This window comes from Blautia sp. CGZ-1-C1 (assembly GCF_056504575.1).
This window is the reverse complement of record NZ_JBWLUT010000073.1, coordinates 1-57,671: the sequence shown is the minus strand read 5'-3', so window position 1 is coordinate 57,671 and position 57,671 is coordinate 1. Positions and strand designations below refer to the sequence as shown.

Below are 57,671 nucleotides of genomic sequence, written 5' to 3'. Positions count from 1 at the left end.
TCAGGATCTGGCATTTGTATTTGGAGAAGGTGTTGCTGATGAAAAATATGTAAGCCTAAAGGTATCCTGGATTGAACAGGCTACGATCGAAATCGTAAAGAAAGACGATACAGCAGATGTCAATCTTGCAGGTGCAGTATTCGGTGTATACAGCGATGAGGCTTGTACAAAGCTGATCACTCAGATGCCGGCAACAGATAAGAATGGAAAATCTTCTGTTACGATCATCAAGACACAGGATACTGTTTATCTGAAAGAGATCACAGCACCACAGGGATATGTAGTAAATGCAACGGCAACAAATGTAAAACTGGTAGCAAGTAAGACCTCAGCTGTAACCGTGGAAAATAAGGAACAGCTGGCAGAGCTTACCATTTACAAAGAAGGACAGGTTCTTACCGGGGCAGATGTCAGTGAAAATGGAACTGTATTTCAGTATGAAAACCGCAGACAGAAAAATGCAGTATATAACGTGTATGCCGGGGCAGATATCGTAACAGCTTATGGCACAAAAATGTACAGCAAAGGTGACCTTGTAAAAGAAAACCTGACAACAGGTGAGAATGGTTCTGTCACACTGAAAAACCTGCATCTTGGAACCTACGTGGTAAAAGAAACAAAAGCACCGGACTCTTTCTATAACGGTAGCGAAGAAAAGTCAGTGACTCTAACTTATGCTGGTCAGAACAAAGAAGTTGTATTTGCAGATGTGACTTTTAACAACGAGAGACAGAAAGCAGATGTTTCCGTAGTAAAACAGGATAAAGACACCAAGAAACCACTGAAAGGCGGTATTTTTGCTCTGTATGCATCCGATGATATCAGAAATGCAGACGGAACCGTTGTTGTGAAAAAAGGAACACTGATTGAGAAAGCAACTACTGGAGCAGATGGAACTGCAAAATTTACAGCAGATCTTCCGATTGGATATTCCTATTCTGTAAAAGAAGATCAGGCGCCGGAAGGCTATGTAAGAAATACAGAAGATGTGTATACGTTCAAGTTTTCTTACACCAATGATAAAGAAGCAACCGTATCATTTGCCCATACCTTCAGCAATGACCGTGTGACAGCAAAGATCAATTTATTCAAAGTTGATAAAGAAACAGGAAAAGCAGTACCACAGGGAGATGCCACACTGAAAGGTGCAGTTTATGGTTTGTATGCCCGTGAAGATATCGTGCATCCGGATGGAGCAACTGGAAATATTTATAAAGCAGGAGAACAGGTGGCTTCTCTTACAACAGATGACAAAGGACAGTCTTCTGTAAATGGCTTATATCTTGGCAAATATTATGTCAAAGAGATTACTCCGCCGATTGGATACCTGGCAGATACAGAAGAGCATGATCTTATGTGCAGTTATGAAGGAGATATGACAGCAGAAGTAAAAAGAGAGTGCACTTCCAGTGAGCAGGTCATCAAGCAGCCATTCCAGATCATCAAAGCAGCCAACAATGGAAAGACCGATGCAGATCTGTTATCCGGAGCTGGATTTACAGTTTATCTGAAATCTTCCCTTACAAAGAAAGCAGATGGAAGCTATGATTTTGATTCTGCCAAACCAGTAGTGAGTGGCGAAAATGGAGCTACTGAGATTTTCACAGATGAAAAAGGGTATGCCTGCAGTATTCCATTACCATTTGGAAGCTATATCGTGCGTGAGACAACAACACCGCACAACTACAAGCCGGTCGATGATTTTGAAGTGAATATCACAGAGCATCATCCAAATGAGCCACAGATCTGGCGAGTGCTTCTGGATGAAGAGTTTAAGGCAAAACTGAAAATCGTGAAAAAAGACGATGAAACAAAGAAATCCGTATTGATTGCAGGAACAGAATTTAAGGTATATGACCTGGACAACAAAAAGTATGTGGAACAGGTAACAACTTACCCAGTGACAACCACTCACAAGTCCTATTTTACGGACAGCCAGGGATATCTGATCATGCCGAAGAATCTGAAGATCGGACATTACCGGATTGAGGAAGTCAACGCACCGGAAGGGTACACAATTAACAAGAACTATGTAGAGATTGCGGTGGATGCAAACACAGCATATCAGATGGATTCTGAGAGCGGAGATGCCATTATTACGGTAGATTACGAGAACCATCCGGTAAAAGGAAAGCTGACGATTTATAAAAAAGGTGAGATGCTGACCGGATTAAAAAAGGATTTTGTTTATGAAGAAAGATACCTGAAAGGTGCATCATTTAATGTCTATGCAGCCGAAAATATCTTTACGCCGGATTATCAGAAAGATGAAAACGGAAACAGACAGCTGATCTATGCAAAAGATGCACTGGTAACAACGGTAACGACCGGAGAAGACGGAAAAGCAGTTGCAGAGAATCTGCCGCTTGGTTCTTACTATGTGGTAGAAAAGACTGCACCGGAAGGATTCGTTCTGAACCATGACAGATCTGATGTCACATTTGTCTATGCCAATCAGGATACACCTGTGATTGAACAGGAAGTGACTGTTGGTGATGACCGACAGAAAGTTGCAATCCAGATAGAAAAACAGGATGCAGAAAATGGTGCAACCGTAGCAGGAGCTGTCTTTGGTATCTATAACAAAGAAGATATCAAGGCAGATGGAAAAGTAATCGTGAAAGCAGACACACTCTTACAGGAAATGACTTCTGATAACGGTGGTCTTGCAGCATGTACGCTGGATCTGCCACTTGGACAGTATTATGTAAAAGAGTTAAAAGCACCGGCGGGATTTGTATCCTCTGATGAAGTTCTGAATCTGGATGCTTCTTATCAGGGACAGGATGTGAAGACAGTAAAACTGAAAACAGTGAAAAAGAACCAGCCGACAACAGTAGAAATCACGAAATCTGATGTAACATCAGGTGTGGAGCTGGATGGGGCAAAACTCACCGTTCTTGATAAAGAAGGAAATGTTGTGGATCAGTGGACTTCTGTAAAAGATCAGCCACATGTGATCAAACGACTGACAGTTGGTGAGGAATACACCCTTCGTGAGGAAATGGCACCTTATGGTTATCTGAAAGCAACGGATGTGAAGTTCACGCTGGAAGATACCGCAGAGATTCAGAAAGTAGAGATGAAAGATGAAGTACCGACAGGACTTCTGATCATCAACAAAAATGGAGAGTTTTTGGATAAAGTGACACTTCTGGACAATGTAAAAGGTACTGTGGAGCATCTCTTTGAATATGTAACTGGAAGTCTTACAGATGTAACTTTCGATGTATTTGCTGCGGAAGATATCAAAGCGGCAGATGGTGTCAGTGAAGATTATTTCAAAGCAGATGAAAAAGTAGGAACCATTACTACGGATTCTAATGGTATTGCACAGATGGAAGATCTACCGGCTGGCAAGTACTATGTGAAGGAAGTAAAAACTGCCCATGGTTATGTGCTGGACAAAGAGCCGAGATATGTTGACCTTTCCTACCGTGATCAGGACACACCAGTCATCACTTATGATGAGAAATGGCAGAATGCCCGTCAGAAAGTAAAGGTTACGGTTCTGAAGAAAGAAAAAGATACAGAACGTGTTCTTGCAGATGGTGTCTTTGGTCTTTATACCAGTGAAGATATCAAAAATGCAAAGGGCGAGGTACTCCTTGAGAAAGACAGTCTGATCGAGCAGCGGGTAACGGATGAAAAAGGACAGATTACTTTTACGGCAGATCTTCCGGTAGACGGAAAATACTATGTGAAAGAAATCTTTGCGCCGGACGGATTTGTTACAACAGAAGAAGTACAGGAATTTACCTTTGAATATGCCGGAGAAGACCAGGCAGAAGTAAGCTACGACTTTACTTTTGAAAATCAGCCAACCACAGTGGAGCTGTCCAAAACAGACCTGACAACAGGTAAAGAACTTCCAGGTGCACACCTGAAAGTAACGGATTCAGATGGCAATACAGTAGATGAATGGACTTCTACGGAAGAATCCCATGTGATCAAAGAACTGGTTGTTGGTAAGAAATACACCATGACAGAGACAAAACCGGCAGATGGATATGTCACTGCAGAAAGTATTACTTTCACAGTAGAGAATACAGCAGAGGTTCAGAAGCATGAGATGAAAGATGATGTGACAAAAGTAGAGATCAGTAAGACGGATATCACAGGAGAAACTGAGATTCCAGGTGCGAAACTGACGATTCTCGATGAGGATGATCAGGTAGTAGAGAGCTGGACTTCCACAGAGGAAGCACACTATATCGAAAAACTTCCAATCGGTAAATATACCCTACGTGAAGAGCAGGCACCGAAAGGATATCTTCTGACATCGGATGTTAGTTTTGAAGTAAAGGATACTGGAGAGATCCAGAAAGTAGCTATGAAAGATGACACTGCCAAGGGAAAAGTGATTCTCAATAAGACAGATAAATCATCAGGAGAACCGCTGAAAGGGGTAGAATTTGAACTCCGTGACAGCAAAGGAAAGGTACTGGAAACCTTAAAGACAGACGCTGCCGGTCATGCAGAAAGTAAGCTGTATGAGATTGCCACATTTAAGAACGGCAAATATGATACAGCAATCAAGTATTATCTGGTGGAAACAAAAACACTGGACGGATACACACTGGATCAGACCAAGCATGAAGTGACATTTGCCTATGCAGATGACAGTACACCGGTTGTAGAAGTTACCTTTAATCTGACAAATGAGAAACCGGAAGTTCCAGAAACACCGAACACACCGGATATACCACAGTCCCATGAAGAGACAAAGGTATCAAACGCACCGAAAACAGGTGACAGCACGAATATCTGGCTGCCAATCTTGCTTCTTGTAATCTCCACAGGAGGTATGGCAGGACTTTATATCAGCAGGAAAAGGAAATAAGGAAACTAAAACCAACGGTTATGATTGGGAGCTTCTATGTGAGGCTCCCTTTTTCATACAAAAAAATCACAGAAAGGAACAGAAAACTATGATGAAAGCAATGGAAAAAAGACAGGAAGCACGAAAAAACCAGGAGAAAACAGTAAAGAGAATGATGGCTTATCAGAAGAAAGCCGAGCAGATGGTCAGCAGAAAAAGAATGAACCATCACATGATCAGAAAGGGGTAAAAGCGTATGATGAACAGAAAAGAATTTTATGAATATGTCAAAGACAATGTAAAGGAGTATCTGCCAGAGTCTTATAAGGACGCAGAAATTAAACTTCAGGAAGTAGAAAAAAACAACGGTTTGAAGTTGACAGGTATTACGATTCCAAACGGAGATCAGAGAATCGTACCGACAGTCTATCTGGATTCCCTCTACCAGGAATATATCCATGGAAAAGATGTAGACTCTTGTGTTGGCGATGTGGCTGATATGCGTATTGAGGCACAGGGAAAAGCAGAATTTTTTGATATGGGAGTTCCAGATATTCTGGATTATGAAAAGATGAAGGACAAATTACAGATGAGAATTTGTGATAAGGAATGGAATACCGATCTTCTTGCAGATAAAGTAGTCACAGAACACGGAGATTTTGCAGCTTATTATGCAGTAAATCTGGAGGAAAATGGAGAAGGGATCAGCAGTATTCCGGTAACTGTTTCTCTGATGAACGAGTGGGGAGTATCTGCCGAACAGATTCAAGCGAATGCGATGGTGGCAGACCGAAAACGTGGTGTCACACTTATGGATATGAATGAGATTATCAAATCTATGATTTTTGGTGAAGAACCAGAAAACCTGCTGAATGAAAAAATGGATATGGAAGCCATGGAAAACCCAATGTTCTGTCTGACAAACAAAGCTAAGATGAATGGAGCTTCCCTGTTACTGCAGGAAGATATTCGTAAACAGATTGGGGAATGCCTGGGAAGTGATTACTTTGTCATCCCATCTTCCATTCATGAAGTGCTGATTCTTCCTGATAACGGCATTTTTCAGGTTCCGGAATTAAATGCGATGGTACAGGAAGTCAATGAGACACAGGTGGAAAGACAGGAACAGCTTTCGGATAAGGTTCAGTTCTGTGATAAAAAGACCGCAGTAATGGAAAATGCTGAGCGTAGGGAAGCACGTTTGGAGAAAGAAAAAGCAGCCGAAAAAGTGGAAGTAAAAGGTGGAATCCATGGAAGACTGGAAAAAGCCAAGGCAGAGATCAAGGCAAAAGAGGCAGACAAAGTGCCAAAGAATAAGTCAAAAGATCTTGCCGCAGCATTATAAAGAGAAACAACGATGATTTTAAGGGGACTGTACTAAGCAGTCCCTGATTTTATGAAAAGGAGTAGCACATGGCAAATAAATTATATGCAATGGAACAGCTGACGGAAGAGGTGGCAAAAGATGTAGCTGCCAGTCCGCAGGAATGGATGCGGTTCCTAAACACTTCATCCAGACTGTACAAATACACTTTTCCAGAACAGCTTTTAATTTATGCACAGCGACCGGAAGCAACTGCCGTAGCATCCATGGAAATCTGGAATCAGAAGATGTACCGCTGGATAAAAAAGGGATCCAAGGGGATTGCCTTGATTGACAATACTTCCGGACCAAAAACAAAACTTCGGTATGTATTTGATGTGCAGGACACTTATAAAGTGCGGAATCTGGGAAAAGATCCACAGTTATGGAATCTTCCAATGGAAGGTGAACAACTGGTTGCAGATTATCTGCAGGAGCAGTTATCACTGGAAGATACAGAAGGAGGGCTTGCTGAAAGTCTGCATCAGGCAGCGAAGGAGAGTATGCAGGAATGGCTTCCAGATGCATTGGAAGAACTGAGACTGGATGTGACAGGGACATTTTTGGAAGAACTGGACGAACAGAATCAGGAAGTAGAATTCCGGGAACTGATGACCAATAGTGTCTGGTATGTATTACTAAACAGGTGTGGACTGGATGTACAGGAATATCTGGATGCAGAGGATTTTCGGCATATTACGGACTTCAATCAGCTGAAAGTATTAGGACATCTGGGAAGTGCAGTCAACGAGATCAGCAGACCAGTTCTGATGCAGATTGGACGATATGTTCTGAATGATCTGGAAAATGACCTGAAAACGGTTGCAAAAGAAAAAGAAGTAGCTTATAATGAATTTAACACGTTAATTCGTGAAAGTAATACAGATAACACAGAAGATAGAGAAGAAAAAAAGGAGGAAACAGACTATGAGAGAGATCAGTTACAGCCAGAACGGAGAGTATCAGATTCCAGATATCAGCCTGGAAGAGACGAGAGGAACCATCGGCAAGTACGGAATGATGCGGAAAGAGTATCTGAGAAATCACAAGGTAGCCAGGTTCAACATTCTGACACTGCAGAACCGTCTGGACAGTCATCTGATGGAGATCGACAGCCAGGCAAGACAGAGAGTAGACGACCTGATGAACGAACTTCTGGAGAAAGATCCGGCACCGGACAAAATGGCAGACGGGATGGCATGGACCAGACACATGAACCAGATCAAGGCACAGGCAGAGGAGCTGGTGATTCAGGAGATTATTTACAGTTAAGTCTGTTCCCAACAGAAGAGGAACAGTTAGGAGAAATAAGGAAAGCGGCAGCTGCATTGGAACAGCCAGCCGCTTTTCTTATTTCCGATGAAGTGGTAAATGATATTCTCCGCACGGGAAGCGGACAGAAAAATACACTGTTTCATATTACAGCAAGACTGATTGAAGGTCTGGATAATGAAGAAATGCGGAGTTTTCTGAAAGATGAATATGGAACTGGTGGCAAAGGATTTACCATAGATGGTCAGAAAATCAGTATCTGGTATGACAATGATGGTATCCGTATCCGGCGAGGGGACTCTGCCAGAAGAAACTTTGACCGCATGGTTACGTGGGAAGAAGCAGCGAACAGAATTCGGGATATGTATGAGGATGGAAATTACGTGGATAATTTGATTTCCAATAATGCCATTGAACAGGAGCAGGAAGAAATGACCAATCTTCTTGCACTTCATTTTCGGGATACTTGCAGAAACTGGGAAAAGAAACAATCATATTCAGACTGGCAGGATGTAGTGAGTGGAGCATGGACAGATCAAGAGGAAGCAGATGCGATTGTCTATCGTTTTGAATGGCTGCAGAAATATATGGATGAGAATCCGGGAGATTATCACCGCTGGGAGATTCAGCATAATCCGGAATATTTCCAACGCTTTCAGGATCTTCAGAGGGAGCGTTCCTGGGTAGACCAGAAATTTACGGTCGAACGTCCGGCACTATCCTTTATCACACAGGATGAAATTGACGCAGTGTTAAGAAGAGGCGGCATTACTGCAGGAGGACGTAACCGAATCTATGAGTATTTCATGGAACATCATGATATGAAAGATGCAGCTGAGTTCCTGAAAAATGAGTATGGAACAGGTGGTTCCTCACCCGGAATACCAGGAGCAGATGCTTCCGACGCATCCCATGATGCAAAAGGATTAAAACTTGCAAAAGGGAAAATTGGCAGTCCAGAGGTAGAAGTTTTATTAAAGTGGAACAAGGTTGCAGAACGTGTTCGCCAGTTAATCCGCACAGATGATTATTTGTCACCGGAAGAAATGGAAAAGTACGAAGAACGACAGGAAGCACAAAGACTGGCAGATTTGGAAGAAGCACAGCAGATGTTAGGAGAACAGCTGGAGCAGGATACTTTGACAGCGGAAGATATAACTGATTTGCGATTAGTTGATTCAGAATATATGTCTGGTACCAGAACAAAAATCCACGATTTTGATTGCAAAGTTAAGGGAGAAGCGAATCGACTTCAATACACATTAGAATATCATGATGATGGAGAAGGTTTCACGATTCATACGGAAAAAGATGATATTTGGAATCGAATGTCAACACAAGAATTGGAACGTCTGGATGTAAAACTCGGACAAGAAGTACTTTATTATCATTATCACAACAAAACTGTAAATGCGGATACTTTAGATGAATTACGGGAAATCAGGGAAGAAATTATGGAGGAAGAGTCCTTGTATTTTACTGCTATTTCTCAACGTGTGTGGACAGATTATGATAAAAAAGAAAAAGAATTATCTGGAGAAGTTGAGGTATCGGAAGAAAAAGAATCTTTGGAAGAGATTAACGGAATATCAGAAACGATTCCAGCAACGAACTTCCGCATCACAGATGATGAGCTTGGACAGGGTACAGCAAAAGAAAAGTTCCGTGCCAATATCATGGCTATCCAGTTGTTAAAGAAATGTGAGGATGAGAATCGCAATGCAACACCGGAAGAACAGGAAATCTTATCCAGGTACGTTGGCTGGGGAGGTCTTGCAGATGCATTTGATGAGACAAAATCTGCATGGGAGACAGAATATCTGGAATTAAAGACCGTCCTTACACCGGAAGAATATGCTGCAGCCAGAGCTTCCACATTAAATGCTCATTATACACAGCCGATTGTGATTGAAAGTATGTATCAGGTGTTGGAGAATCTGGGATTTACAAAGGGAAATATCCTGGAGCCATCTATGGGAGTCGGGAACTTCTTTGGAAAGCTTCCAGAGAATCTAAACCAGTCCAAACTCTATGGAGTGGAACTGGACAGCATCAGTGGCAGAATTGCTAAACTTCTCTATCCAGATGCCAATATCCAGATCAAAGGCTTTGAGAAGACGGATTATCCCAATGATTTCTTTGACGTGGCAATCGGAAATGTGCCATTCGGTGCATATAAGGTCAATGACCGTCAGTATGACCGCTACAATTTTATGATTCATGATTACTTTCTTGCCAAGACTATAGATCAGTTACGTCCAGGTGGTGTAGCTGCGTTGATCACAACAAAGGGAACTATGGACAAGGCATCACCGGAAGTCCGGAAATATTTGGCAGAGCGTGCAGACTTGCTGGGGGCAATCCGACTGCCGAACACAGCTTTTAAGGCAAATGCAGGAACAGAAGTCAGTGCTGATATTTTGTTTTTCCAGAAGCGTGAGAGTTTCACAAAAGAGATGCCAGACTGGGTGAATTTGGAGAGTGATGCGAATGGGATTACCATTAACAAGTATTTTGTTCAGCATCCGGGATTGATTCTTGGTGAGATGAAAGAAGTGTCCGGTCCGTATGGTATGGAAACAACCTGTGCTCCAATGGAAGGAGCTGATCTGGAATTACAGTTACAAGAAGCTGTAAAACACATCAAGGGAAGCATGGTAGCGGCAGTAGATATAGAGGCAGAACTGGATGAGATGCCAGAGAGTATTCCGGCAGATCCGAATGTTCGAAATTACAGCTATACGGTGGTAGATGATCAGGTATATTACCGTGTCAATTCTTTGATGAATCAGGTGAAAATGCCTGCAGCCACTGCAGAACGTGTAAAAGGCATGGTTGCAATCCGTGATACCGTTCGTGAACTGATCGCCATGCAGATGGAAGAATTTGTCACAGACGAAGAAATCCAGAAACAGCAGAAAAAACTGAATCAGGTGTATGATACCTACACAGCAAAGTATGGAGTTATTGGAAGTAATGCTAACAAACGTGCATTTTCTGATGACTCTTCTTATTGTCTGCTGTGTTCCCTGGAAGACTTGAATGAAGATGGAACATTGAAGCGGAAAGCGGACATGTTCACCAAACGAACCATTAAAAAGGCGGTCGCTGTGACAAGTGTGGAGACAGCCACAGAAGCACTTGCTCTGTCCCTAAATGAAAAGGCTAAAGTAGATCTTTCATATATGGCACAGTTGACCGGAAAGACCGAAGAGAAAATCACAGAAGAGCTGGTTGGAGTTATCTTCAAAAATCCACTGACAGACCAGTGGGAAAGCGGAGATGAATATCTGTCTGGAAACGTCAGAGATAAATTAAATACAGCGAGAACTTTTGCAGAGAATCATCCGGAATTCACACCGAATGTGCGTGCATTGGAGGCAGTTCAGCCAAGAGATCTGGAAGCGTCGGAGATTGAAGTGCGTATTGGAGCCACCTGGATTGAACCTTCGGATTATCAGGATTTTATGGTGGAACTGCTTCATACGCCGAGGTATCTTGCACAGAAGGAAATACAGGTAAAATTCTCTGAGGTAAATGGTGAGTGGAGGATTACAGGAAAGAACGCCGACAGTCCAAGAAATGCGTTTGCCTATGCAACGTATGGAACGGAGAGAGCAAATGCCTACCGGATTCTGGAAGATACCTTGAATCTAAAAGATGTTAGAATCTATGATAAAGTCCTAAATGACAATGGGGATGAAGTGCGAGTTTTGAATAAAAAAGAAACTATGTTGGCATCACAAAAGCAGGATGCCTTGAAGGCTGCATTCCAAGATTGGATTTTTAAGGATCAGCAGAGGAGAGAAAGGCTGGTAAGCGTGTACAATGAGCGTTTCAATAGTATCCGTCCCCGTGAATATGATGGTAGTCACTTGAGTTTTCCAGGAATGAATCCGGAAATAGAGCTTCGTCCACATCAGAAAAATGCAGTCGCACATCAGTTATACGGTGATAATGTGCTTCTGGCACATGTAGTAGGAGCTGGGAAGACTTACGAAATGGTAGCGGCGGCAATGGAGAGCAAACGTCTGGGATTATCACAAAAGAATCTCTTTGTTGTGCCAAACCATTTGACTGAGCAGTGGGGAGCGGAGTTCCTGCAGTTATATCCAGGAGCAAATATTTTGGTAGCAACCAAGAAAGACTTTGAACCGGCAAACCGAAAGAAGTTCTGTGCCAGAATCGCTATGGGAAATTACGATGCTGTTATTATTGGTCATTCCCAGTTTGAGCGTATTCCAATCTCTGATGAGAAACAGGAAGCCATGCTTCAGAGGCAGATTGATGATCTGGAAATGGCAATCCAGAGTGCAAGGTATGAACAGGATGGTGGACGTTATACCGTCAAACAGATTGAAAAGACAAGAAAAACATTGCAGACAAGGCTGGAGAAACTGAATCAGAAAGAGAAAAAAGATCAGGTAGTTACGTTTGAAGAACTGGGAGTGGATCATTTATATGTAGATGAAGCACACAGTTATAAAAACGCATTTCTTTATACAAAAATGAGAAATGTAGCCGGGATTGCACAGAATGAAGCACAGAAGTCGGCGGATATGTTTAATAAATGTCAGTATCTGGATGAGATTACCGGAGGAAAAGGCATTACCTTTGCTACGGGCACACCGATTAGCAACAGCATGACGGAATTATATGTTATGCAGAGGTATCTGCAGAACAGCAAATTACAAAATATGGGACTTGGACTGTTTGATTCCTGGGCCTCCACCTTTGGCGAGGTAGTCACGAGCATTGAGCTTGCACCAGAAGGAACAGGCTACCGTGCAAAGTCAAGATTTGCAAGATTTTATAATATTCCGGAACTGATGAATATGTTTAAGGAGATTGCAGATATCAAGACTTCCGATCAGTTAAAGCTTCCTGTGCCAGAGGCGGAATATGAAACAGTGGTGCTGAAACCAACGGAACAGCAGAAAGAAATCGTAGAAAGTCTGGGGGAACGTGCAGAAGTTGTCAGAAACGGAGGGGTAGATGCTTCGGTTGATAATATGCTGAAAATTACCAATGATGGAAGAAAATTAGCATTGGATCAGCGTTTGGTGAACGAATTATTGCCAGATAATCCAGAAAGCAAAATATCAGTCTGTGCAGAGAAAAGCTATGAGATCTGGAAAGACACAGCATCACAGAAATCGGCACAGCTGATTTTTTGTGACTTGAGCACACCGAAAGGTGATGGCAGTTTCAATGTTTATGACGACTTGAAGCAGAAACTGATGGAAAAAGGTGTACCGGAAAAAGAGATTGCATTCATTCATGATGCAAATACAGAAGCAAAGAAGACGGAGTTGTTTGGAAAAGTGAAATCCGGGCAGGTTCGTTTTTTGATTGGTTCGACAGCAAAGATGGGTGCTGGGACCAACGTGCAGGATCGTCTGATTGCACTGCATCATCTGGATATTGGTTGGAAACCATCTGACTTGGAACAGAGAGAAGGGCGTATTATCCGCCAGGGAAATCATAATAAAAAGGTTCATATCTTCCGATATGTAACAGAATCCACATTTGACAGCTACATGTGGCAGTTGATTGAGAACAAGCAGAAATTCATTTCTCAGATTATGACCAGTAAAGCACCTGTGCGAAGCTGTGAAGATGTGGACGAAGCGGCACTTTCCTATGCAGAGGTCAAAGCTCTTGCAACCGGAAATCCAGCAGTAAAAGAGAAGATGGCATTGGATGTTGATGTGGCAAAATTAAAGCTTTTAAAAGCCAACCACATGAATAACCAGTACCGCCTGGAAGATGATATTGTAAGGATTTTTCCACAACAGATTGCAAAACTGATGGAAATCATTGACAGCTACAAGGCAGACATCGCTCATTATTCTGAGCATAAAAGCACAGATCCAGAGCAGTTTACTATGGAGATTGGTGGCAAAGTGTTCACAGAAAAGAAAGAGGCAGGAGCAGCACTTCTGGCGGTATGTAAAGATATTAAAACTGTAGATGCTGCGATGGATATCGGAAACTATCAGGGACTCAATATGAGGATTCAGTTTGATGGATGGAGTAAAGAATTTATACTATCTGTCAAACATGAGGCTGTCTCGAAAGTTCATCTTGGAGCAGATGCACTTGGAAATATTACCCGTATCAACAATCTGTTGGACAGTTATCCGGAGAAGCTTTCAGAAGCACAACAAAGACTGGAAACAGTATATGAACAGCTTGCAAATGCAAAAGAAGAGGTTGGAAAGCCATTTCCAAAAGAAGAGGAGTTGAACCAGAAACTGGAGCGACTGTCGGAGTTAAATGCATTGCTCAATATGGATGAACGGGAAGATGCAGAAGCAGAGGTATCTGAATCAGATGAGAAAGAAGAAAGACCGGCACGTGGTTCTATCCATGAAAAACTGCAGATTTATAAAGAAAAGAGTCAGCGGGAAAGTGAAACTGGCAAGGATAACAGAAAACGGGACTTTGGTCTGGAATAAGAAAACAAGGAAGATGGCATAATCTGACAGAAAGTATGTTCTGTGGGTTATGCCATTTTTCAGAATACAGGAGGAACTTATATGGCAAGAAACAGGATAATAGGTAGAGAAACGCAGAAAATGCAGGAATATACGCAGGAACAGATCAATCAGGCAGAGAGTAGAGGTATAGAAATATCAACAGATGTAAAAGAACAGCTTTTTGAATATGCGAATCTGATCGGCGAGAAAGAGAAAGTTAGGGCTTTGGTAAGAAATCTGGCAGATGCAGTGAGCCAGGCAGATTCAGAAGGTGTAGAGGATTTGCTGGATGACGCAAGAATGGATATTCAAGAACTGCCAGATCCAACCATAGGTAAGCTGGAATTACGTGACTATGGATATATGGAAGAAGATATGGTGCCACTTAGAAAAGAAGCAGCTTTGGATTATCACAGAATGGGTTCTAAGATTTATTGTCTTGGCAGTGCTGGCAGTAAAGGTGAATATGCGAGTAAAGAAATGATACAGGCACATGACGGTTTGTTTGGAATGGAATCGCAGATGTGGGAACGGATAAAAGATAACAACCTAGATTATGCAGAAGAAAATTTAGGAGCATTTCAGGAGCCTATGAGTGTCATTGAGCAGGAAGAAGCACTGAAATTATACGATGCAGGAGCAGATATCTATCTGATCACTAATTTTTCATCACCTATGTATGTCACAGAACGCATGGAAATTGAACGAGGACCGGAGCATTATCAGATGTCTATGACAGAACTGGAGCGTTTCCGTAACCTGGAATGGGAAATGCAGAAATATCCACAGATTCAATCTTTGAAAGAAGCAAATCTGTTGTTAGGAACAAGAAGGACATTTGGAATTTATCAGATTCGGGATGATTTACCGGGAGAAAACTATGCATTTATGAATATGAGTTTTATTGAAAGTCATGGTATGCAGATAAAAAAAGAAGATTATAAGCTGGTCTATGTTGGTGAATTATCAGGAAATATGTCACTGGATGATATTTTTGAAAAGTTCAACATTGACAGACCGGAAGACTTCCGTGGGCATTCCCTGTCTGTCAGTGATATCATAGTTCTGAATGACGGGAAAAAGGTAACTGCTCATTTTGTAGACAGTATCAGTTTTGAACAGCTGGATTCTTTCCTGAATCTGGAAGAACAGGTTCTTAGTGAACTGGCATATGAGGTAGGAGAACGATATTTTGCTATTCAGAGAACAGAAGAAGGATATGATTATTCCTTTTACGATGAAGATTTCCGCTTGATGGATGGTGGCATTTATGAGAATGATGAAATTTCTATTGAAGAAGCGGCGGAGGAACTTTTGGAAGACGAAGGCTGGACGGGAGAACGTATCCGTGGGGATTATGATCAGTTGATGGAAAAAGTAGAAGAAATGGATGAAGCTGTAATGGCAGAGATTCAGAAAAGCCAGGGCGAATATAAGCCATTGGCAAAGGTGGAGGAACTGGAAGAGGCCAATTATAACATGATTGATAATGTACTCAATAATATGCCGCCTAAGAAAGAAGCTTATCTTGAATATTATGCTGCAGAATGTGATGAAATTCATGATATGGGAGCTTATGAGAAAAGCACAGATGTGAAAGAAATCGCAGCAATCTATGAGAAGTACAGAGAAGATCCGGAAAACGCTTATAAAGGCAGTGGAATGGGGATTATTTATCGTGATCCGGAGGATAGCTTGTTTGATGAAACAGAACTGTTGATTGTAATGGGAACAACGATACACGGCGACTTCTTGGATAATGTGCGGTTTTTAAAAGATCAGCCGGTGGTGCGTGAAGGTTTGGAGAAGATTCATAAAGCATTGCCTGATTATAAATATATCCCGATTCAGGATGTGCGTGAGGCAATGTATCCGAAAAAAATGACAACAGAAGAACTGGCAGCAGCATTGGATGAGATTGCGGAAGACTTCGATCCGTATGACTATCGGGACCATGTAGAGCCAGGGCAGGATACCATACAGGAAGTCATGCTGGATCTGCAAAGTGGAAATGTTGGTTCTTATATTTCCTTTCTGAAGGATGTGATTGAAGAAGACTGTGAGCAGTCCGTGTGGGCAGGTGTTTTGCTGGAACGGCTGAAATCCTACGAACCAGATATATCCAAAGAAACAGAGCCGATGGTGTATGTGAATTACTGTGAAAAGCGAGAGCTGATGGAACCACGCTGTCAGAAGCTCTCAGATCTGGATTCCCGTACTGCACAGAAGGATAAGGAATGGTACGCAGACCGTAATCCGAGGACGGATGAGCCGATGGTAACAGCCCAGATGTTTTTTACTATATATTATGCGGAAAAAGGCGATAAAATGCTGCAACATTTCAAAGGGAAAATAGATATTGGAACAGGAAATGGCGGTATTTTAAGTCAGCTGAAACTCCAAAATGAACTGAAACTTACGGATGAAAGCTGGATTGGTTATCTGAAAAACAAGGGAAATGAAGAGTTTCAGAAGTGTATGGAAGATCTGACCGATATGCAGAACCATGTGCTGCCATATTTGCAGAGCTTTTGCAGTCTGGAAGAAAAAAGTGTGCAGGAAAAGCAGGAACGGCAGGTTGCAGAAAAGCAGGACAGCAGAGTAGAAGCGTCAAGAGCAGCGAATGTGACAAAAGGGGATAATGACAAAGCTGTGAAAAAGGTAGTTTCGAGTATGCAAACAGAAAAGAATAAAGCAACTACGAAGGCAAAGAAGCCATCTATTCATGAACGACTGGAAATCAATAAGAGAAAAATCCAAGAAAAGCAGGGAAAAGATGAGCTGGAGAGAGGAGCTGATCGGGATGTAAGAACGGTATAAATTTATAGAAAGGCACTTGGCTCCGTTTTGGACATAGCAAAAGTGCTGACAGTGACGAACGAAGATGTGCTGCCTGATTATTTGCAGAGAGTATCTGATTTTGAAGACTGCCTGCTTGCAACTTGTACGAAGGCGAATCAGTGTGATGCGAGTGTGACAAGGAATAAAAAGGATTTTCTTTCCTTTTGGATTACACTGCTTTCTCCGGAAGAACTGCTGAATATTTATTCGTAAAAATATGTTTTTACAATCGGCAGCAGAAGGAAAGTTGAATGATAACTCCGATCCAGCATACTGCAAAATATAAAAATTTTATAACAAAGTGGAAAACCCTGCGTAGGATCAGAAATGTTCTCACAGGGTTTCATGTATCTAATAAAATATAGAAATTTAGCGGATTTCTGCTAGAATAAGAAAAACTGTTAAAAAAATATCGTACATAGATCAAAAAGACTATATATGGGCGACCTTTTAAAGCCGATTTATATAAAATAGAAGAAAAAAAGGTGGTCGATACCGTGGATATAAAAACAGCGGTCATATATCGTTTAAACGATCTGATTAATCAGAAAGATATCACAGTGAATGAGGCGGCGGTATGTTCTGGCGTTCCTCCTTCAACATTAAAGAATATTTTGTATGGTCAGAGTAAGAATGCTGGCGTAGTTACAATAAAAAAGATATGCGATGGATTGGATGTCACAATACAGGAATTTTTTGCTGATCCCATCTTTGCAGATTTGGAACCCGAACTATAGGAAGAGTAAATGCTCATAGGATTCAGATTCTGCAGGATGGATTTTTTATGAAAAAGGGTTAGGGTAAACTAACTTAGGAGGACATAGATGTATAAAATAGCAATTTGCGATGATGATAAAAATTACAGGGAGAAAATAGAGAAGGTTATAGAAACGGAAGGGATTCTTCCTAAGAGCGAGATACGGTTTTATGAATACGAGTCAGGAAAGGAACTACTGAAAAATGCTGATATTTTGCATGATTTGGTCTTTATGGATATGCGTATGCCCGGATTGGATGGGAATAAATCGGTACTGAAGCTGAGGGAATACAATAGGGCAGCGATATTGGTGTTCTGCTCCGGATACTTTGAACCGACTTCAGACAGCATCAATATTGGGCAGCCGTTCCGGTATATTATGAAAGACTTGCATGACAGAAGTCTAAAAAGGGAAATCCCTGCAATTTTATCAAAAGTAAAATTGCACTGTGGAGATTCTTCCGTGACGGTTACATCAGCGGGAAGAGTAATTCGTATCTATACGGAAGACATTTTATATATCTGTCTGGCGAAAAGGGGTTGCTCTATATACGTTGCTAGGCAGGGGGAGATAGATGAGATGCATTGTAAGGAATCTTTAGGCGATTTATATGAACGTCTGGCCGGAAGGGGATTTGAGTATGCACATAACAGTTATATTGTAAATCTGGCGAAAGTGGAAGGATTGGAAAAGAATGTGGCGCTGCTACAGATGGGAATCCAATTGAATGTTTCAAGGTCGAGAAAAGGTCAGTTTGCTGACGCTCTGATCATGTTTCTTGGGGAAAGGAACGGCATGGTATGATAGTAAGAGATTTTTTGATCTGCCTTCTTCAAATGTATCTGTTGGAAGATCTGGAAAAGAACATGCTTCCATACAGAAGAGAAAACTTTTGGGGAAAATTTCTCATATATTTTGTCGTAGCGCTGATAATGCTCGGAATCAACCACTTGGAATCCTCAATATTTAATATGGTAATGATTCCGGTAACGTATATGATTGTGTCAATGGTTGTGTTCCGGGGAAATATATGGAAGAAGCTGGTTATAGTATGCTGCTATTATGTGCTGGCAATTATTCCTGAATTTCTCTTTGCAACGCTTACGAATGCGTATGGCGTGACTGGTGCATCTGAGGGTTTTGGGACGGAAATAGAAAAAACATTAGCGCTACTACTGATGAGTACCATGACATTTCTGTTTATTAAATGCATTAATCAGGTAACGAGAAAAAGGAATTATCTGACGATTGAGAATAAAACTTTTACTGTGCTGCTCATGCTGCCAACCGCTACGATCATTATATTAGGATGTGTGTTTTATTCAAATATTTCTTTTGAAGGAATGAACAGGGTTATGGTTCCGGTAGGAGCTTCGCTGCTGCTATTGACGAATATCTTCATTTTCTCAGTGTTTGACCGGTTTGTAGAGAAATCAGAAGAAGTGAAGAAGATGGACCGGCTTTACCAGAAAAGCAGGGCGGAGATTGCTAATTTACAGTATATGAATAAGGTCAATGAGGATAACAGGGCATTCTTACACGATATAAATAAATTTATTTGTACAGTAGCCGGTTTGATGGAAGAAGGAGAAAATCAAGAGGTTAAGGAGATTATGGAACATTTAGGTGTCCGGATTCAGAGCCTTCAAAAAGGTGTGTATTGCGAACACCCGATCTTGAACAGCATCCTGTGCGAAAGGAAATTCCTTGCGGAATCTAAGAATATTTCCTATAAGATTACCCTGGGTAATGATCTCAGGCTGGACTTTCTGGAAGAACTGGATATGATCTCAATCGTAGGTAATCTTTTGGATAACGCACTGGAAGCGGCAGAAAAGACAAAAGATGGCCGATATGTGGAATGCAGGATGTATATGGGAAATGAGGAACATTTCCTTGTTATGGAATTTTGCAACGGGTATGTTGTTCCACTGTTAAAGGACAAGGACCGGTACATAAGCACCAAAAGAGATGCAGACAGTCACGGGATCGGACTGCATACGGTTGGAAAACTGGTTAAAAAGTATGCTGGAATTATGAGAGTGGAGGTCGGAGAACAGGAGTTCTCTGTTAAGCTGATCTTTACAATAAAATAAAGATGTGCAAAAATCGCCCAAAAAGTTACCGTTTTTGCCACGGTAATTGAAAAAAGGGCGATTTTTGTGTAAACTATCGGAAAAAAATGGAGGCATGTAACTATGAAAAAAACAATCAGAAAAAGCTTGGGTATCAAAGTACTTGGAGTTGTAAACTGTCTTGCACTCTGCCTGACGGCATATACGGCAAATCTGGCGTGCAACTGGCTGTACTATCAGGAAGAAGAGCCGGAAGAAGTTAAGAAAATGAGGAAATTCTAGTGTGGAAAAAAACTATCGGCTGGCTTTTTGAAGTGCAAAACAGGAACGGGATTCTTGAAGAGAAAGACCGCAGGCTGTATGAATATGCTTACGGCGTACTGCTGGGCAGGGTGGCGATATACCTTATCATTGTCATACTTGGCATTGTAACGGGGAATTGGCTGGAGATGCTAGTCTTTTTATTGCCCTTTACTGTTCTAAGGCAGTATGCCGGAGGGATTCATTTAGAAAAAGCAGGGAGCTGCATGGTTGTTTCTAGTATCCTTGTCCTTCTGTGCGGTCAGTATCTGGCGTCTGGTTCGGCTGTGATGTGGCAAATACGGATCATATGGCTTGCTGCAGTTGGAGTCATATTTGTTATGGCACCGGTGGATGCCAGCAGTAAGAAACTGGATGAGAAAGAAAAGAAAGTTTATGGTATGCGCGCGAGGGCAATTTTAATTATTGAATGCGCGATAGCAGGTGTTTTTTCTGTAACCGGATATTTCCTGGTCGTAAACGGGATTATGGTAGCACATATTGTTTTGGCGTCCGGTTTAATATTGGGATGGATCAAAAATTTTTTTTGACAAAGAGTTAGAGTTAACTAATCTTGGATAGGAATAAGAAATGCTTGGGAAAAGCATATCACAAAATGATAATAAACAGAATAAAAAAGAACATGATGCAAGAGGAACATAAAAGTGAATTTGAAGTTGATAAAAAATACAGAAAATATTAACAAAGAGAAAATAACTTTGTTTTGTCTGCCGTTTGCGGGGGGCGGCGCTTCTGCTTATAACCAGTGGGCGAAAAAGATGCAGGGAAAAGTAACGGTATGTCTGGTTCAGCTTCCGGGAAGGGAAGAACGGATCATGGAGAAGCCGTATATAGATATGCCGGTTATGTTAGATGATCTGGAAGAGGCAGTAAGAGAGGTTGTGGATGGACCGTATGCCTTATGGGGGCACAGTATGGGCGGTAAGATTGCCTATGAGCTGGAAAAGAGATTGGAAGCGGTCGGATATACAGCGAGCTGTCTGTTTATTTCCGGTAGCCGGATTCCCAGTATTCCGGAGCCGAAGCCGATCTATCATCTTCCGGATGAAGAGTTTAAGAGGGAACTGGGAAGATTTGAGGGGACGCCAAAAGAGATACTGGAGAATCAGGAATTATTGGATTTCTTTCTGCCTATGCTACGGGCAGATTTTACCATGGATGAAACATATTATGACAAGACGGGAATAGTACTGCATGCGCCTATCGCTGCATTTGGCGGAGAAAAGGATGGCGAAGCGGATGAGAGCGCAATCTGCGAATGGGGAAAGTATACGGATAATGATTTTAGCTACCGGATATTTCCGGGAGGACATTTTTATTTGCGGGATTACGAAGACGAAGTAATAAGTGAAGTTATAAGGCGCCTGCCGGGAATAAAAGATGGAGATTAAACGGTATGGAGCGAAGGAATTTCTGGCGGCAGGCAAACTTTGTATCCGTGAAAATGAGATACATATATGGTGCATCTGCTGGCCGGAAATGACAGATTTCTGGGTGAACCATGAGTATATCCTGAGTGGGCAGGAATCGGAGCAGGTCGGAAGATTCCGCTTTTCGGAAGACAGGATGCGTTATATAGCCGGGAAGGTTGTCGTGCGGCTTCTCTTGAAAAGATATTTAGATGTGGAAACGATTGATTTTTCTGTCAGTGAACGGGGCAAGCCTTATCATAAAAAGATTGCAGGAAAGCAGACCGTAGATTTTAATATTTCGCATTCGGGAGAATTCATACTGGCGGGATTCGCTGTTGGAATGGACATCGGAGTGGATGTGCAGGAAATGGCGGGATGTCCGGATTACTGGGAGATAGCCGGGAATTTTTATACGGAAGAAGAAGCGGAAGATGTAATAAAGGAAGGATCGGCTTTGTTTTTCCAGTACTGGGCGGCCAAAGAAGCGTATGTAAAAGCGCTCGGTATTGGATTAGGAAGAGGAATGGATTTCTTCTCTGTCAGAAACGGGGAAATTATAGAAAAAGGCAGGAATGATCAGGGCTGGTTCCTGTATCCGGTCAGGATCAAAGGATATGCTGCGTATGTGGCGGTGCATAAGAAAGGAGATAAATCAAATGGGTTATAAGAAAGATATGAGCAAATATGAGTATCTGGAAGGTTGGGAGAGATGTAGTTTTGGAGAACAGCTTGATAAGTGGGCGGAAAAATATGGAGAAAGAACTGCGGTCACGGACAGCGAAGAGGAGATCAGTTATATGGAATTAAAGCAAAAAGCAGATTGTCTTGCGACAGCTTTTCTGCGTAAAGGGATTTTAAAGGGAGACAAAGTGCTTGTACAGCTTCCGAACAGGATTTCTTTTGTGGTCGTGTTTTTTGCGCTTTCCAAGATAGGGGCGGTGCCGATCATGATGCTGCCGGCCCACAGGGAGGCGGAACTGGAAGGAATTATTGAACTGGCAAAGCCGGCCGCTTATATTGTGGTGGAGAAATATCTGGGATTTTCATATGTGCCGATGGCAAATGCGATGAAAGAGAAATATTCATGTATCCGGCATATATTTGTAGATAGCGAATCCGGGGATATCAGTGGAATGATTGCGGAAACGTGTGGAGAAAATGGAGCATTTCCGGCTGTGGATGGGTATGAAACGGCGGTGCTTTTGCTGTCCGGCGGGACGACAGGGGTTCCGAAACTGATTCCGCGCACCCATACGGATTATATGTATAATGCCCGCATGTCCGCGAAGAGATGCCGCCTGGATAGCAGTGACGTTTATCTGGCGTCTCTTCCGGTAGCTCATAATTTCCCATTATGCTGCCCGGGGCTTTTAGGCACGCTGGACGTGGGAGGAAAAGTTGTGCTTGCGTCTGCGACCAGCCCGGATGATATCCTTGACGAAATTACAGAGGAAGGTGTCACGATAACGGCATTGGTTCCTGCTATGGTTACTGTGTGCATGGAAATGCTGGAATGGGATGAAGATTTTGATATATCCAGCCTGCGGATTTTGCAGGTAGGCGGCGCAATGCTGGAAGATTCCCTTGCGGATAAGATCATTGAAGAATGGCCGTGTAAACTGATGCAGGTATTTGGTACGGCGGAGGGGCTACTGTCCTTTACTAGCCCGGAGGATGAAGGTTCCCTGATTGCAAGATGCCAGGGAACTCCGGTGTCTCCTGCGGATGAAGTGAAGATTGTGGATGAAGAAGATAAGGCCGTACCGGAAGGAGTTTTTGGGGAATTATTATCCAGAGGCCCGTATACGATTGATGGTTATTATATGGCGGAGGAAGCGAATAAAAAGAGCTTTACGCCGGACGGATTTTACCGGACGGGCGATAAAGCTATGTGGACGAAAGACGGAAGGTTACGTTTGGGCGGGAGGATCAAAGAGCAGATTAACCGCGCCGGAGAAAAGATCATGCCTTCAGAGATTGAAGCTTACCTTTGCAGGCATTCGAAAATCAAAGAGGCAGCCGTTGTCGGCGTTCCGGATGAAACCCTTGGAAACCGGATATCTGCATTCCTTGTGACCGATGATGAAGCCGGGATCGATTTACAGGAAATCCACAGGTTCCTGCGGGAAATAGGCGTTGCGGCGTATAAAATGCCGGATCAGATAGAACGGGTAGAGACATGGCCACTGACCAGCGTAGGAAAAATAGATAAGAAAGCATTAGAACGGATGGCACAGGAAAAATAGAAGGAGACAGAATCATGGAATATATAGAGATAAAGGAACAGATCAAACAAAAGCTGCCGGTAGCCAGAGATTTGGGGGATTCCGAAAATCTGCTGGAGCTTGGGCTTTCGTCCCTGACGATCATGCGTCTGGTAAACCAGTGGAGAAAACAGGGGGTTAAGGTTTCATTCGGTTCATTGATGGAAAATCCTACCCTTGAAGGCTGGTGGGCGCTGATCCAGCGCAGCATGAAGAAAAAAACGGGCAAAAAACGGGCGCAAGAATCTAAGATAACGCCGGAAAAGGATATGAAACAGCCGTTTCCTTTAACAGACATACAGTATGCATATTGGGTTGGCAGGGATGAAGAACAGGCTCTTGGAGGAATAGACTGTCATGCGTATTTAGAGTTTGATGGGGGAAATATAGATCCGGAGCGTCTGGAAAAAGCATGGAATGTGCTGCAGTATCATCATCCCATGCTGCGTGCCTGCTTTCTGGAAGACGGGACACAGAAAATCCTGGATAAGCCGTATTGCGAAAAAATAAAGGTTCATGATTTTTCACGGATGTCATCTGAGGAAGCAGAGGCAATGGCAGTATCTGTCAGAGAACGTTTATCCCATCGGAAGCTAAAGATCGAGGAAGGCGAAGTGGCAGGAATAGAGCTTACGCTTTTTCCTGAAAATAGGGCACGCATGCACGTGGATATGGCACTTTTGGTTGCCGATGTACAGAGTTTGCAGATCTTATTGAGGGATTTGGCGGCTGCCTATCGCGGAGAAAGCCTTCCGGCAGAATCAAAAGGGTGGAATTTTGCTTCTTATCTGGAACGGCAGAAAGAGGAAGATAAGGAAGAGAGAAACAATGCAGAAGAATACTGGAAAAAACGCTTGGAGCATTTGCCGAAAGGGCCAGGCCTGCCACTGGCAAAACGGCCGCAGGAAGTGACAAAGACTGTATTCAACCGCAGGATTGTAAGGATTGGCAAGGAAGAGTGGGCTCATCTGCAAGTACGGGCAAAGGAATACCAGACAACTCCGGCAATGGTTCTTCTTACTGCATATGCGACGGTTTTGGAACGGTGGAGCAGGAATCATCGTTTCCTTATTAATATTCCATTTTTTAACCGGAAAACAGAGCAGCAGGGATTGGAAGACGTGATAGCAGATTTCACTACACTGTTATTGCTGGAGATTGACTGCGAAGGGAATCCGACGTTTGCAGAATTGCTAGACAGGATCCAGAAGCAACTCCATGAGGATATGAAGTATACGGCATATTCCGGCGTGCAAGTCCAGAGAGATCTTGCACAGATGTATGGAGACGCATCGGCAGTGGCGCCGGTTGTTTTTGCCTGCAATCTGGGAACGCCGTTGGTAAATGATACGTTCCGGAAAGAACTGGGGCAGTTTTCCTATATGATTTCCCAAACGCCGCAGGTGTGGAATGACTTCCAGAGTTATGAAGATGAAAATGGCGTACAGCTTACATGGGACAGCGTGGATAAGTTATTCCCGGAGAATATGATCCCGGATATGCTGGAGTGTTTTGAGAATCTTCTGCATGAATTGGGAAAGAAGGACTGGAATCAGCGATTTGATGTGCTTCCTGAAAAAAGAAAAAGAGAAATTGAAGATACAGCGCGTACAGGAGTGCCGGAGCGTGTGGAATGCCTGCATTGGGCTGTTATGAACCATGCGGAAGTTTGCCCGGAAGATATTGCGCTTATTGATGCGGGAAGCGGAAGATCGGTTTCCTATGGGGAATTAAAAGCACGGGCGACAGCAGTGGCGGCAGGGATTTCAGAAAAGGATATTAAGGGAGTCCCGGTTGCACTTACCCTGCCGCGCGGGATAGAACAGATCGAGGCGGCACTAGGAATTTTGCTTTCCGGAAATTCATACCTTCCGGTCAGCTTAAGCCAGCCTAAAGATCGGAGAGCGTTAATCCATGAGAAGACGGGAGTCCGCTATGTGGTCACGAATCGGGAATTATCCGAAAAACTGGACTGGCCGGAAGGTACGGAAATCCTTGTGATGGAAGGTATGGAAGAGGGACAGGAAAATGTGAGACTGCCAGAGGTGTCGCCGAAGGACAGCGCCTATATCATCATGACGTCAGGCTCTACAGGTGTTCCGAAGGGTGTAGAGATTGCGCATGAAAGCGCATGGAATACGGTTCAGGATATTAATGAAAAGTACCATGTGACAAGTGCAGATCGGGCGCTGGCTGTATCAGCTATGGATTTTGACCTGTCGGTATATGATGTTTTTGGAATTTTAGGCGCAGGAGGAACATTGGTATTGCTTCCAGAGCAGGAGAGAAGGAATGCGGATTACTGGCTGGAACAAGTGTTGAAATATCAGATTACCGTTTGGAATTCAGTGCCGGTGCTTCTGGATATGCTTTTGATACGGGCGGAATCCATGAAACAGAAACTGCCGATCAGGGCGGTTATGCTTTCTGGAGATTGGATTGGGATGGAATCTCCCGCAGAGGGTTGCGGCATGGACAGAGGATTGCCAGTTTGTCGCTATGGGAGGAGCTACAGAGGCAAGTATCTGGTCCAATTATCAGAATGTTACCCTGCCGATGCTGAAAAACTGGAAATCTATTCCTTATGGAAAGCCACTCAGATATCAGGCATATCGTGTTGTGGATGAGTATGGAAGGGATTGCCCTTACTGGGCAGAAGGCGAACTCTGGATTGGCGGTTTTGGTGTAGCAAAAGGATATAGGGGAGATTCTGCGCTTACGGGGCAGAAATTTATCACAGATCAGTATGGAAGATGGTATCGGACCGGCGATCTCGGAAGAATCTGGGATGATGAGACAATTGAATTTTTGGGAAGAAAAGACCATCAGGTAAAGATTCGCGGACACAGGATTGAATTGGGAGAAATTGAACATGTGATTCAGGAGTTTCCGGGTGTGGCTCATGCAGTTGTTGATACAGTTAGTGATGGTCATGGCAATAAAACGCTGGCTGCTTATATCGGAGCGCCGATACAGGAAGATTCTAAAGTTACAACGTATTTGTACGGCACAGATATCTTTGGCGGGGGCTGGAAAGAACTGAAGGATGATGTCAGCAATTGGCAGATGCAGCAGGAACGGAAGACAGCATACAAAAATTTCCTTGCCTATGCAGACCAGAGATGTGTACAGCTTATGCTGGAGACACTCATAGAGTTAGGCATTTTTGTATCAGAGAAGGAAGTTCTTTCGCAGAAGGAAATTTTTGAAAAAGGGAGCATTACGGAAACACAGAAGAATACTGTGGCAAGATGGTTGGAAATTTTAAAGAAGGAAGGAATCCTGAGAGAAGAGGACGGCAGACTATCGCGTACCGGGAAGGAAGTGGCTGTACCGGAAAAAGCTGGAGATACGGAAACGTATTTTAATAAACTGAAGCCGTATCTGAAGCATATGGTTACTGGGAATGAAGTTCCGCTGGACGTATTTTACCAGAAAGAGCCGGCTTTGGCTCCGAATATGCTGCTTCGGAGGATTCCGGGCTGCGAGGAAACAGTGGAAAGACTGGTGCAGGGATTAAGGCTTCTGGCAGAAGAACGCAGAAAAGAGCCACTCCAGATTATAGAAATTGGTACAAGGGACACTGCAATTACAAGACAGTTTTTGAATGCACTGGAAGATGTAAGCGTGGCTTATACTTATGCGGATTCTTCAAAATATTTTCTGCAGGAAGCAGAGAAAGAACTTGCGGGATATGAGAGAGTCGAGTTTGAGATGCTGAATCTGGAAGAAGGCATGGATAAGCAGCAGATGTCCTTGCATAGTTATGACATTGTGATATCGGTAAATGCTTTACATAGAAATATTGATGCTGCGGATGCGGTAAAGAAAGTAGCGGAATTACTGAAGCCAAACGGAATATTGCTGATGACTGACCTTGTGGTAAGGACATACCTTCAGGAACTTACAGCGGCTTTTTTGGAAAATGGTTTTGCGGATATTCGGGACAAGAGAAAAGAAGCAGGGCTGGTTACCCCGGATTGCCTGCTGTGGAGAGAATGTTTATCAGAGGCAGGATTGGGCGAAGACTGTGCTGTGACAGAGAGATATGGAAGATGTATATGCTGCAGCAGACAGCAGGCGTCTGTCCTGTCCTATCATAATGGAGCACTAAGGGAATATCTGTCAGAAAAACTGCCGGAGTATATGGTTCCACAGAATTATCATTTCATGGAGCAGCTCCCAACATTGTCCAATGGGAAGATTAACAGGAAGCAATTGCGGGAAGATTTTAAAGAAGAAACTGCGGTTATCCGATTTTCAAAGGCAACGACAGAAACAGAAGAAAAGCTTTTAGATATCTGGAAACAATTATTTGGATATGAAAATATCGGAATTGAAGATAATTATTTTAGCCTTGGGGGAGACTCGCTGATTGCCACAAGGTTGATCTCGGAAGTACAGAAAACCTTCGGCTGCAAAATAACGATCAGCACGATTTTTGAAAATCTGACCGTAAAATCTCTGGCAAAAGCTATTGAACAGTCCGAACAGAAAGAAGAAGATACACTGCAGATCAAACCGAATCTGGAGGAAGCATATCATCCGTTCCCATTAACCGATGTGCAGTATGCTTACTGGCTTGGCAGAAGCGGATTGTATGAATTGGGGAATGTTGCAACGCACTGTTATTTTGAACTGGATGCAGACGGCCTTGATACTGAGTGCGCAGAGACGGCATGGAATCTGTTGATACAGAGGCATGGGATGATGCGTGTTATTATCCAGCCGGATGGTATGCAGCGCATACTGGAGAATACTCCCCAGTATCATATTGACGTGACGGATATCCGACAATTGGAAGTGACAGAAAAAGAAAAGGCATTGGATGAAAAACGGGCAGAGATGTCTCATCAGGTAATTCAGACAGATGAATGGCCTCTGTTTGATGTGCGAATCACTAAAATAGAGGACCAGAAGCATAGAATCCATATCAGTTTTGACAATATTATCTTTGATGGCTGGAGTATGTTCCATCTCTTAAATGAGTGGGCAGAAGTATATCGAAATGGAAAAGCGGAAATGCCGATTACTTTGTCTTTCCGGGATTACGTGCTGGGACTGGAGCAGATAAAGTCTACCTCTGCTTATGAGAAAGATAAAAAATATTGGGAAGACCGGGTGGAGACTTTTGCGGACGCACCGGATCTGCCGCTTGCAAAGAACGAAAGCCAGATTACAGAGCAGCGTTTCTGTCGCCGGAGCGCAAAACTGTCACAGAAAGAATGGCAGTCTGTAAAAGACGCGGCGGGAAGACTGGAGGTAACGCCTTCTGTTCTTTTGATGAGTGCTTATGCGGAGACTCTCCGCTTGTGGAGCAGTAATAAGGGTTTTACACTTAATCTGACGCAGTTTGACCGGAAACAATTGCATCCGGAAGTGAACAATCTGGTTGGAGATTTTACAACACTGACATTGCTGGAGATAAAGAATGCAGGGAATAATTTTGCGGAAAGGACAAAGGCAATTCAGAAGCAGCTTACAGAAGATCTGGAGCATACAGCTTATGGCGCGGTTGAACTGGAGCGCGAATTAAAGAAAAAGACTGGAAATATGCGGGGCGCTATTATGCCGGTAGTGTTTACCAGTGGCCTTGGCGTGGAGCAGTGGAATGAAGGAAAGTGGCTTGGAAAACTGAACTATAACATTTCACAGACGCCGCAGGTGTGGCTGGATCATCAGGTGGTTGAAATGGATGGCTGTTTATGCCTGTTTTGGGATTCCGTGGACGAATTATTTTATCCGGGAATGCTGGATGAGATGTTCCGGGCATATACCGGCCTGCTTCATACGCTAGCAGTTCATCCGGAGATCATGCAGGAAAAAACGGCAAGTCTGGTAACAGCGGAAATTTCAGAAAAACGGCGTCAGGCGAATGAAACGGCGGCTGAATTTGAAGAGAAAACGTTGGATGGATTATTCTTGGAGGCGGCAGACAAATTTCCGGATAAGGAGGCGCTGGTAACGTGCAGCAGGCGGATGACTTATCGGGAGATAAAAGAAGAGGCGTTTTACATTTCCGGGCAGTTGAAGAGCATGGGAATAAAAAAAGAAGAGACGGTAGCTGTATTTATGGAAAAAGGGTGGGAGCAGGTAGTTGCTGTTTATGGAATCCTGTTTGCCGGAGCCGCATATCTTCCGATAGATATCCATAATCCGAGAGAACGAGTTGAAAAGATTCTCCGTGACAGTGGAACAAGAATCATTCTTGTGCAGAATCAGGCGTATGATCAGGATACCGAATGGCTGCACGAGTGGGATTGTATTTCTGTGTCTGGATTAAAAACCGATTCTGAATACAAAGCACAGGAGAATAAGGCGGGAGACCTTGCGTATGTAATCTATACGTCGGGAACAACCGGGATGCCGAAAGGAGTAATGATTACTCACCATAATGCAGTGAATACAATACTGGATATCAATGCACGCTATCAGATTACAGAACAGGATACGGCGTTTGGAATCTCCAATCTTCATTTTGACCTGTCTGTTTATGATGTTTTTGGCGTTTTAGGCGCAGGTGGGAAATTGGTTCTTCCGGATCCGGAATATGGAAAAGATCCAGCGCATTGGATTCACTGGTTGAATCATGAGAATATTACCGTATGGAACAGCGTGCCAGCTTTTGTAGAAATGCTGGCAGAATATGAGGAATATCAAAGGCAGGTAACTTCACAATCGTTGCGGTTGGTAATGATGAGTGGCGACTGGGTTCCGGTTTCACTTCCGGGGAGAATCCGTAATCTGTTTCAGAATGTTGAGATTGTTGCACTTGGAGGAGCGACGGAAGGCAGTATTTGGTCCAATCATTTCGAGATCCCAGAGATTGTGCCGGAAGATTGGAAGAGTATTCCGTATGGGAAACCGCTTGCAAACCAGAAGTATTATGTTCTGGATCAGAATATGGAAGATTGCCCTGACTGGGTACCGGGAACACTTTATATTGCCGGAGATGGCGTTGCACAGGGATATTTAAACGATAATGAAAAAACAGAAGAAAAGTTTGTTGTTTTAGATAGAACTGGGGAACGATTGTATTGTACTGGAGATGTGGGACGGTATTGGAATGAAGGTAATATTGAATTTCTTGGAAGATTGGATAATCAGGTAAAAATCAATGGATATCGGGTAGAATTGGGCGAAATTGAAGCTGCATTACGAAGGATTCAAGGTATAACTGAAGCGTTTGTTTTTTTTAAAAGGGATAATGCGATAGAAGACATATGTGCTGTATTAGTAGAGGAAAAAAGGTATCGTGACCGGATAGACAAGTTTTATAAGGAAATGTTAAAAAAAGATCTTCCGATCTATATGATTCCAACAGAATATATTAAAACGAATGCTATTCCGCTTAATTCAAATGGGAAAAAGGATATTCATAAAATTTTGATTGTTGCAGAAAAAAATAGAAAGCCTATTTTTAAAAAGAATAATAATTGTAAACAGCTTACTCAACTTCAGGAGCAATTACTCGCAATTTGGAGAGAAGTTTTAAAAATTGAAAATATTGATATAAATGATAACTTTTTTGAAATAGGTGGAAATTCGATACAGGCAATACAAATTACTAACCAAATGACGGAGAAAATAGGGTGTTTTATGGATATCGGCAAGTTATTTGAGTATCCGACTATCAGCAAAATCGAAAGATATATATTAGAGGAAACGTAATGAGTAAATACATATTTAATAATGATACCGATATTTTGGAGTTTTTGGAGCAACTTAGAGAGAATGGCATTCAAATTTGGGGAGAAGGGGAGAAAATTCGATACAGATCTAAAAACAGACAATTGGCACCGGAAACATTAAGGATTCTTAAAATGGCTAAAGGTCAAATTTTAGATTTCTTTCGAATGATCGAAAAAAATGTGATTCCATTAACATCAATACAAACAGCTTATGTTGTGGGACAAACGGCTGGGTGTGAGTTGGGAAATATAAATGCGCATTATTACATCGAATATACAATAGAATCTTTGGATGTTGAACGACTTGAGCAAATGATAAATCTGGTTATTTCTAAAAATGATGCATTACGGTTGATTGTAACACATGAGGGGAAAGCGAGTTTTTTAGATAATGTGCCATATTATTCTGTGCCAGTTTATTCATTATATGATGGGAATGATAGAGAGCAAAAGCGGCTAGAGAGAAGTCATCATAGGTATAATTATTATAAATGGCCCATGTTCCATTTTTGCGTTGGGAAAACATCAGGAAAGACAAGTGTTTTACATGTAGATTTTGATTGTATTATTTTGGATGCATGGAGTGCAAAATTACTGTTGAACGAGATTTTCAGTTTGTACTATGGAAAAGATGTTAAATTTCCACGAATCTCTTTTATGAATTACATGAGATTAAAAACAGATAAAGGAGATTTGGAAGCTGAAGAATACTGGAAAGAAAAAGTAAAAAATATGCCGAGCTTTCCCAAACTGAATTACCAGAAAAAATTTGCAGAAGTGCAGAATGTAAGATTTGATAGAATTGAATGTGATTTTTCTTTTATAGAAACACAACGATTATATCAGAAAATAAAAAACTATCATTTTACTCCTGCTGCAGTAATTTCTACAATTTTTATGAAAACACTGGCACAATATAGTGAAACTCCAGGACTTTCCATAAATGTAACATTGTTTAATAGACAGTTATTGCATGAAGATGTGAATGGGATACTGGGTGAATTTACTAACAATGCAGTAATATCATACCAAGAAAAAACGGATTCTTTATTGGATGCTATTCGAGCAACTCAAGAACAGATGTGGCGGTTAGTTCAATATAGAAAATTTGAAGGAAGCAATATATTAAAAATGCTTTCTTCAGGTAGAGCAGGAAAAGCGATTATGCCAGTAGTGTTTACTTGTATGCTGGAGGGGAATGTGTCTAAGGTAACAAAAAAAAGATATTCATTCAAAGAAGAATATGCGATAAGCCAAACACCGCAGGTGGTTTTAGATCACCATGTAAGAGATGATTTGGGATATTTGAAGATTTCATGGGATTATATTATTGACATCTTTGATAAACAATATATTACTGATATTTTTGGCACTTATGTAAATAATATAAAGAAATTTATGGAAAAATATTAGGGAGAATAAAAATATGTTTGTAAAAGAATTGGAAATTACTTTGGAAAATGGAATGAAAATTTCAGGAGAATTAGATTTGCCAGAAAGGCAAGGTCAATGGAAAACGATTATTTTATTTCATGGTTCCGGTCCATCTGATCGGCACGCTACAGTTGAATCCATGGGAGGTATAGTATCCCGTAATTTTGATTTATTGAGCGAAGGGTTTGTGAAAGCTAGATATGCGGTATTTCGTTATGATAAAAGAGAAAATTATGATATAGAAATAATTATTCGGGATGCCAGAGAGGTAACGAGATTTGTTTCTGGCTTGTCTGAAGTGGAAGGAATTCTGTTTTATGGATGGAGTGAAGGAGTACGAGTTTGTACAACTTTAGTTTCAGATTTTCCGAATGCGCAGGCTTTGATTCTTCAGTCGGGTATTGCAGAAGGATGGAGTTCCTATTTCTCTTATATATTGCGCGAACTTACAGTAGAAAAGTTGAAAGAGTTGGATAACAATAATGATAGCATATTAGAAATTTCGGATTTTTTGAATTGCATACCGGACTCCACATCTATCTCTTTCTCTCTGTATTTACTTATTCTTGGTACGGATAAGGAGGGAAATATGAAATTTAATGAAGAACTTGATCCAGAAGGGAAAGGAAGATTCAGCATAATAGATAATTGGATACCATTGGCAGATGAAATAGTTGCAGATCCTACTACTTTAATTCGATTTGCTGAAAATGCTCCTGGAGAAACATGGGCAGGAATATTAGATGACATAAAAAAAATCCAATTACCTATTTTAGTACTTCATGGTTTGAATGACGGATGGATTTCTCCGGTAGAAGCTGTGCAAATAGCAAAGGCAGCAAGGAATAATGCAGATATAATTTTGTTTAAAGGGTTGGGACATTCACTTTCTAAGGTAAGTTCTCCATTAAAGGATGAAGGCGGTACTATAGAAGATGAGGTTATTGTGAGAGTCGTAGAATGGCTTAAAAAGAATGTGGAATAGTTGAGGAAAGGAAATGTATATGATGAACGATCGAGAGTTTTCTAATAGAAAGGAAACATTACATGGAGAATTTTATGAAAATGCATTGAAATATCCAGAGAGAATTGCGCTTATCTATGAAAATGAGAAAGTTTCTTATAAGATGTTGCGTTTATATGCGTTGCGTGCAGCAAACTATATGTGGCAAAGAGGAGTAAGAAGAAATGATAAGATTGTAGTTATATTGCCGAGAGGTATTGGACAAGTAGCTGCATTGTTAGGAATTCTTGCAATAGGTGCAGCGTATGTTCCGATTGCGATGAAGCAGCCGTTAGGACGTCGGAAAAAAATCATAGAAAATGTCAAGCCGGCTCTTGTATTGCAGGATGAAGCCTTTTTAGAAGAGAATCCATGGACTGGGTGTATTGAAAATAATTCAAAAGATACTGCCTATATTATTTATACATCGGGCTCTAGCGGAGAACCTAAAGGAGTAGAAATGAGTCATGTGGCTGCAATGAATACAATAGAAGAAATTTTACATATGTGGAATATTGGTGCGGAAGATTCCGTATTAAATATATCAGCATTTGATTTTGATTTGTCGGTTTTTGACATATTTGGTCTTTTAACTGTTGGAGGGACAATTGTTTTAATTGATGAAGACGACTTTAGAGATCCAGAAGTATGGAAAAATCTGATAGAGATTTATGGAATTACTATTTGGAATAGTGCCCCCGCGTTATTGGACATGTTTTTGATAATGGGGGAAAATAATCATTTTGGTAAATTGCGGTTGGCATTAGTGTCAGGGGACTGGATTCCTTTATATTTACCGGAGAAATGGTATAAAGTAACTTCAGCAAACTCGCAATTTGTAGCGTTGGGCGGAGCGACAGAAGGCGGAATTTGGTCCAACTATTATTGCGTTTCAAAAGTAGATAAATTGTGGAATTCTATTCCTTATGGGCAAGCATTACCAAAACAGAAATATAGGATTACGGATGAAAATTTTGTGGAGTGCGGAGTTGATATTCCTGGTGAATTGCAAATTGGAGGTGGAAGTCTGGCGAAAGGCTATATTAATGATGAAGAGCTAACAATGAAAAAGTTTATTACGGATGTAAAAGGGGAACGTTGGTATAGAACAGGAGATCGGGGAAGGCGATGGGCAGATGGAACGATAGAGTTTTTAGGGCGAATGGATACCCAAGTAAAGATACGTGGACATCGAATTGAGTTGGGAGAAATTGAAAGTGTATTAAAAAGTATTTCAAGAATAAAAGAAGCCGTAGTTGTTGCTCAGGGGGATAAATACCATAAAGAATTAGTTGCATTTTACTTGGGAGAGTACATTGCAGAGAGTGAAATAGAAGATTATCTTAAGATACATCTTCCTGAGTATTCTATACCGAATTCTATAAACAGATTAGAAAATTTTCCTCTTAATGCAAATGGAAAAGTTGATAGAAGAAGATTGGCAGAATATCAGAAAACTGATAGTGTGGAAATAATGTCTGACAAAGTATTAAATATTGTACTGATGATTTGGGAGGAGCTATTGAAAAATAAAGTGGCTGATTTGGATGAGAACCTTTTTAAGATAGGTGCAGACAGCTTGCTTGCGGCTAGATTTGTTGCGGCTATTAATGCTCGTTGCGGAATAGAGGTACGCATGAAAGAGGTCTTTATGAATCCATCAATTAACGCACTAACAAAATTGGTTGATAAGAGAAAAAATACAGATATAGCAGAATTTGTAGAAGAGGGGGAAATTTAAAAAATGCAGGACACGAAAAAAGTAGCAGGAGAATTATTAGTAGAGCTTGAAAAAAAAGGCGTTACTTTTGAAACTGTTGATGGAAAATTAAAATATAAAGATTCCAAAGGGAATTTTACAGAAAATTCTAAAGAGAAAGTTAAAAAATATAAAGAAGAAATAATTGAAATTTTGAAGAAAAAACAAACGATAGACGAGTTTATTACGGATAATGATTATGAAACTAATGTATATCCTTTGACTGATGTGCAAGCAGCCTATTTAGTTGGAAAAACAGAAGCTGTGAAGTGGGGTGGAATTGGATGTAAAGGATATATTGAGGTTGATTTTGGTTCCTACAGTGCAGAAGAACTATCAAGAGCTTGGAAAGTATTGGTAAATAGGCATGAAATGCTAAGAGCGAAAGTAACAGAGGTCGGATTTGAAATTTTAGAGAGAGATGAGATTGATTATGAAATTAAAATAGTAAATCTACAAAAAATGGCAGAGAGGGAAAAAGTAGATACTTTATCTAAGATTAGGGAAGATTTTAGTGAATATGTTTTTCATACGGAGGAACCTCCATTATTTAAAGTGCTAATAACGAAGCGTATAGAAGGAAATTTTTTCCATCTACTTGTTGATTTAATTGTTTCAGATTTTGCAAGTGTGCAACTTCTGATTTCTGAAATGGGAGAACTTTTGAAAGGAGCTTCATTAGAAAAAATAAGGTATAAGTTTTCAGATTATGCAATGTTCAATCAACAACGTAAAGGAAGTTTAAAATGGCATCAGGATAGAATGTATTGGTTAGAAAGACTGAAAAAATTACCGGAGGCTCCAATTCTTCCACAAGATGGACGAGCCGCAGATAAGTGTGAAAATACATATGAATTTTATCGATTTCAGAAACATATTAATCAGTCTGACTGGAAACGTATAAAGGAAATTGCAGGAGAATACGGAGTAACAGTTTCATCGGTGCTTATTGGTATATACGCAGAAGTTATTTCAAGGTGGAGTTCGAATAAACATTTTACACTCAATTTACCAATTCAAAATAGACCAACTATCGGAAATAATACTAATTCCATAGTAGGAGACTTTACAGCAGTGAACTTGCTAGAAGTAAATGTAACTCAAAATATGAGTTTTATAGAAAGAGTCAAAGAAATTACAAAAAGATTGATGGAGGATTTAGAGCATAATTCTTTTTCTGGTGTCGAAGTGCTAAGAGAACTGAGTAAAGTGTCTGAAGAAAAGGAATTATTAATGCCGATCGTATTTACAGGGGTTTTGAAGACTGATGGCACTGTAGGCACTATTGAATATGGGTTTAGTCATACCCCTCAAGTATGGATTGATTGTCAGATAGTCGATGAGATAGATTCAGAAGATCAAGAAAAAGGCCTGATGATAAGCTGGGATACAAGAAAAGGTGCGATAAAAGAATCTATTGTAACGGAGATGTTTGAGTCTTTTACTGAAACAATAAGAATACTTGGAATAAAACATTCGGAAGAATGGAAGAATCCATTGGAAATTATAGTGCCAAGTGCGAGTAAGAAAAAAGTAATTTGCGAACGAAATAAAGGTATTACGAATCAATCTCGTATTCAACAGAGATTTGTTAAGTATGCGAAAAAGAATTCTAATAAAACTGCCGTAATAGATGCTGTTGAAACAGTGACATATGGAGAATTGTTGGAAAGAGCAGAATATATAGCAGGTTATTTAAGAAAAGAATTTGTGGAAAATAGAACTGGACTGGTTGCGATAAGAATGAAAAAATCTGTAAATCAAATTGCAGCAGTAATGGGTGTTTTGATTGCTGGATTTTCTTATTTACCTATTGATATAAAACAGCCATTGGCACGACAAGAAAAAATTTTATCAAAAGCAAATGTTATTGTGGAATTGGATGAGAAAAAAGTAAATATGATACTTCAGAATTTGGAATACCGATTAGAAAAGCATCCAGAATTCCAAAATCCTATTGCATATGTAATATTTACTTCTGGCTCTACAGGAGAGCCTAAAGGTGTAGTAATGTCACATACTGCGGCACAAAATACTCTTATATCTATTGAAAATATGTATAATATCTCGGAAGAGGATACAATCCTTGGTATTGCGGAACTGTCATTTGATCTTTCTGTATTTGATATATTTAGTGTATTGGGAGTTGGTGGAACATTAGTATTACCGAATCCAGAAAAAGGACCAGATGCATCCCATTGGGGCAGATTACTTAATGAATACAAAGTGACCTTGTGGAATAGTGTTCCAGCGCAGGCGGAAATGTTAGATGCTTTTGCGTCTAAATCGGAGAGTTATCCGACAGTTAGATTAGTACTGTTATCCGGAGATTGGATAAATACTAGTCTGCCAGGAAGACTAAGAAAGATTATGACCAACGCTCAAATGATTAGTTTGGGAGGCGCTACGGAAGGTGGGATTTGGTCTATATATCATGAAATTGATGAAATAGAAGAAAGGCCTACTATATTATATGGAAAAGCTTTGCTTGGACAGTGGATGGGAGTTGTAGACGAGGAATTGAGAATTTGTCCGGAATATGTTTCGGGGCAAATTGCCATAGGAGGATATTCTTTGGCAGAAGGCTATTTAGGAGATACAATATTAACAAAAGAAAAATTTGTTTATCTGGAAGAAGAAAAGAACAGGATTTATCTCACTGGAGATAATGGAAGATATGTAGAGAATGGCGACATTGAATTTTTAGGCAGATTAGATAATCAGGTAAAAATCAATGGGCATAGAATAGAAATTGCGGAAATAGAAAATGCAATACGTGGAATGCAAAATATTGAAGATTGTTGCGTGGTTTATAATCAAAGTATAGGGAAGGGTGTGCTGATAGCTTTTATAAAAAATAAAATATCGAGCATTTCCTATACGAAAGAAGAATACAGAAAGCAGTTAGCCTTTTTTTTGCCACCAGCAATGATTCCTTCAGAGTTTGTAAATGTAGAGAGTTTTCCACTTTCTACTAATGGCAAAATAGACAGAAAAGGACTGGCAGAGAGTATACAAAAGAACATCAAGGTAAAGCATAATGCAAAAGCAACTTTAATTTCGCAAAAGAAGGAATATGTAGAACTTGCTAAAAGTATCAAAAAAATCGTATGCTCTATTTCTGGAAATGATTATATTGATTATGAAGATAATTTATTAGAAAATGGACTTGATTCTTTGTTATTATCTCAGATTTCTGGGCGCATAGTTAGTGACATACAAGAAGCACAAGGCATGAGATTTGATGAAATATTACGGGCATCGTTGACGATGCCAACAATTATGGGGATTGCTCAGTATATATCGGATTGTAAAAATCCTTCAAAAAATCAAATGCATAGTAATGCAGGAAATCAAACAAGAAATTCATATACTGTTGTATATATATTTGGGGATAACGAAAATGAAATAAGAGATGTTCTTATAGAAAAGTTGAGCGCTTCAAACATAAGTTGTAAGAGAGTGGGAGGGCAAGAAATAATTGAAAGATGTCATGAAGACATAAATGTTAAAAAGAAATATATTATTGCCTTTTCCGAAATGGCTTCTTTATGCATAACTAAGGCAAGTGAACTATTGGGGGAAAACATTATTATTAACCGCATTTTTTTAATAAATCCATCTAAAGCAAAAGAAAGTGATTTATATTTAGGAGATATAAGCATAATTGACGGAAATTCAGTTGCTATTAAATCTTGGGAAAATGCTGTTTTAGGTAACGTTAGAGAATTTGAATCTAATAGTAATGACATTTTTGATATTATTATGAGGGAACTAGAAAATGATAAATAATCGCAGAACAATCTGTATTCTTGGCGGAACAGGTACTGTTGGTGTGACAGCGTGTAAGGTTTTAAGTAAGTTAGGCTATTCATTAAGAGTCAGTGTACGGAATATAGAAACAATAAAAGATACAGGAATGTATATGGCTCCCAACATCCAATTATTTGAACTTGATATTGATAAGGAAAGTAATATTGGAAAATTCTTTAAAGGAAGTGATTTGGTAATAGGAGCAATCGGACCTTCCGCAGACTATAGTGAAAAAATGTTACTTGGAGCAATGGCAGAGAATATTCCGTATGTTGACCCAGGAGGAATTCATTTAATTAGAAAAATGAGGAATTCTACGCATGAAAGGTACCGCTATAGTTGGTTCGGGAATATTTCCGGGGTTATCAGGATGGATGTTGTCTTCTGTGCTTAAAGAAGCTTTCAATGATGACTTAATAGAGATGATTATTGGAGGTGTCTATAATTTTTCAAAAGCTGCCGCAATCGATTATGTGGAAGAAATAAAAAGTTATAAAGCTGGAATTCCTATGGCATGTGTGCGAAATGGAAAAATTTTACCTGCTCAGAAAAGAAGTCCGCTGAATCTTCCAACAAGAATTTCGAAATTATCTATATTGCCATATGTTACAGAAGAAATTCAAGAAATTATACAAGGGAAATATATGCTTAATATTGATTCATATACGGCGGCACCTGTAAGTTTATTTTCAATAGTAAATAAGGCGCATTGTCAAAAAAAAGATTTAGTAAATGCATTAATGGGACAGAAAAATAGCAACCAAAAAGCTTTTATATGGGTAAGACAAAATAAAGGAAATGATAGTAGATGCATTTATTTTGAAGGAAAAAATCCGAGTGTTTTAACTGGCGAAATATTAGCGATTACTGCCAATGCAATATTTGAAATGCCTAGGAAGGATGGAATTTATACAATGGCAAGTTATCTTGAAAAATATCAAGTGTTAGATGAACTTAAAAAAATAGATAAGTTCAAATCAGAGGGAAAGATATGAAGAAAAAACAGATTTTAGTATGTGGAACAGGATTTGGGAAAATTTATTTGAAAGCTATTGCAGAAAGTAAAGAATATGAGCTTATGGGTATATTGGGAAAAGGAAGCGATAGATCCAGACTTCTTTCAAAGAATCTAAATGTGCCAATGTATACGGATATTAAAGAAATAAATCAAAATGTTGATGCAGCATGTGTAGTTGTACCTAATGCGGCTGGAGGTGGAAACGGTGCCAATATAGCTAAAAGTATACTTGCAAAAGGGATACCAACATTATTAGAACATCCTGCTCATGAGGTAGAAATTGTTAATTGTATAAGAGAATCCGGAAGTGCCGCTTTTATGTTGAATCCATTTTATCGGTATATCAAGCCAATTCGAGATTTTTTAGAGGCGGCACAAATAATAAGTAAACATGCTCATCTTATAAATGCATCCTTGGAATGCGCTATACATGTATTATATGATGGAATAGATATATTGGGGTGTGCGTTGGGAGGCTTATCAACATGGAAATTGGGAAATGTAGCAGAATCTTATACAACTTCTATGGCAGGAGGGGGTAACAGAGTTATTAGTGGTATAATTGGAATGGTTCCGGTAACATTTATAGTGAATACCAATGTGGATCGTAACGATATAGACCATCCATTACATTTATATCATAGAATAGAATTGACATTTTCCACAGGGCGGCTCTGTCTGGTCAATACCCATGGTCCGGTAATATGGCTTCCTTTCTTGCATATGCCAAGAGATGAATATGGAACACTAAGTATTAATGTAGAAGAGGAAGTAAATATACCCTCTGGTGTTACTATAGGAAATGTAATGTTACCATCAGTAAAAGAAACGTTTGAACAAATATGGCCGGATGCAGTAAAGAAAGCTTTAGAGATTTTATTTAAGCAAAATAGAACAGAAAAAATGTCCATGGCGCAATATCAAATATATGTATCAAAATTATGGTCTGAAATATGTCAGAAAGTGGGCTATATGAATATCGTTGATTATGACAATTTTGGTGACATAAAAAATATATTTTATGATTTGGAAAAAAGACATTTAATAAAAAAGGAGAATGACGGGATTGAATGAAATTGAGAATGTATACGGAGAGACAGTAGAATTTTATGATTTATCAGCTCTTTCACAGATAGGGAACAAAAAAATTGTTTTAAACAAATTTGCTGATATGGTTAAGGATTTAGATGGAATCATTTTGGATATAGGTGCAGGAACTGGAAAAACAACAATAGAGATGGCTAATATGATATGTGATAAAGAAATAATTGCTTTAGAACCATCGGCTTATATGAGAACAGCGTTTATGGCAAGATTAATGGAGCATAATGAAGTTAAAGAGAGAATTTCTCTATTGCCGATAGATGTAGGTAAATATTCATTTCGAGATAAAATAAGTGGTGTAATGTGCATGGGAGTACTTGGTCATTTAAAAAGGGATGAACAAGAAAAATTATTGTATAAATTAGATAAAAATTTGAATATAAATGTCCCAATCCTGATAGAACTTTTAGAACCGAAATTTCTTGTTGCGCCAGTAGGAAGCAGAATATCGGTGGCTACTCAAGGAAGATTGCGCTATGAGACGTATATTACCGATATAAAGCAAGTGGGGATGGATCAATGGACATGGAGATTGACCTATAAAGTTTTTTGTGGTAAAAACATAGTTAGTACTGTAGATAGCCTAATGTCGTGGAATTATCAGAGTGTGGAAAAAATTTTAAACCAATTGACAAAAATGCACTTTAGAACAGCTAAATTATCAGAAACATTATTACTTGCAATAAAAGCACGATAAATATGAACTTCAGATAAAATTAACTCTCGAACTGTCAGGTGTTCCTAAAATGCCATATTTATAAGATAATTTAGCGATGTGCAGGGAGAATAATGAGAATTAATATTAAATTGTCAGTACAATGGGTTTTAAAAGTGACTTTATCGTCTTGTGAGATGCAGAAAGAAATGGAAGTAAGTGAAGTTTGTAATTTACATTAAGTAGTGTCTGCTTTTTACATGATTACAAAATTTGACTTTTTACTTTGGAAGTTGTAAAATTTAATTAGTCTTATCTAACTTCGGGAGGAATGCTTGTACATGACAAACCAATACATGAATAATCTTTATCGTGATCTGCTCTCTAATTCACCGCAGACAATAACCATAGATATTCCAGCAGACATGGGGACAGGGCAGATTTTACAGGTGGTCACGAAACAGGGAGCAGTTGTTTCGGACTGGAAAATGAATTATTTTTCAGATATGAACGTGCAGGGAGTGAGTAGCGAAGAATACATTCAAATGTTGTTCTGCTTCAATGATGGTGTTTCCTGGAATATTGCAGATAGCCGACAAAGTATCAGCATACAAAAAGGTGAGTCCTGTATTTATCGTGGACACGGGAAAATGGAATATCTGTGCTATTCCAAACAAAACGATTTCCTTTTCAAAAATGTAAAAGTACCACTGTCGTATTTCCGTAAAATTATGAATGACTATTTTGATGTTGGTGAGATTGAGGTTTATCAGAAAAAACTATTGGAAGGTATATCAAAAGTAGGTATTACTCCCTATATGGAGCACATTTTTGCGGAACTGAAAGACTTCACGCAATATCGCGGCGGATTGGGATACCTGTTTTTGGAAAGCAAAGTTTTTGAGTTGTTATCTGTATATTTGAGTGAGATTTTGGAACTGAGTATTCTTGCGTCAACTTATATAGCAATTTCCAGAAGTGACCGAGAATCCATCATAGAAGCGAAGAGAATCATTGACAGTCAGCTTGCTTTGGCACCAAGTTGTGAGGAATTGGCGCGAAAAGTCAATATTAGTACTTCAAAATTGTCAAAGGGTTTTTCCTCGCTGTTTGGAACATCGGTTCATGCGTATATTATAGATCAGCGATTGGAAAAGGCGGCAAGTCTACTATTAGAAAGTAATTTGAACGTAAGTCAGGTGGCAGCATTTGTAGGCTATTCAAAACCGAGTAACTTTGCTGCGGCATTCAAAAAGAAGTATGGGGTAATTCCTAAAAACTATAAAACGGAAAATACGATTGGTTAAAATTAAAAAATACCGATTTTGGGTAGAATAAAACCGTTTTTGGGTTGGAAATGTAGGCGTAAATTGTTATTATATGTGGTGTAGTTAGAAAATGCTAACTACACCATTTTTTAGATAGGAGGATACTGGTATGAGTTCCCAGAAAAAAAGTTCCCGGCTTGAGGGAAAAGATTTAATTACTATCGGCATCTACACCGTCATCTATGTCGTCATTGTTATGCTGGTGGCGATGCTTGGCTTCATCCCCATTTTTATTCCGCTGATGGCGGTGCTGTGTCCTTTGATTGGCGGCATCCCCTATATGCTGTATGTTACAAAGGCTAAAAAATTCGGGATGACTGCAATCATGGGTTTCCTGATTGGCCTAATCATGGTGTTCTTCGGCAACGGCTATCTTACTATGGTAACTGGTCTTGTTGGCGGCCTGTTGGCTGACGTGATCCTGAAAAAGGCAGACTACAAAAGTGCAAAGAGTACAGTTCTTTCCTGCGGTGTGTTCAGCATCTGGGTGTTTGGCAACTTTGCTCCCATTTTCCTGAACCGTGAAAGCTATATGGTAATGCTGACTGAAGGATACGGCGCTGAATATGCAGCTACCCTTAATACATATATGCCTATGTGGATTGCGCCTATTTTGCTGGTTGCCTGCTTTGTGTTTGGCCTTGTCGGAGGTATGATTGGGAAAGCCATTTGCAAAAAGCACTTCCAGCGTGCCGGTATTGCATAATGGCGCGGGAAATTCTGCTCAGCAAAAAAACAGAACAAGGGTTGCGGCTCGATCCGCGTACAAAACTGTTGCTCATCTTCATCATAAGCATTTTTGTCATGGGTGGAACAGGCGGAGAAGCTATGGGACTGATCCGCCTTGTTCTTTGTGTGGTTCCGGCTATATTGCTGCTTACCTCGAAACAATGTGCAAAAGCTGTGGGCTATATTGCTGTGTTTTCTGTTTTTTATGCTGTCCAAATTTATGTTTTGCCGCACCTTACGGGGATATTGAATTTCCTTGTTCTGTTTACAATAGGATTCTTCTGCCGAATCCTTCCCAGTGTTGCGATTGCTGCCTATGCAGTGAAAACAACAACGGTCAGTGAATTGATTTCCGGCATGGAAAGAATCCATATGCCTAAAGAAGTGACGATCCCCTTAACGGTCATGTTCCGCTTCTTTCCAACTGTCTTTCAGGAGTCAGAAGCAATCAGTGACGCTATGAAAATGCGTGGGATTAAACTTGGAGGGAAAAAATCTTCAAAAATATTGGAGTATAAGCTGATCCCGATGATTACCTGCTCCGTGAAAATCGGTGAGGAACTTTCCGCTGCGGCAATTACCCGTGGCCTCGGCGCTCCTGTCAAACGCACAAACATTTGCCAGCTTAAATTCAATTTTGCCGATGTGGTGCTGATCTTGTTTTGTTGCTTTGTAGTGTTTTGGGCGATTGCTTCCCCGATAATTTCCGCAGGAGGGATTTTGCCATGATAGATTTTCAAAATGTTTCTTTTTCTTATGGTGAAGAATCCAGCGGCGGAGGGATTAGAAATGTCAATCTCACCATAAACACAGGGGAATTTGTTTTACTCACGGGAGAATCCGGCTGTGGGAAAACAACGATTACCCGTTTGGTAAACGGGCTGGTGCCTCATTATTACGAGGGCAAATTAGAGGGCGATGTCCTTCTGGACGGAAAAAGCGTATCAGATACGCCGCTTTATGACTTGGCTGCTATGGTGGGATCTGTATTCCAGAATCCCAAAAGTCAGTTTTTCAACGTGGATACGGATAGTGAATTAGCCTTTGCCTGTGAAAATTTAGGCTATCCTCAGGAGGATATCCTGAAAAGGATTGACCGGACAGTTTCCGATTATCATATTGAAGATTTGATGGGGCGAAGCGTGTTTGCTCTGTCCGGAGGCGAAAAGCAAAAAATAGCCTGTGCTTCATCAAGTGTATTGCTGCCGGGAATTATGGTCCTGGACGAACCATCTTCTAATTTGGATATGGCTGCTATTGATGACCTGCGGCAGGTCCTAAGCCTCTGGAAAAAGCAGGGCAAAACAATTCTGATCGCAGAACACCGCCTTTACTACCTTCACGATCTTGCAGATCGTGTGCTGTATGTAAAAGATGGGGAGATTGAACGGGAATACACGCCTGCTGAATTTGACAGCTTATCGGATGGCACTCGAAAAGAAATAGGGCTGCGGCCGTTTTCTCTCTCGAAGTTGAAGCCTGCGAATCAGTATCAGGCGCATACAGCTAAACAGATGGAATTTCAAAATTTCTGCTTTGCGTATAAAAAGCGGGAACCGGAAAGCCTCCATATTCCGAGTGCAGAACTGCCTGTTGGAGAAACGATTGCCATTATCGGTCTGAATGGCGCTGGAAAATCTACTCTGGCCCGCTGTATTTGCGGACTGGAAAAGAAGTGTGGCTTTTTGCAGGTTGAGGGGAAAACCCTTGATTGGAAAGCCCGGCTCAAACATTGCTACATGGTAATGCAGGATACCAGCCATCAGCTATTTACCGAAAGCGTGGCGGATGAAGTGCTTCTGAGCATGGACAACAAGGATGAAACTGTTGTGGATAAAATCCTTAAACAGTTTGATCTGCTGGAATATAAAGACAGGCACCCGCTTTCTCTTTCCGGCGGGCAAAAACAGCGGGTAGCGATCGCGTCTGCCATTGTGAGTAACCGGGAGATCATTGTGTTTGACGAACCAACAAGCGGGCTTGATCTCAAACATATGAGGGAAGTTGCGCGGAGTTTGAAGTCACTCGCGGATCAGGGCAAAACGCTTCTTGTTATTACGCATGATCCGGAGTTGGTGATGGCGGGATGTTCGTATGTAGTCCATATGGAAAAAGGGCAAGTAAAAGAAAGCTATCCATTGGACGAATCCGGCAGTAAAAAGGTTTTGGATTTTTTCCGAATCCGCCAGTGAATTTTAGAAATTATGAATGTCAGGGCCGCCTTGACTGGACAGAAAGATAATGATAAGAGGCCGCTTTACTTTGGCGGCCTCTTGTTTTTGAAGCACAGACAGTACGGCTCAATATAAGGAGGGCTTATGTTCAAAAAAATCTTTGAGTACGCAGGGCCATATAAGAAAAATATGTATGTGGCCACGGTTGTCGTACTGGTCAGCGTTCTTACGGGTATCCTGCCTTTTGTGCTGGCCTATCAGGTCATTTCGCCATTGGTTATGGGCGATTCTGTTGAAACAGAATTTGTTTTATTGCGTGTTATAGGGGTTTTGATCTGTCTTGTTTTGCAGGCGTTTTTTTATGGATGGGGATTATCAATTTCTCATAAAGCAGCATATAACACATTGTTGCGGCTGCGGGTATCTCTGCAAAAGAAGTTTGAGAAACTTCCCCTTGGCATTGTGGAGGAAAAAGGGACAGGGACAATCAAAAAGCTGTTTGTCGATGATGTGGACAGCTTGGAATTGCTCCTTGCTCATTCAGTCCCAGAGGGTATCGCAAATTTACTGATCCCGCTGGTGATTTATGTTGCTATGTTTTGTGCGGACTGGAAACTGGCTCTTATGTCTTTGGCCTCTATCCCGATCAGCCTGCTCTCCATGGTCATTATGTACTCTGTTGGAATGAAGCGCATGGGTCCCTACTATCAGTCTGCACAGAAAATGAACAACACGATCATTGAGTACATCAATGGTATGGAGGTTGTCAAGGTTTTCAACCGGGAGAGCGAATCTTACGAGAACTTCCGCAAGGATGTAACGGACTATCGGGATTATACCTTGGCATGGTATAAGGCCGCCTGGCCCTGGATGGCGATATACGGAAGTCTACTGCCCTGCACTGTTATTCTGACTTTGCCTCTTGGGGCATGGTTTGTTCTCTGTGGCATAAGCACTTTACCTGATTTGATTTTAGTCCTCTGCCTTTCCCTCAGCATTGGGATTCCTCTCCTGAAAGCACTGGGCTTTATGGAGACGATTCCGAATCTGAATTATAAGATCACGGCACTTGAACAGATGTTAAATACGGCACCGCTGCAAGCTGCTGAGGATGATTTCCACGGACAGGATTTTAACATTTCTTACGATCATGTTTCCTTTGCGTATCAGACGACACAGCCTGGCCCAGATGGGAAACCGATAATAGCGGAAAACGAAGTCCTCCACGATATTACCTTTGTGGCACAAGCAGGACAAAAAACTGCCCTAGTTGGTGAATCCGGTTCTGGCAAGAGCACCCTTGCAAAACTGTTGATCCACTACTATGACCCGCAGAAAGGGAGCATTTCCATTGGCGGGCATAAACTTTGTGATATGAGCCTGGAGGCATTGAACAGCCGCATTTCCTATGTGGCTCAGGATCAGTACCTGTTTAACACCTCCCTGCTGGAAAATATCCGTCTTGGACGTTTGGATGCTACCGATGAGGAAGTAATGCAGGCGGCGAAGAAAGCCCGGTGTATGGAGTTTCTGGAAAAGCTGCCGCAAGGTATTCACTCCATGGCGGGCGATGCGGGGAAAATGCTTTCCGGGGGGCAGCGCCAGCGAATTTCCCTGGCGCGGGCAATATTGAAGGATGCCCCGATTGTAGTGCTTGACGAGGCTACGGCCTATGCTGATCCAGAAAATGAGGAAAAAATGGAGGCTGCTATTGCGGAGCTGGTGGAGGGAAAAACCTTGGTAGTTATCGCTCACAAACTTCCCGCTATAATGAACGCAGATCAAATATGCGTTATGGATCACGGAAAGATGGTGGCAACCGGAAAACATCAGGAGCTGATTCAAGCTTGCCCAGAATACCAAAAGTTGTGGAAAGCGGCTCAGGACAGCGCCGAGTGGAAAGTATCTACTGCAAAGGAGGGAAGATAAATGTTTGCATTGATTTCAAGAATCCTGAACCTCTCCGGGAGGTATAAAAGCCGTATTCAGGCTGCATTTCTATGTGCATTTGTCGAGTCCATTCTCTCCAAAATGCCGATCTTCATGGCGTTTATTGTCTTGGCCGGGTTTGCTGATAATACGCTGACTGGAAAGACCTGTCTGTTTGTCGGACTTGGATTATTAGCTGTTGTAGTGGTTCAGACAGTGGTTCACTATTTGAGCGACCGTCTGCAAAGTGCCGCTGGATTTATGATCTTTGCTGATAAACGGATGGAGTTGGGAAATCATTTAAGAAAAATGCCGATGGGTTACTTTACATCGGGGAATATTGGAAAAATCAGCTCTGTTCTCAGTACGGATATGGTATTCATTGAGGAAGTTTCTATGAGTACCATTGGCAACATGATGAGCTATATGCTGTCTACTTTGGTTTTAGCTGTTTTTATGTTCGTACTGGATTGGAGACTTGGGCTGATTGCGGTAATCATTACCTTGCTGGCATCACTGGTTGCAAAATATATGAATAAGGTTTCCTTCAAGGAGGCTGTCGGGCGTCAAAACCAAAGCGAGAATTTGACGGATGCGGTCTTGTCTTTTGCTGAAGGAATTGGGGTTATCAAAAGTTACAATCTGCTCGGAGAAAAATCTGACGAATTAACGGAAAACTTCAAAAAATCAAGGGATGTCAATACGAAGTTTGAGCAGAAAATGACACCGTGGACCACTGGCTTAAACATTCTCTATGGCGTGGGTATTGCCGCTATCTTCGGTTTATCCGTTTTTTTACATCAGGAAGGCGTACTCTCCCTGGCTTATCTTTTGGGCGTGCTGCTGTTTGTCTTTGATCTCTTTGGACCTCTGAAAGCTCTTTATGGAGAAGCAACCCGACTGACCGTGATGAATGCCGCATTAGACCGCATTGAAGCTGTTTTGGACGAGCCCGAACTTCCCGATAACGGAAATCAACATATTCTGTCACAGGCACAGCCGGATCAGCCAGAAGTACAATTTAGCGATGTGGGCTTCGCCTATCAGGACAAGGAAGTCCTGCACAACATCAGCTTCTCTATGCAGAAGAATACCATGACCGCACTTGTGGGACCGTCTGGCGGTGGCAAATCCACGATTGCGAACCTTCTGGCGCGGCTGTGGGATGTGAAATCCGGCAAAGTGACAATCCGTGGTACAGATATTCGGGATGTACCTCTCGCCGAACTGATGGAACAGATCAGCATGGTTTTCCAGAGGGTGTACTTGTTCCAGGATACCATTTACAACAATATCAGCATGGGTAAACCGGACGCTACCGAGGAAGAAGTCTATGAGGCTGCAAAAAAAGCCCGCTGCTATGATTTTATCATGGCGCTGCCAGATGGATTCCAGACAGTCATCGGTGAAGGCGGCGCTACTCTGTCCGGCGGCGAAAAGCAAAGAATCTCTATCGCCCGATGCATTTTGAAGGACGCACCGATTGTCATTCTGGATGAAGCGACTGCAAGTGTTGATACCGATAATGAAAGCTATATCCAGGAGGCAATCAATGAGCTGGTAAAGGGTAAAACATTACTTGTGATTGCACATCGCCTGAATACCATCCGTCAGGCAGATCAGATTTTGGTGATCTCTGATGGACGGATCAGCGAACAGGGAACCCATGACGAGCTTATGGCAAAAGCCGGGATTTATCAGGATTTTGTAAATATCCGTAAAAAGGCTTCCGGCTGGAGCCTTGCATAAAGGAGGAACCGATGAAGATTCATGCGTCCGGGGAGGATTATCTGGAGGCTGTGCTGATTCTTCAAAAGAAGCAGGGTATGGTCCGATCCATTCATCTTGCCCGGCACATGGGTATTCCAGCAAACCGAGCATCAGCCATGCAGTAGGTGTGTTAAAGAATGGCGGTTTCCTGACTGTCGATGAAGATGGATACCTCAATCTGACTAATGCCGGGCGGGAGGTTGCCGAGAAAATTTATGAACGCCATCAGTTCTTTACGGAGCAGCTTGTAGCTGTCGGGGTTGATCGGGAAACTGCAGAAAGAGATGCCTGTCGGATAGAACATGTAATCAGTGAAGAAGCTTTTGAAAAATTGAAAACTTCGGTTGAAAAAAAGTATTAGTACAATGTTGATTCACCGAATCTTTTATGTTCATCATACTATAGAATTGTTGAGAAACGTGAAACAGGGTATGAAACTCGTATACTAAAAGACATTCAGAGTGGAATTACACTAGAAACACTTATGGCAAAAGGACATAGGAAAACGCCGGAAGAAAAAGCAGCTGTTGCGAAACAAAAGAGGAAACAGAGGCGAGCAAAACGGAAAAAAGAAGCAAGAGATAATCTGACCAAAGAAGAGATCTTGCAAGATGACCGATTTTTCTGTATTGCTGGTTATACCTCCGGAGGTGCACCGTATGGTGTCACCTGGGAGGAAAAGGATTTGAAACCTTGGGAAGATTTGGAAGAAAATGAGTGAGTTGCCAGTGCAATCTTATTTTTCTCTTGTGACAGAAACAGGTTCCTTTTTTGCCGGAAGTAAGTCTGAACTGATCTCTGGAGCATCGAGCAGTACAGTGAAATTTTGCTGAATGATCTCTAGGGTTTTCTGCTTTTTCTGCACTTCCTGTTTTTCCCGGACAGTAGCATCCTGTTCAGATTCAAGATTTTCAATCCGCTTCTGGATTTTATTAGAGCTTGGGATTTTGGTGATACCGATATTCTGAAGCTCTTTTTTTAGTGAATCGTGGAGCTGGTATTCTGCCTGATGTTTGGTGCGGTATGCTTTTGGATTTTTAGCAGATTTACAATCTTCAATTACTTTACGACAAAGCCGGTAAGAATTGCAGTGTTTCTGAATGACTTTCTGCGTGCTCAGCTCACTGTTGATTTGTGCTATTCTTTGGTCGGCAACTTTCACAGAAGCTTCAATGTCAGATACATGCTGCCTGAAATCGTCATAATTCAGCAAGTTATTTTCGGAAAGATAGTTGAAGGTGCGGGCTGCCTCTTTTAGATTATTGAGCTTTGCCCATCGTTCAAATCCCTCTCGATTTCCAGTTGTGACATAAGTGGAGATATTGATATACAAGCGAGCTTCTCTGGACAGATGTCTTGGAGTTTTTACTTTGCTACGATTTTTAGCCAGACGGATGCGAACATTTTCTTCGGAATAATAGCTTCCGAGAGATTTCATATAAGTGAAGTTCTTCTGCTCCGGTGCACGGAAGGACAGGTGCTTTCCCTGCCGGACTTCATATCCGGCTAATTGCATCTTTTGCAGAAATTCCTCATAGTTGATGGAAGTCCAGATTGATTTATCAACTGCGACACGTAGCTTGGCTTTCCAACTGGTGCCACGATGATATTCCATGTTCTCTTTATAGCTTTTACCTTTTTCTCCGGTTGGCATGCTGGTGGCAAGTCCATTTTCATGGCAGATACGATTACTGATTCTGCAGAGTTTATGGTAGCTCCGCTTATTGGAAACATACTTGTGATGATCAACAAAGCTTGCAGCGTTGAAGATGATATGATTGTGAATATGATTTTTGTCAACGTGTGTGCTGATCACGTACTCATATTTTCCTTTCAGCACTTCGTCAGCAAATTGTTGACCTAAGCGATGGGCATTTTCGGCATCAACTTCTCCAGGTTTAAATGATTGGATCAGATGAAATGCCAGGTTATCGCCTTTATCCATTCCATTCTTTTTTGCCATTTCTCTTGTCATAGAAAATTCAAGATCTGCAGTTTCCGGGGAACAGCCAAAACTGGAAACTAACAGTTTTTCATCTGTCTTATCTGGATTTGTAATATAGTCCAGAGCTTTCTTGTCAGTTACCTTAATGGGGAAGATTTTAAGATACGCCATAATTCTTTCACCATCTCTTTCAATTCTTGCATTTCTTCTGGATATAGATCTCCGGTGGTATTTACCTTTTTTGCAATCTGGTTGATATTTACACCAATCTTGTGCATTTCCTCATACTGTTTCTTCAGTGGGGTGGTATCGGTGTTGACGATGTAACCGTCGATTGCCATCTTACGCAGATAAGCTCCCATGTTTTTGGTTTTTGATTCTATCATCTTCCTGCGTATAAGCTTCCTTTCTTCTTCGGTGACATAAAAATGGATTTCTTTGTTTCTCTTTCTTTCAGCCATTGGTGGGTTCTCCTTTCTGAGAGGACAGTAGTATCGTTGCTTTCAACGTTTTTCAATTTAGGGCAGGGTACCCTAAATTGGGATTTCCCGGAAGTGTATCCTCACTTCCTGTCCTTGCTGTTTTACCCCTCTATTAGTTAAAGTCAGGAGAACCGGGAAAATGCAAAAGAATTTGGCAGGTAGCACGGGAAGTGAAAATATGGTATGATTATGGGCAGGATATCAGGAGAATCAGGAGTTGAATAGATTGTGAAGAAAGAAGAAATTTTTGAATATGTGAAGAAACAGTATGGTACGATGCCGGAGTATTTATGGGCACAATCACCAGATAATGCTGTGTTGCGACATAAGAATGGAAAATGGTATGCTGTGGTCATGAGCGTTGAAAAATGCAAACTAGGATTAGAAGGAAATGAATTTGTCGATATTATGGATGTAAAATGTGATCCGGAAATGACAAGTATGATTATTCAGACCTTTGGATTTTTGCCAGGATACCATATGAACAAACAGCACTGGATCACAATTTTACTGGATGGTTCAGTAAGTGAAGCAAAGACATTAGATTTTTTGGATATGAGCTATGATATGATTGATGGGAATAGAGGAAAGGAAGAATGATGAGAAAGGTAATCGTATATTCATCTGTGCATCATGGAAACACAGAGAAATTAGTAAAGAGCATTGCAGAAGAGTGTCAGGTTGATTTGATTGATGCTGTAAAACAGCCAGATGCAGATCTGAGCAGTTATGATACGATTGGGTTTGCATCAGGAATCTATTTTTCAAAATTTCATCAGTCGATATTGGGATTTGCAGAGAAGAATCTACCGGACGACAAAGGGGTATTTCTGATCTGTACTTATGGTGGAAGTGCAAATTATAAATCCATAGAGCAGATTTTGGGCAAGAAGCATTCTACAGCAATCGGAAAATTCGGATGCAAGGGCTATGACACATTTGGCCCATTTAAACTGGTGGGTGGTATAGCAAAAGGACATCCAGATGGAAAAGATATAAAAAATGCAGTTGAGTTTGTAAAAGGACTCTAAATAGTTTAGCGAAAAAGAAAAACCGGGGAACAGTCCTCGGTTTTCTGATATTTGCGGTTCAGTCTTCAATTTGAAAAATCTCTTCTACTGGCATTTTCAGATAATGTGCCAGACGGATTGCAATTTCGAGAGAGGCATTTCGCTCACCACGCTCAATGCGTCCGATGGTATCACTGCAAGAACCGACAGCTTTTGCAAGATCTGCCTGAACGAGATTTCGTTCTTCACGGATATCTTTAAGTGTGTTGTTAATTGCCATTTTATCACTTCCTTTATTATTTTCAGCAAGAGCAGGCTAGAAGTCTGCAGTTGATCTTTAATGAAAACCAGGGATTTCTGCTCCTTTGCATTTTCCGATTACTTTCCCAAAGATTTTAAAAGAATCAGATTCATAAATCTGGATTGGATGATACTTTTCATTCAATGAAACCAGATAAACTCCATCCGGACCGTCATGTAGCTCTTTGATATAGGTATTGCCATTGAGATAGAAGATACCGATTTCACCGTTGGAGATACTGTCTTGTTTATGAACCCATGCAACATCTCCGGTATGATACATTGGTTCCATACTGTCACCAGATATACGGATTCCAAAATCCGTCTTTTCAGGTGCGAGATGACCGACATTGTAACTTTCTTTTACACTGTCTTCAATATAATTTCCAGTACCGGCAGAAGCTGGCTCTACTGCAATCGGCTGATAATTTTCAAATGGAATGATATCGGCTCTATGCGGAAGATACTTTCTGGACGCCCGCAGAAGATTGGCAAATTCAATAATCTTAGCTTTGCCGTCTTCATTCAAATTTTCCATGACATGATCAAATGGATTTTCACCTAAAAATTCTTCGTATATATCTTCAATATCTAAAATCTGACAAACTGTCAGGATTGTGTGTAAGGAGGGTTCTCTTGTTAGATTCTCCCATTTGGAGACTGCTTTCGTAGTAACTTCAATTCCTTCCTGAGCAAGTAAGTCCACCAGATCCGCCTGGGAGTAGCCTTTCCTTTTTCTGTTTTCTACTAATACTTCTCCGAAAGCACGCATATGTTCGCCTCATTTCTTTTTGATTTTTCTATATGCATTATAACCCGAATAAAATCAAAAATCAAGAAAAATCTCCGAAAAGGAGATAATACGACCAAGATGTCGCTTGACTATCTCCAATACGGAGATATATACTAAGCATACAGAAATTGATAAGACAATAAACCAAACAGAGAGAAGGTGGTGGAGTTAATGGGAGACAGGACAATTCTTCATAGCGACATGAATTCATTTTATGCAAGTGTGGAAATGCTGCATCACCCGGAATTTGCCGGAATGCCTCTTGCAGTTGGCGGTGATCCGGAAGCCAGACATGGAATTGTGCTGACAGCAAATTATATTGCAAAGCGAAAAGGTGTAAAGACCGGAATGGCATTATGGCAGGCAAAACAGATTTGTCCGGAAATCATTTTTGTGCCACCACGGATGGACTTGTATTTGAGATTTTCACAGATGGCAAGAGAAATCTATTCGGAGTATACGGACAAGATCGAGCCATATGGGATTGATGAAGCCTGGCTGGATGTATCAGCCAGTAGAAATCTGAAAGGAAGCGGAATAACGATTGCAAGAGAAATCAGCCATCGGATTAAATACGAACTGGGTGTAACGGTAAGTATTGGAATTTCCTGGAATAAGATTTATGCGAAACTTGGTTCAGATTACAAAAAGCCAGATGCGATTACAGAGTTTAACCGGGAGAATTATAAAAGTATGATTTGGCAGCTTCCTGCATCGGATCTGCTTTATGTTGGAAGACAGACTCGGAAGAAACTTCAGAAGCTGGGGATTCGAACCATTGGGGAACTTGCAGAAAGTGATGAAGCAATGTTAGAAAGCCATTTTGGAAAGATGGGAATTGTGTTATGGTCATTTGCAAATGGCTGGGACGATGATCCAGTTTGCAAAGATGGGTATACAGCTCCGGTGAAGTCAATTGGTAATAGTACCACAACTCCAAGAGATTTAGAAGATGATCTGGATGTCTGGATCATTCAGATGGCACTGGCAGAAAGCGTTGCAGCAAGATTAAGAAAACATGGTTTTAAATGCAAAACGATAGAAATTACGGTCCGAGACAATGGCTTGTTTCGTTTTTCGAGGCAGAAACAATTACATCATCCAACAAATATAACAGATGAGATTGTTACAGCAGCATTTCAATTGTTTAAGGATTATTATAAATGGGAGCATCCAATCAGAAGCCTTGGTATTCGAGCAGTAGATCTTGTGTTGGATGATATTCCCGTCCAGTTGGAACTTTTTGGTAATCAAGAGAAACAGGAAAAATTGGAAAAGATGGATCGCACTGTAGATGAGATCAGACGACGGTTTGGTTATTTCAGTATACAGAGAGCAGTTATGTATCAGGATAAAGTCTTATCCCACTTGGACGCTGGTACACATACAGTTCATCCACACAGTTATTTTCATGGATAATGGGAGGGATAGATTTGAAACAGACATTAACCAGAAAACAGGAAGAAAGCTATCAGTGCATTTTGAATTATACGAAGGAGCATGGATATCCGCCGACAGTTCGGGAATTTGGAAAACTGATTGGAGTAAGATCAACGTCATCTGCTTTTTCCAGAATTAAGCAGTTGGAACAAAACGGATATATCCGAAGGATTCCGGCATCGCCAAGAGCAATAGAGATCTTATAGTGAGGTGTCGGTATGAATAAAGTGTATGTAGATGTAGTGGCAGAGTTTCGGAAAGACGGAAAACTGGTTCCTATATTTTTCACCTGGGAAGATGGAAGAAAATATAACATTGACAGAATTTTGAAAATTGAGCGATGTGCCAGCAGAAAGGCAGGCGGTGTAGGAATGGTGTATACCTGTATGATACAGGGACAGGAAAGCCATTTGTTTTATGAAGTGGATAAATGGTTTATGGAGAGAAAAACAGCATAAGGAGAGATTGGTATAGACGATATTATTTGGATTATTAACCGGCAGGGATAGTCACTTTCCCTTTATATTCCTGTAGGTTTTACATAAGAAGATGGATTCCGGTCAGCAAAGGCAGCTCCCACAATGCCTTTTGGATATCCGCTTCTGCAAGTTGTAGTAAGTAATTGCTTCCCATCAAAATCATGGGGAAAGCGAACTGGTCTGAAAGACCGCCAGTTAGTGTGATGATGATAAGGAGATTTTGAAACTGATGACAGACAGAGATTATGCAATTAAATCAATGAAAGAGATTACCTTCCAGATGGCAAGCCATGCACAGGATTATCTGGAAGTAACGATGGAGAGACATTATACAGATATCAAGGAACTGATGACAAGCTATCAGAAATTGATTTTGGAAAATCAGATTGTGTTAGAAGAATTGGATATGGAGTGCCAGGAGAAAATCAATGAAGATATGGCATATGCGTTGAGTTATCTGAGCATTTATAACAATCAGCTGAATGTGCCAAAGATGCACCGGGAAATGAATAACCTGATGATTATTTACGGCTTGTCAGATATGATCTATCGTGGAATGACACTGGTAAAGTTCTATGCACCGAATGGTGTGATGCTCAGTGAGATTCTTCATTCCTGCTTTTGCAGTCATTATAATAAGACAGATGTGGAAGTACAGCAGGAGTTAGGCGTAGGCAGGACTTCTTTTTATAAAATGAAGAAGCAGGCACTTGGATATTTAGGATTTTATTTTTATGAGATAGTGGTACCGCAGGCAAAAGATAAAAGATTTAAACCATCACTGGGCGTTGAGGAAGAGTAGGTGAATAATATGAGATACGAAGATTCGATGAAGGGTGTAGCTGATCAGATAATCAAAGAACAGCAGCGAGCCAGTAAAATTAAAAACAATCCAGAAGAATTCCATTGGCATGACGAATATGCAACGTTGAATTTCTTTCGGTTTATCTGTAAAAATATCGGTAACTTGGGAAATGGAGAAATTGAAAAAATGGTCACACGCTTAAAGCACATAGATCAGAAAGCAGTGGAAAACCATGTGAATGGTGCTGTCTGGGCATTTGATTATGATAAGATGTTCTGTGTACTGATGGAAAATGAAATTTGCCGAAAGGTGTGTGAAAAGAATAAATATAATAGTTGGACGAAGCTGATTGGACAGTATTGTGTTTCAATGGCTTAAAGATGAAGAAAGTGTTGCTGGA

At 41.0% G+C, this 57,671-nt stretch carries 41 protein-coding genes and 2 pseudogenes (1 of these 43 running past the window's edge); 39 read left to right on the top strand and 4 right to left on the bottom strand.

Annotated elements, in window-relative coordinates:
- The 32 genes and pseudogenes from AC058W_RS05470 to AC058W_RS05315 all read left to right on the top strand — a co-directional run.
- A protein-coding gene (locus AC058W_RS05470; protein ID WP_479389803.1) for a SpaA isopeptide-forming pilin-related protein crosses the window boundary here: on the top strand, window positions 1-4,843 show its 3' portion. 1,445 nt of this gene lie to the left of the window's left edge; the window shows 4,843 of its 6,288 coding nt (coding positions 1,446-6,288); its start codon lies beyond the left edge, outside the window; it ends in the stop codon at window positions 4,841-4,843.
- Window positions 4,844-4,931: 88 nt separating this feature from the next.
- Window positions 4,932-5,072, top strand: coding sequence for a hypothetical protein (locus AC058W_RS05465; RefSeq protein ID WP_008688072.1), 141 nt, complete (start codon window positions 4,932-4,934; stop codon window positions 5,070-5,072).
- Window positions 5,073-5,078: 6 nt separating this feature from the next.
- On the top strand, window positions 5,079-6,167 hold the full coding sequence (locus AC058W_RS05460; RefSeq protein ID WP_144167203.1) for a DUF5688 family protein: 1,089 nt from the start codon (window positions 5,079-5,081) through the stop codon (window positions 6,165-6,167).
- A gap of 68 nt (window positions 6,168-6,235) precedes the next feature.
- On the top strand, window positions 6,236-13,918 hold the full coding sequence (locus AC058W_RS05455) for a DEAD/DEAH box helicase family protein (RefSeq protein ID WP_476389801.1): 7,683 nt from the start codon (window positions 6,236-6,238) through the stop codon (window positions 13,916-13,918).
- A gap of 81 nt (window positions 13,919-13,999) precedes the next feature.
- On the top strand, window positions 14,000-16,759 hold the full coding sequence (locus AC058W_RS05450; RefSeq protein WP_118037241.1) for a YodL domain-containing protein: 2,760 nt from the start codon (window positions 14,000-14,002) through the stop codon (window positions 16,757-16,759).
- A gap of 27 nt (window positions 16,760-16,786) precedes the next feature.
- Window positions 16,787-16,993: a hypothetical protein gene (locus AC058W_RS05445; RefSeq protein ID WP_479389802.1), complete on the top strand. Its 207-nt coding sequence runs from the start codon at window positions 16,787-16,789 to the stop codon at window positions 16,991-16,993.
- Window positions 16,994-17,277: 284 nt separating this feature from the next.
- Window positions 17,278-17,517, top strand: a complete 240-nt coding sequence (locus AC058W_RS05440; RefSeq protein ID WP_054337273.1) for a helix-turn-helix domain-containing protein — start codon at window positions 17,278-17,280, stop codon at window positions 17,515-17,517.
- Window positions 17,518-17,604: 87 nt separating this feature from the next.
- Window positions 17,605-18,342 (top strand): LytR/AlgR family response regulator transcription factor, encoded by a 738-nt coding sequence (locus AC058W_RS05435; protein ID WP_055059676.1) that lies wholly within the window; start codon window positions 17,605-17,607, stop codon window positions 18,340-18,342.
- Complete coding sequence (locus AC058W_RS05430; protein ID WP_117579908.1) at window positions 18,339-19,634, top strand: sensor histidine kinase; 1,296 nt, start codon at window positions 18,339-18,341, stop codon at window positions 19,632-19,634. Before AC058W_RS05435 ends, AC058W_RS05430 begins: the two co-directional genes overlap by 4 nt.
- Window positions 19,635-19,736: 102 nt before the next feature.
- Complete coding sequence (locus AC058W_RS05425; RefSeq protein ID WP_015528432.1) at window positions 19,737-19,895, top strand: cyclic lactone autoinducer peptide; 159 nt, start codon at window positions 19,737-19,739, stop codon at window positions 19,893-19,895.
- Complete coding sequence (locus AC058W_RS05420) at window positions 19,895-20,464, top strand: accessory gene regulator B family protein (protein ID WP_476389407.1); 570 nt, start codon at window positions 19,895-19,897, stop codon at window positions 20,462-20,464. Before AC058W_RS05425 ends, AC058W_RS05420 begins: the two co-directional genes overlap by 1 nt.
- 114 nt (window positions 20,465-20,578) lie before the next feature.
- A complete protein-coding gene (locus tag AC058W_RS05415; RefSeq protein ID WP_024720773.1) occupies window positions 20,579-21,325 on the top strand; it encodes a thioesterase II family protein in 747 nt (248 codons plus the stop codon).
- The gene (locus tag AC058W_RS05410) at window positions 21,315-22,013 is read left to right on the top strand and encodes a 4'-phosphopantetheinyl transferase family protein (protein ID WP_054335603.1); all 699 of its coding nucleotides are present in this window, start codon (window positions 21,315-21,317) and stop codon (window positions 22,011-22,013) included. Before AC058W_RS05415 ends, AC058W_RS05410 begins: the two co-directional genes overlap by 11 nt.
- A complete protein-coding gene (locus AC058W_RS05405; RefSeq protein ID WP_476389406.1) occupies window positions 22,003-23,592 on the top strand; it encodes an AMP-binding protein in 1,590 nt (529 codons plus the stop codon). The genes AC058W_RS05410 and AC058W_RS05405 overlap by 11 nt, the downstream gene beginning before the upstream one ends.
- 14 nt (window positions 23,593-23,606) lie before the next feature.
- Window positions 23,607-25,997: pseudogene (locus AC058W_RS05400) on the top strand (condensation domain-containing protein); the annotation flags it as partial.
- Window positions 25,998-26,049: 52 nt separating this feature from the next.
- A complete protein-coding gene (locus AC058W_RS05395; RefSeq protein ID WP_479389801.1) occupies window positions 26,050-31,281 on the top strand; it encodes an amino acid adenylation domain-containing protein in 5,232 nt (1,743 codons plus the stop codon).
- Entirely contained in the window at window positions 31,281-32,714 is a 1,434-nt protein-coding gene (locus tag AC058W_RS05390; protein WP_476389799.1) for a condensation domain-containing protein, read from the top strand. The genes AC058W_RS05395 and AC058W_RS05390 overlap by 1 nt, the downstream gene beginning before the upstream one ends.
- A 13-nt stretch (window positions 32,715-32,727) precedes the next feature.
- Window positions 32,728-33,720 carry an alpha/beta hydrolase family protein gene (locus tag AC058W_RS05385; RefSeq protein WP_138344130.1) on the top strand — a complete coding sequence of 331 codons (993 nt, stop codon included), beginning with the start codon at window positions 32,728-32,730 and terminating at the stop codon, window positions 33,718-33,720.
- A gap of 19 nt (window positions 33,721-33,739) precedes the next feature.
- A complete protein-coding gene (locus tag AC058W_RS05380) occupies window positions 33,740-35,479 on the top strand; it encodes a non-ribosomal peptide synthetase (RefSeq protein WP_171030276.1) in 1,740 nt (579 codons plus the stop codon).
- Between the two features lie 3 nt (window positions 35,480-35,482).
- A complete protein-coding gene (locus AC058W_RS05375) occupies window positions 35,483-39,289 on the top strand; it encodes an amino acid adenylation domain-containing protein (protein ID WP_476389798.1) in 3,807 nt (1,268 codons plus the stop codon).
- Complete coding sequence (locus AC058W_RS05370; protein WP_479389800.1) at window positions 39,279-39,704, top strand: NmrA family NAD(P)-binding protein; 426 nt, start codon at window positions 39,279-39,281, stop codon at window positions 39,702-39,704. The genes AC058W_RS05375 and AC058W_RS05370 overlap by 11 nt, the downstream gene beginning before the upstream one ends.
- Window positions 39,631-40,305: a hypothetical protein gene (locus tag AC058W_RS05365; RefSeq protein ID WP_479389799.1), complete on the top strand. Its 675-nt coding sequence runs from the start codon at window positions 39,631-39,633 to the stop codon at window positions 40,303-40,305. The genes AC058W_RS05370 and AC058W_RS05365 overlap by 74 nt, the downstream gene beginning before the upstream one ends.
- Window positions 40,302-41,402: a Gfo/Idh/MocA family oxidoreductase gene (locus tag AC058W_RS05360; protein WP_055222066.1), complete on the top strand. Its 1,101-nt coding sequence runs from the start codon at window positions 40,302-40,304 to the stop codon at window positions 41,400-41,402. The genes AC058W_RS05365 and AC058W_RS05360 overlap by 4 nt, the downstream gene beginning before the upstream one ends.
- Window positions 41,395-42,129 carry a class I SAM-dependent methyltransferase gene (locus tag AC058W_RS05355; protein ID WP_055222064.1) on the top strand — a complete coding sequence of 245 codons (735 nt, stop codon included), beginning with the start codon at window positions 41,395-41,397 and terminating at the stop codon, window positions 42,127-42,129. The genes AC058W_RS05360 and AC058W_RS05355 overlap by 8 nt, the downstream gene beginning before the upstream one ends.
- Before the next feature lie 299 nt (window positions 42,130-42,428).
- Complete coding sequence (locus AC058W_RS05350; RefSeq protein WP_015528443.1) at window positions 42,429-43,394, top strand: helix-turn-helix domain-containing protein; 966 nt, start codon at window positions 42,429-42,431, stop codon at window positions 43,392-43,394.
- Between the two features lie 130 nt (window positions 43,395-43,524).
- Complete coding sequence (locus AC058W_RS05345; protein WP_015535748.1) at window positions 43,525-44,121, top strand: MptD family putative ECF transporter S component; 597 nt, start codon at window positions 43,525-43,527, stop codon at window positions 44,119-44,121.
- The gene (locus AC058W_RS05340) at window positions 44,121-44,873 is read left to right on the top strand and encodes an energy-coupling factor transporter transmembrane component T (RefSeq protein WP_055222061.1); all 753 of its coding nucleotides are present in this window, start codon (window positions 44,121-44,123) and stop codon (window positions 44,871-44,873) included. The genes AC058W_RS05345 and AC058W_RS05340 overlap by 1 nt, the downstream gene beginning before the upstream one ends.
- Window positions 44,870-46,336, top strand: a complete 1,467-nt coding sequence (locus tag AC058W_RS05335; protein ID WP_054335617.1) for an ABC transporter ATP-binding protein — start codon at window positions 44,870-44,872, stop codon at window positions 46,334-46,336. The genes AC058W_RS05340 and AC058W_RS05335 overlap by 4 nt, the downstream gene beginning before the upstream one ends.
- Before the next feature lie 126 nt (window positions 46,337-46,462).
- Window positions 46,463-48,247: an ABC transporter ATP-binding protein gene (locus AC058W_RS05330; protein ID WP_138344132.1), complete on the top strand. Its 1,785-nt coding sequence runs from the start codon at window positions 46,463-46,465 to the stop codon at window positions 48,245-48,247.
- Window positions 48,248-49,996 carry an ABC transporter ATP-binding protein gene (locus tag AC058W_RS05325; protein ID WP_015528447.1) on the top strand — a complete coding sequence of 583 codons (1,749 nt, stop codon included), beginning with the start codon at window positions 48,248-48,250 and terminating at the stop codon, window positions 49,994-49,996.
- A gap of 11 nt (window positions 49,997-50,007) precedes the next feature.
- Window positions 50,008-50,378 (top strand): annotated as a pseudogene (locus AC058W_RS05320) (metal-dependent transcriptional regulator).
- 123 nt (window positions 50,379-50,501) lie between these two features.
- Window positions 50,502-50,738 (top strand): hypothetical protein, encoded by a 237-nt coding sequence (locus AC058W_RS05315; protein WP_015528449.1) that lies wholly within the window; start codon window positions 50,502-50,504, stop codon window positions 50,736-50,738.
- A 15-nt stretch (window positions 50,739-50,753) separates the two neighbouring features.
- On the opposite strand, the gene AC058W_RS05310 is transcribed toward AC058W_RS05315, so the two are convergent.
- Both AC058W_RS05310 and AC058W_RS05305 read right to left on the bottom strand, forming a co-directional pair.
- A complete protein-coding gene (locus AC058W_RS05310) occupies window positions 50,754-52,133 on the bottom strand; it encodes a relaxase/mobilization nuclease domain-containing protein (protein ID WP_479389798.1) in 1,380 nt (459 codons plus the stop codon).
- Window positions 52,100-52,423: a MobC family plasmid mobilization relaxosome protein gene (locus tag AC058W_RS05305; protein WP_015528451.1), complete on the bottom strand. Its 324-nt coding sequence runs from the start codon at window positions 52,421-52,423 to the stop codon at window positions 52,100-52,102. Before AC058W_RS05305 ends, AC058W_RS05310 begins: the two co-directional genes overlap by 34 nt.
- A gap of 249 nt (window positions 52,424-52,672) precedes the next feature.
- Between AC058W_RS05305 and AC058W_RS05300 the strand changes: the two genes are divergently transcribed.
- Complete coding sequence (locus AC058W_RS05300) at window positions 52,673-53,044, top strand: MmcQ/YjbR family DNA-binding protein (protein ID WP_054335618.1); 372 nt, start codon at window positions 52,673-52,675, stop codon at window positions 53,042-53,044.
- The gene (locus AC058W_RS05295; protein WP_054335660.1) at window positions 53,044-53,475 is read left to right on the top strand and encodes a flavodoxin family protein; all 432 of its coding nucleotides are present in this window, start codon (window positions 53,044-53,046) and stop codon (window positions 53,473-53,475) included. Before AC058W_RS05300 ends, AC058W_RS05295 begins: the two co-directional genes overlap by 1 nt.
- Window positions 53,476-53,533: 58 nt before the next feature.
- Here the strand turns inward: AC058W_RS05295 and AC058W_RS05290 are convergent, their stop codons facing one another.
- Both AC058W_RS05290 and AC058W_RS05285 read right to left on the bottom strand, forming a co-directional pair.
- Complete coding sequence (locus tag AC058W_RS05290; RefSeq protein WP_054335619.1) at window positions 53,534-53,734, bottom strand: helix-turn-helix transcriptional regulator; 201 nt, start codon at window positions 53,732-53,734, stop codon at window positions 53,534-53,536.
- 57 nt (window positions 53,735-53,791) lie between these two features.
- Complete coding sequence (locus AC058W_RS05285; protein ID WP_117457278.1) at window positions 53,792-54,526, bottom strand: XRE family transcriptional regulator; 735 nt, start codon at window positions 54,524-54,526, stop codon at window positions 53,792-53,794.
- Window positions 54,527-54,718: 192 nt separating this feature from the next.
- On the opposite strand from AC058W_RS05285, the gene dinB reads away from it, so the two are divergent.
- The 5 genes from dinB (at window position 54,719) to AC058W_RS05260 (ending at window position 57,649) form a co-directional block, all read left to right on the top strand.
- Entirely contained in the window at window positions 54,719-55,966 is a 1,248-nt protein-coding gene (gene dinB, locus AC058W_RS05280) for a DNA polymerase IV (RefSeq protein ID WP_138344134.1), read from the top strand.
- Window positions 55,967-55,980: 14 nt separating this feature from the next.
- Window positions 55,981-56,193 (top strand): LexA family protein, encoded by a 213-nt coding sequence (locus AC058W_RS05275; protein ID WP_117457280.1) that lies wholly within the window; start codon window positions 55,981-55,983, stop codon window positions 56,191-56,193.
- A gap of 12 nt (window positions 56,194-56,205) precedes the next feature.
- The gene (locus tag AC058W_RS05270) at window positions 56,206-56,445 is read left to right on the top strand and encodes a hypothetical protein (RefSeq protein ID WP_476389797.1); all 240 of its coding nucleotides are present in this window, start codon (window positions 56,206-56,208) and stop codon (window positions 56,443-56,445) included.
- Window positions 56,446-56,695: 250 nt separating this feature from the next.
- On the top strand, window positions 56,696-57,268 hold the full coding sequence (locus tag AC058W_RS05265) for an ArpU family phage packaging/lysis transcriptional regulator (RefSeq protein ID WP_054335622.1): 573 nt from the start codon (window positions 56,696-56,698) through the stop codon (window positions 57,266-57,268).
- Between the two features lie 9 nt (window positions 57,269-57,277).
- Window positions 57,278-57,649, top strand: a complete 372-nt coding sequence (locus AC058W_RS05260; RefSeq protein WP_054335661.1) for a hypothetical protein — start codon at window positions 57,278-57,280, stop codon at window positions 57,647-57,649.
- Window positions 57,650-57,671 lie beyond the last annotated feature (22 nt).

Bases quoted from the DNA above. Each gene is read 5' to 3' on its own strand.
- AC058W_RS05340 (WP_055222061.1), top strand. From the start codon at position 44,121: ATGGCGCGGGAAATTCTGCTCAGCAAAAAAACAGAACAAGGGTTGCGG.
- AC058W_RS05450 (WP_118037241.1), top strand. From the start codon at position 14,000: ATGGCAAGAAACAGGATAATAGGTAGAGAAACGCAGAAAATGCAGGAA.
- AC058W_RS05430 (WP_117579908.1), top strand. From the start codon at position 18,339: ATGATAGTAAGAGATTTTTTGATCTGCCTTCTTCAAATGTATCTGTTG.
- AC058W_RS05310 (WP_479389798.1), bottom strand. From the start codon at position 52,133: ATGGCGTATCTTAAAATCTTCCCCATTAAGGTAACTGACAAGAAAGCT.
- AC058W_RS05265 (WP_054335622.1), top strand. From the start codon at position 56,696: ATGACAGACAGAGATTATGCAATTAAATCAATGAAAGAGATTACCTTC.
- AC058W_RS05330 (WP_138344132.1), top strand. From the start codon at position 46,463: ATGTTCAAAAAAATCTTTGAGTACGCAGGGCCATATAAGAAAAATATG.
- AC058W_RS05370 (WP_479389800.1), top strand. From the start codon at position 39,279: ATGATAAATAATCGCAGAACAATCTGTATTCTTGGCGGAACAGGTACT.
- AC058W_RS05285 (WP_117457278.1), bottom strand. From the start codon at position 54,526: ATGCGTGCTTTCGGAGAAGTATTAGTAGAAAACAGAAAAAGGAAAGGC.
- AC058W_RS05455 (WP_476389801.1), top strand. From the start codon at position 6,236: ATGGCAAATAAATTATATGCAATGGAACAGCTGACGGAAGAGGTGGCA.
- AC058W_RS05385 (WP_138344130.1), top strand. From the start codon at position 32,728: ATGTTTGTAAAAGAATTGGAAATTACTTTGGAAAATGGAATGAAAATT.
- AC058W_RS05260 (WP_054335661.1), top strand. From the start codon at position 57,278: ATGAGATACGAAGATTCGATGAAGGGTGTAGCTGATCAGATAATCAAA.
- AC058W_RS05360 (WP_055222066.1), top strand. From the start codon at position 40,302: ATGAAGAAAAAACAGATTTTAGTATGTGGAACAGGATTTGGGAAAATT.
- AC058W_RS05380 (WP_171030276.1), top strand. From the start codon at position 33,740: ATGATGAACGATCGAGAGTTTTCTAATAGAAAGGAAACATTACATGGA.
- AC058W_RS05335 (WP_054335617.1), top strand. From the start codon at position 44,870: ATGATAGATTTTCAAAATGTTTCTTTTTCTTATGGTGAAGAATCCAGC.
- dinB (WP_138344134.1), top strand. From the start codon at position 54,719: ATGGGAGACAGGACAATTCTTCATAGCGACATGAATTCATTTTATGCA.
- AC058W_RS05350 (WP_015528443.1), top strand. From the start codon at position 42,429: ATGACAAACCAATACATGAATAATCTTTATCGTGATCTGCTCTCTAAT.
- AC058W_RS05305 (WP_015528451.1), bottom strand. From the start codon at position 52,423: ATGGCTGAAAGAAAGAGAAACAAAGAAATCCATTTTTATGTCACCGAA.
- AC058W_RS05375 (WP_476389798.1), top strand. From the start codon at position 35,483: ATGCAGGACACGAAAAAAGTAGCAGGAGAATTATTAGTAGAGCTTGAA.
- AC058W_RS05365 (WP_479389799.1), top strand. From the start codon at position 39,631: ATGAAAGGTACCGCTATAGTTGGTTCGGGAATATTTCCGGGGTTATCA.
- AC058W_RS05290 (WP_054335619.1), bottom strand. From the start codon at position 53,734: ATGGCAATTAACAACACACTTAAAGATATCCGTGAAGAACGAAATCTC.
- AC058W_RS05345 (WP_015535748.1), top strand. From the start codon at position 43,525: ATGAGTTCCCAGAAAAAAAGTTCCCGGCTTGAGGGAAAAGATTTAATT.
- AC058W_RS05315 (WP_015528449.1), top strand. From the start codon at position 50,502: ATGGCAAAAGGACATAGGAAAACGCCGGAAGAAAAAGCAGCTGTTGCG.
- AC058W_RS05425 (WP_015528432.1), top strand. From the start codon at position 19,737: ATGAAAAAAACAATCAGAAAAAGCTTGGGTATCAAAGTACTTGGAGTT.
- AC058W_RS05270 (WP_476389797.1), top strand. From the start codon at position 56,206: ATGAATAAAGTGTATGTAGATGTAGTGGCAGAGTTTCGGAAAGACGGA.
- AC058W_RS05460 (WP_144167203.1), top strand. From the start codon at position 5,079: ATGATGAACAGAAAAGAATTTTATGAATATGTCAAAGACAATGTAAAG.
- AC058W_RS05325 (WP_015528447.1), top strand. From the start codon at position 48,248: ATGTTTGCATTGATTTCAAGAATCCTGAACCTCTCCGGGAGGTATAAA.
- AC058W_RS05390 (WP_476389799.1), top strand. From the start codon at position 31,281: ATGAGTAAATACATATTTAATAATGATACCGATATTTTGGAGTTTTTG.
- AC058W_RS05410 (WP_054335603.1), top strand. From the start codon at position 21,315: ATGGAGATTAAACGGTATGGAGCGAAGGAATTTCTGGCGGCAGGCAAA.
- AC058W_RS05465 (WP_008688072.1), top strand. From the start codon at position 4,932: ATGATGAAAGCAATGGAAAAAAGACAGGAAGCACGAAAAAACCAGGAG.
- AC058W_RS05405 (WP_476389406.1), top strand. From the start codon at position 22,003: ATGGGTTATAAGAAAGATATGAGCAAATATGAGTATCTGGAAGGTTGG.
- AC058W_RS05295 (WP_054335660.1), top strand. From the start codon at position 53,044: ATGAGAAAGGTAATCGTATATTCATCTGTGCATCATGGAAACACAGAG.
- AC058W_RS05435 (WP_055059676.1), top strand. From the start codon at position 17,605: ATGTATAAAATAGCAATTTGCGATGATGATAAAAATTACAGGGAGAAA.